Annotated in this window: 54 protein-coding genes and 4 pseudogenes (2 of these 58 cut by a window edge); 35 read left to right on the plus strand and 23 right to left on the minus strand. The window is 34.9% G+C overall.

Going from position 1 to position 57,671, the window contains the following annotated elements:
* Window positions 1-873, plus strand: the 3' portion of a protein-coding gene (locus NX902_RS07385; protein WP_095332109.1) for a glycosyltransferase family 2 protein. 63 nt of this gene lie to the left of the window's left edge; only the last 873 of its 936 coding nucleotides appear in the window; its start codon lies beyond the left edge, outside the window; the stop codon is at window positions 871-873.
* Between the two features lie 399 nt (window positions 874-1,272).
* Here NX902_RS07385 and NX902_RS07390 read toward each other — a convergent pair whose 3' ends face one another.
* Complete coding sequence (locus NX902_RS07390; RefSeq protein WP_275068656.1) at window positions 1,273-1,404, minus strand: hypothetical protein; 132 nt, start codon at window positions 1,402-1,404, stop codon at window positions 1,273-1,275.
* A 335-nt stretch (window positions 1,405-1,739) separates the two neighbouring features.
* On the opposite strand from NX902_RS07390, the gene NX902_RS07395 reads away from it, so the two are divergent.
* Window positions 1,740-2,630: a cation diffusion facilitator family transporter gene (locus NX902_RS07395; RefSeq protein WP_123257285.1), complete on the plus strand. Its 891-nt coding sequence runs from the start codon at window positions 1,740-1,742 to the stop codon at window positions 2,628-2,630.
* A gap of 103 nt (window positions 2,631-2,733) precedes the next feature.
* On the opposite strand, the gene NX902_RS07400 is transcribed toward NX902_RS07395, so the two are convergent.
* Window positions 2,734-3,531, minus strand: coding sequence for a nucleotidyltransferase domain-containing protein (locus tag NX902_RS07400; protein ID WP_095332111.1), 798 nt, complete (start codon window positions 3,529-3,531; stop codon window positions 2,734-2,736).
* A gap of 175 nt (window positions 3,532-3,706) precedes the next feature.
* Here NX902_RS07400 and NX902_RS07405 point away from each other — a divergent pair, with 175 nt between their 5' ends.
* Window positions 3,707-4,468, plus strand: a complete 762-nt coding sequence (locus NX902_RS07405) for a sugar phosphate isomerase/epimerase family protein (protein ID WP_095332113.1) — start codon at window positions 3,707-3,709, stop codon at window positions 4,466-4,468.
* A 60-nt stretch (window positions 4,469-4,528) separates the two neighbouring features.
* On the opposite strand, the gene NX902_RS07410 is transcribed toward NX902_RS07405, so the two are convergent.
* The gene (locus tag NX902_RS07410) at window positions 4,529-5,359 is read right to left on the minus strand and encodes a dimethylarginine dimethylaminohydrolase family protein (protein WP_095332115.1); all 831 of its coding nucleotides are present in this window, start codon (window positions 5,357-5,359) and stop codon (window positions 4,529-4,531) included.
* 56 nt (window positions 5,360-5,415) lie between these two features.
* On the opposite strand from NX902_RS07410, the gene NX902_RS07415 reads away from it, so the two are divergent.
* A complete protein-coding gene (locus NX902_RS07415) occupies window positions 5,416-5,538 on the plus strand; it encodes a hypothetical protein (RefSeq protein WP_268877130.1) in 123 nt (40 codons plus the stop codon).
* Between the two features lie 144 nt (window positions 5,539-5,682).
* Here the strand turns inward: NX902_RS07415 and NX902_RS07420 are convergent, their stop codons facing one another.
* The gene (locus NX902_RS07420) at window positions 5,683-8,766 is read right to left on the minus strand and encodes an efflux RND transporter permease subunit (RefSeq protein WP_095332117.1); all 3,084 of its coding nucleotides are present in this window, start codon (window positions 8,764-8,766) and stop codon (window positions 5,683-5,685) included.
* Between the two features lie 96 nt (window positions 8,767-8,862).
* On the opposite strand from NX902_RS07420, the gene NX902_RS07425 reads away from it, so the two are divergent.
* The 10 genes and pseudogenes from NX902_RS07425 to NX902_RS07470 all read left to right on the plus strand — a co-directional run bounded on the left by NX902_RS07425 (window position 8,863) and on the right by NX902_RS07470 (window position 20,712).
* Entirely contained in the window at window positions 8,863-9,714 is an 852-nt protein-coding gene (locus NX902_RS07425; protein WP_341160673.1) for a TetR/AcrR family transcriptional regulator, read from the plus strand.
* 182 nt (window positions 9,715-9,896) lie between these two features.
* Window positions 9,897-11,045, plus strand: coding sequence for a PstS family phosphate ABC transporter substrate-binding protein (locus tag NX902_RS07430; RefSeq protein WP_095332120.1), 1,149 nt, complete (start codon window positions 9,897-9,899; stop codon window positions 11,043-11,045).
* A 132-nt stretch (window positions 11,046-11,177) separates the two neighbouring features.
* Window positions 11,178-11,303 (plus strand): hypothetical protein, encoded by a 126-nt coding sequence (locus tag NX902_RS07435; protein WP_275068801.1) that lies wholly within the window; start codon window positions 11,178-11,180, stop codon window positions 11,301-11,303.
* Between the two features lie 458 nt (window positions 11,304-11,761).
* Window positions 11,762-15,175 carry a pullulanase gene (locus tag NX902_RS07440; protein ID WP_341160674.1) on the plus strand — a complete coding sequence of 1,138 codons (3,414 nt, stop codon included), beginning with the start codon at window positions 11,762-11,764 and terminating at the stop codon, window positions 15,173-15,175.
* A gap of 140 nt (window positions 15,176-15,315) precedes the next feature.
* Window positions 15,316-15,911, plus strand: a pseudogene (gene safA / locus NX902_RS07445) (SafA/ExsA family spore coat assembly protein).
* Between the two features lie 256 nt (window positions 15,912-16,167).
* Window positions 16,168-17,184 (plus strand): threonine aldolase family protein, encoded by a 1,017-nt coding sequence (locus NX902_RS07450; protein ID WP_171509463.1) that lies wholly within the window; start codon window positions 16,168-16,170, stop codon window positions 17,182-17,184.
* Window positions 17,185-17,471: 287 nt separating this feature from the next.
* Window positions 17,472-19,412 (plus strand): CoA-disulfide reductase, encoded by a 1,941-nt coding sequence (locus tag NX902_RS07455; protein WP_171509464.1) that lies wholly within the window; start codon window positions 17,472-17,474, stop codon window positions 19,410-19,412.
* A 143-nt stretch (window positions 19,413-19,555) separates the two neighbouring features.
* Window positions 19,556-19,816, plus strand: coding sequence for a metal-sensitive transcriptional regulator (locus NX902_RS07460; RefSeq protein WP_123257294.1), 261 nt, complete (start codon window positions 19,556-19,558; stop codon window positions 19,814-19,816).
* Between the two features lie 94 nt (window positions 19,817-19,910).
* Window positions 19,911-20,384, plus strand: a complete 474-nt coding sequence (locus NX902_RS07465) for a DsrE/DsrF/DrsH-like family protein (RefSeq protein ID WP_341160675.1) — start codon at window positions 19,911-19,913, stop codon at window positions 20,382-20,384.
* Between the two features lie 31 nt (window positions 20,385-20,415).
* A complete protein-coding gene (locus tag NX902_RS07470) occupies window positions 20,416-20,712 on the plus strand; it encodes a rhodanese-like domain-containing protein (RefSeq protein WP_123257296.1) in 297 nt (98 codons plus the stop codon).
* 51 nt (window positions 20,713-20,763) lie between these two features.
* Here the strand turns inward: NX902_RS07470 and NX902_RS07475 are convergent, their stop codons facing one another.
* Complete coding sequence (locus NX902_RS07475; protein WP_123259735.1) at window positions 20,764-21,120, minus strand: hypothetical protein; 357 nt, start codon at window positions 21,118-21,120, stop codon at window positions 20,764-20,766.
* 37 nt (window positions 21,121-21,157) lie between these two features.
* Window positions 21,158-21,352: a hypothetical protein gene (locus NX902_RS07480; RefSeq protein WP_123257298.1), complete on the minus strand. Its 195-nt coding sequence runs from the start codon at window positions 21,350-21,352 to the stop codon at window positions 21,158-21,160.
* A 265-nt stretch (window positions 21,353-21,617) separates the two neighbouring features.
* On the opposite strand from NX902_RS07480, the gene NX902_RS07485 reads away from it, so the two are divergent.
* Together NX902_RS07485 and NX902_RS07490 are read left to right on the plus strand one after the other, a co-directional pair.
* A complete protein-coding gene (locus tag NX902_RS07485; RefSeq protein WP_163186132.1) occupies window positions 21,618-22,208 on the plus strand; it encodes a spore coat protein in 591 nt (196 codons plus the stop codon).
* 69 nt (window positions 22,209-22,277) lie between these two features.
* Window positions 22,278-23,009: a polysaccharide deacetylase family protein gene (locus NX902_RS07490; protein WP_171510299.1), complete on the plus strand. Its 732-nt coding sequence runs from the start codon at window positions 22,278-22,280 to the stop codon at window positions 23,007-23,009.
* Between the two features lie 119 nt (window positions 23,010-23,128).
* Here the strand turns inward: NX902_RS07490 and NX902_RS07495 are convergent, their stop codons facing one another.
* On the minus strand, window positions 23,129-24,655 hold the full coding sequence (locus NX902_RS07495) for a solute symporter family protein (RefSeq protein WP_171509465.1): 1,527 nt from the start codon (window positions 24,653-24,655) through the stop codon (window positions 23,129-23,131).
* Window positions 24,652-25,002 (minus strand): DUF485 domain-containing protein, encoded by a 351-nt coding sequence (locus NX902_RS07500; protein ID WP_095332143.1) that lies wholly within the window; start codon window positions 25,000-25,002, stop codon window positions 24,652-24,654. The genes NX902_RS07495 and NX902_RS07500 overlap by 4 nt, the downstream gene beginning before the upstream one ends.
* 300 nt (window positions 25,003-25,302) lie before the next feature.
* Here NX902_RS07500 and NX902_RS07505 point away from each other — a divergent pair, with 300 nt between their 5' ends.
* From NX902_RS07505 to NX902_RS07515, 3 genes are all read left to right on the plus strand, one after another.
* A complete protein-coding gene (locus NX902_RS07505; RefSeq protein WP_095332145.1) occupies window positions 25,303-26,133 on the plus strand; it encodes a manganese catalase family protein in 831 nt (276 codons plus the stop codon).
* A 308-nt stretch (window positions 26,134-26,441) separates the two neighbouring features.
* Window positions 26,442-27,545 carry a 5-methyltetrahydropteroyltriglutamate--homocysteine S-methyltransferase gene (locus NX902_RS07510; RefSeq protein ID WP_123257301.1) on the plus strand — a complete coding sequence of 368 codons (1,104 nt, stop codon included), beginning with the start codon at window positions 26,442-26,444 and terminating at the stop codon, window positions 27,543-27,545.
* Between the two features lie 121 nt (window positions 27,546-27,666).
* Complete coding sequence (locus tag NX902_RS07515; protein WP_171509466.1) at window positions 27,667-28,218, plus strand: SF0329 family protein; 552 nt, start codon at window positions 27,667-27,669, stop codon at window positions 28,216-28,218.
* A 50-nt stretch (window positions 28,219-28,268) separates the two neighbouring features.
* Here the strand turns inward: NX902_RS07515 and NX902_RS07520 are convergent, their stop codons facing one another.
* Complete coding sequence (locus tag NX902_RS07520) at window positions 28,269-29,300, minus strand: HAMP domain-containing sensor histidine kinase (protein WP_095332151.1); 1,032 nt, start codon at window positions 29,298-29,300, stop codon at window positions 28,269-28,271.
* Window positions 29,297-29,971, minus strand: a complete 675-nt coding sequence (locus NX902_RS07525) for a response regulator transcription factor (RefSeq protein WP_095332153.1) — start codon at window positions 29,969-29,971, stop codon at window positions 29,297-29,299. Before NX902_RS07525 ends, NX902_RS07520 begins: the two co-directional genes overlap by 4 nt.
* Before the next feature lie 177 nt (window positions 29,972-30,148).
* Here NX902_RS07525 and NX902_RS07530 point away from each other — a divergent pair, with 177 nt between their 5' ends.
* The 3 genes and pseudogenes from NX902_RS07530 to NX902_RS07540 all read left to right on the plus strand — a co-directional run bounded on the left by NX902_RS07530 (window position 30,149) and on the right by NX902_RS07540 (window position 31,494).
* A complete protein-coding gene (locus NX902_RS07530; protein ID WP_123257303.1) occupies window positions 30,149-30,355 on the plus strand; it encodes a hypothetical protein in 207 nt (68 codons plus the stop codon).
* A 194-nt stretch (window positions 30,356-30,549) separates the two neighbouring features.
* Window positions 30,550-31,063: pseudogene (locus NX902_RS07535) on the plus strand (IS1595 family transposase); the annotation flags it as partial.
* A gap of 17 nt (window positions 31,064-31,080) precedes the next feature.
* Window positions 31,081-31,494, plus strand: a complete 414-nt coding sequence (locus tag NX902_RS07540; RefSeq protein WP_095332157.1) for a DUF6678 family protein — start codon at window positions 31,081-31,083, stop codon at window positions 31,492-31,494.
* Between the two features lie 352 nt (window positions 31,495-31,846).
* On the opposite strand, the gene NX902_RS07545 is transcribed toward NX902_RS07540, so the two are convergent.
* Window positions 31,847-33,568 carry a sensor histidine kinase gene (locus NX902_RS07545; protein ID WP_341160676.1) on the minus strand — a complete coding sequence of 574 codons (1,722 nt, stop codon included), beginning with the start codon at window positions 33,566-33,568 and terminating at the stop codon, window positions 31,847-31,849.
* Window position 33,569: 1 nt separating this feature from the next.
* A complete protein-coding gene (locus NX902_RS07550; RefSeq protein WP_095332161.1) occupies window positions 33,570-34,271 on the minus strand; it encodes a response regulator transcription factor in 702 nt (233 codons plus the stop codon).
* Window positions 34,272-34,420: 149 nt separating this feature from the next.
* Between NX902_RS07550 and NX902_RS07555 the strand changes: the two genes are divergently transcribed.
* From NX902_RS07555 to NX902_RS07565, 3 genes are read left to right on the plus strand one after another with little or no spacing between them, the layout of a single operon-like run.
* The gene (locus tag NX902_RS07555; protein WP_164463596.1) at window positions 34,421-34,591 is read left to right on the plus strand and encodes a hypothetical protein; all 171 of its coding nucleotides are present in this window, start codon (window positions 34,421-34,423) and stop codon (window positions 34,589-34,591) included.
* A gap of 55 nt (window positions 34,592-34,646) precedes the next feature.
* Window positions 34,647-35,336, plus strand: coding sequence for an ABC transporter permease (locus NX902_RS07560; protein ID WP_123257305.1), 690 nt, complete (start codon window positions 34,647-34,649; stop codon window positions 35,334-35,336).
* Window positions 35,336-36,238 carry an ABC transporter ATP-binding protein gene (locus NX902_RS07565; RefSeq protein ID WP_172860123.1) on the plus strand — a complete coding sequence of 301 codons (903 nt, stop codon included), beginning with the start codon at window positions 35,336-35,338 and terminating at the stop codon, window positions 36,236-36,238. Before NX902_RS07560 ends, NX902_RS07565 begins: the two co-directional genes overlap by 1 nt.
* A gap of 608 nt (window positions 36,239-36,846) precedes the next feature.
* Here NX902_RS07565 and NX902_RS07570 read toward each other — a convergent pair.
* Window positions 36,847-37,548: pseudogene (locus NX902_RS07570) on the minus strand (HAD family hydrolase); the annotation flags it as partial.
* A gap of 203 nt (window positions 37,549-37,751) precedes the next feature.
* On the opposite strand from NX902_RS07570, the pseudogene NX902_RS07575 reads away from it, so the two are divergent.
* Together NX902_RS07575 and NX902_RS07580 are read left to right on the plus strand one after the other, a co-directional pair.
* A pseudogene (locus tag NX902_RS07575) lies at window positions 37,752-38,541 on the plus strand (hypothetical protein).
* Window positions 38,542-38,543: 2 nt separating this feature from the next.
* On the plus strand, window positions 38,544-39,011 hold the full coding sequence (locus NX902_RS07580) for a hypothetical protein (protein ID WP_095332169.1): 468 nt from the start codon (window positions 38,544-38,546) through the stop codon (window positions 39,009-39,011).
* A gap of 37 nt (window positions 39,012-39,048) precedes the next feature.
* Here the strand turns inward: NX902_RS07580 and NX902_RS07585 are convergent, their stop codons facing one another.
* Entirely contained in the window at window positions 39,049-39,948 is a 900-nt protein-coding gene (locus NX902_RS07585; RefSeq protein ID WP_095332171.1) for a 3-hydroxyacyl-CoA dehydrogenase, read from the minus strand.
* Window positions 39,949-40,162: 214 nt separating this feature from the next.
* Here NX902_RS07585 and NX902_RS07590 point away from each other — a divergent pair, with 214 nt between their 5' ends.
* A complete protein-coding gene (locus tag NX902_RS07590; protein WP_095332173.1) occupies window positions 40,163-41,464 on the plus strand; it encodes a globin-coupled sensor protein in 1,302 nt (433 codons plus the stop codon).
* 46 nt (window positions 41,465-41,510) lie between these two features.
* Here the strand turns inward: NX902_RS07590 and NX902_RS07595 are convergent, their stop codons facing one another.
* The 3 genes from NX902_RS07595 to NX902_RS07605 form a co-directional block, all read right to left on the minus strand.
* Complete coding sequence (locus tag NX902_RS07595; RefSeq protein WP_163186122.1) at window positions 41,511-42,053, minus strand: NAD(P)H-dependent oxidoreductase; 543 nt, start codon at window positions 42,051-42,053, stop codon at window positions 41,511-41,513.
* Between the two features lie 134 nt (window positions 42,054-42,187).
* A complete protein-coding gene (locus NX902_RS07600; RefSeq protein ID WP_095332177.1) occupies window positions 42,188-43,777 on the minus strand; it encodes a response regulator in 1,590 nt (529 codons plus the stop codon).
* Window position 43,778: 1 nt separating this feature from the next.
* Window positions 43,779-45,611, minus strand: coding sequence for a histidine kinase (locus NX902_RS07605; protein ID WP_163186125.1), 1,833 nt, complete (start codon window positions 45,609-45,611; stop codon window positions 43,779-43,781).
* A 210-nt stretch (window positions 45,612-45,821) separates the two neighbouring features.
* On the opposite strand from NX902_RS07605, the gene NX902_RS07610 reads away from it, so the two are divergent.
* The 6 genes from NX902_RS07610 to NX902_RS07635 all read left to right on the plus strand — a co-directional run bounded on the left by NX902_RS07610 (window position 45,822) and on the right by NX902_RS07635 (window position 51,245).
* The gene (locus NX902_RS07610; RefSeq protein ID WP_341160677.1) at window positions 45,822-47,102 is read left to right on the plus strand and encodes a sugar ABC transporter substrate-binding protein; all 1,281 of its coding nucleotides are present in this window, start codon (window positions 45,822-45,824) and stop codon (window positions 47,100-47,102) included.
* Window positions 47,103-47,177: 75 nt separating this feature from the next.
* Window positions 47,178-48,071: a carbohydrate ABC transporter permease gene (locus NX902_RS07615; protein WP_204259854.1), complete on the plus strand. Its 894-nt coding sequence runs from the start codon at window positions 47,178-47,180 to the stop codon at window positions 48,069-48,071.
* A 14-nt stretch (window positions 48,072-48,085) separates the two neighbouring features.
* A complete protein-coding gene (locus NX902_RS07620) occupies window positions 48,086-48,928 on the plus strand; it encodes a carbohydrate ABC transporter permease (RefSeq protein ID WP_095332185.1) in 843 nt (280 codons plus the stop codon).
* A gap of 18 nt (window positions 48,929-48,946) precedes the next feature.
* Window positions 48,947-50,047 (plus strand): glycoside hydrolase family 172 protein, encoded by a 1,101-nt coding sequence (locus NX902_RS07625; RefSeq protein ID WP_095332187.1) that lies wholly within the window; start codon window positions 48,947-48,949, stop codon window positions 50,045-50,047.
* Window positions 50,048-50,142: 95 nt separating this feature from the next.
* Window positions 50,143-50,259 carry a DUF4023 family protein gene (locus NX902_RS07630; RefSeq protein ID WP_082138277.1) on the plus strand — a complete coding sequence of 39 codons (117 nt, stop codon included), beginning with the start codon at window positions 50,143-50,145 and terminating at the stop codon, window positions 50,257-50,259.
* 710 nt (window positions 50,260-50,969) lie between these two features.
* A complete protein-coding gene (locus tag NX902_RS07635; RefSeq protein WP_095332193.1) occupies window positions 50,970-51,245 on the plus strand; it encodes a YqhV family protein in 276 nt (91 codons plus the stop codon).
* A gap of 90 nt (window positions 51,246-51,335) precedes the next feature.
* On the opposite strand, the gene NX902_RS07640 is transcribed toward NX902_RS07635, so the two are convergent.
* The gene (locus NX902_RS07640; protein WP_095332195.1) at window positions 51,336-51,758 is read right to left on the minus strand and encodes a hypothetical protein; all 423 of its coding nucleotides are present in this window, start codon (window positions 51,756-51,758) and stop codon (window positions 51,336-51,338) included.
* A gap of 188 nt (window positions 51,759-51,946) precedes the next feature.
* Here NX902_RS07640 and NX902_RS07645 point away from each other — a divergent pair, with 188 nt between their 5' ends.
* The gene (locus NX902_RS07645) at window positions 51,947-53,236 is read left to right on the plus strand and encodes an MFS transporter (protein WP_235850314.1); all 1,290 of its coding nucleotides are present in this window, start codon (window positions 51,947-51,949) and stop codon (window positions 53,234-53,236) included.
* Between the two features lie 29 nt (window positions 53,237-53,265).
* Here NX902_RS07645 and NX902_RS07650 read toward each other — a convergent pair whose 3' ends face one another.
* From NX902_RS07650 to NX902_RS07670, 5 genes are all read right to left on the minus strand, one after another.
* Entirely contained in the window at window positions 53,266-53,925 is a 660-nt protein-coding gene (locus NX902_RS07650; protein WP_235850315.1) for a YitT family protein, read from the minus strand.
* 243 nt (window positions 53,926-54,168) lie between these two features.
* On the minus strand, window positions 54,169-54,963 hold the full coding sequence (locus NX902_RS07655) for an ATP-binding cassette domain-containing protein (protein ID WP_163186738.1): 795 nt from the start codon (window positions 54,961-54,963) through the stop codon (window positions 54,169-54,171).
* A 19-nt stretch (window positions 54,964-54,982) separates the two neighbouring features.
* On the minus strand, window positions 54,983-55,729 hold the full coding sequence (gene ssuC / locus NX902_RS07660; RefSeq protein WP_217279667.1) for an aliphatic sulfonate ABC transporter permease SsuC: 747 nt from the start codon (window positions 55,727-55,729) through the stop codon (window positions 54,983-54,985).
* A gap of 32 nt (window positions 55,730-55,761) precedes the next feature.
* Complete coding sequence (locus NX902_RS07665) at window positions 55,762-56,763, minus strand: sulfonate ABC transporter substrate-binding protein (RefSeq protein WP_095332205.1); 1,002 nt, start codon at window positions 56,761-56,763, stop codon at window positions 55,762-55,764.
* Between the two features lie 420 nt (window positions 56,764-57,183).
* Window positions 57,184-57,671, minus strand: the end of a protein-coding gene (locus NX902_RS07670) for a spore germination protein (RefSeq protein ID WP_341160678.1). The gene runs 973 nt beyond the window's last position; 488 of the gene's 1,461 nt are visible here — the last part of the coding sequence; its start codon lies off the right edge, out of view; the stop codon is at window positions 57,184-57,186.

The raw sequence follows: 57,671 nt of genomic DNA on the forward strand, positions 1-57,671 counted from the left end.
ATGTCCATTCTTTCGCAAACATTTCAAGATTTTGAGATTATTATTGTAGATGATGGTTCAACAGATGGCAGTGTTGAAAAAGCGGAAACATGGATAGACGAGCGGATTAAGGTCCTAAAGTTGGAACACAAAGGTGCCTCAGCAGCTAGAAACAAGGGAATACTTGCAGCTACAGCTGAATTAATTACATTTATTGATGCAGATGATGAGTGGAAACCAGGTTTTCTTGAGAAAATTATCTATTTAAAAGATAAATATCCTGAATGTGGCGCTTATGCAACAAGCTATGAAATCGTTCTGCCGACGAAAAAGAAAATAATCCCATCCATATATCAAACACCTGAAAAGTGGGAAGGGGTATTTACAAACTATGTTGAAAAAACATTAAAGGATTTACCAATCATTTCTTCTGCAATCGCAGTTCGAAAGCAAGTTTTTGATAAAATAGGTTTATTTAAAGAGGGAGAGCCTCTTGGTGAAGATCAAGATATGTGGTTGCGAATTGGAATGAACTATTCGATTGCTTATATAAATGAAAGCAATGCCATTTATTACCGCGGGTTAGAAAACAGTGTATGCATGGATTTGACCATATTAAATCGCTATCCGATCATTTATTCATTAGAGAATTTGCTTCATAAAGAGGAAATTCCATATATAGATTTGTATTTGTCAAAATTAAAATTAGACTATAGTAAAAGATTACTAGAGGCAAATAAATTAGATTCTGCTTGGCAAGAATTACAGAATACAAAAGCAAGTGTTTATAAATGGCAAAAAATAAAACTTTGGTTATTCTACTATTGGAAAAAAATCAGCAATAAATATAGTTTTACACAAAAAAACATAATAAAAAATGCCCGTAAGCTGTAATCCTAGGAAAGAGTGCCCCATGCTAACACAAGCGGGGGCGAGAAGTTATTTATGGTATTTGCTGAAAAATTGGGAGTTTGTCTGATTTCCCTGCAGTTTTGGCTGATATTATCCAAGTTTGGCTGATTTCTCTGTAGTTTTGGCTGATATTATCCAAGTTTGGCTGATTTCTCTGTAGTTTTGGCTGATATATTTCAAGTTTGGCTGATTTCCCTGCAGTTTTGGCTGATATATTTCAAATTTGGCTGATTTCCCTGCAGTTTTGGCTGATATATTTCAAGTTTGGCTGATTTCCCTGCAGTTTTGGCTGATATATTTCAAGTTTGGCTGATATCTCTGAAGTTTTGGCTGATATATTTCAAGTTTGGCTGATTTCCCTGAAGTTTTGGCTGATATATTTCAAGTTTGGCTGATATCTCTGAAGTTTTGGCTGATATTATCCAAGTTTGGCTGATTCCACCCTCGCTTTGGCTGAATAAATCCATAGTTTGGCTGAAAAGCCGTTTGCAGAGGCTGAAATCCATCTCGCATTAGCTAATAAATCCAAAGGGGCAGATAAATTCCCCGTTTGACTGATACTATATGATATTTTGGTTTACTTACCGTATTTAATCAACTTGAATTTAAATGTTAGCTTTCTTCACTGCAACTATAACTATCCCAAAATTTTCATTTATGAATAATATAACTTATTTTCTTACTTTCATTTCCCACAAACGAATACATTCCTAAAGAAAAGTAAATGATTAATTTGTAAGAAGGCAACTTTTTTTCTCTAGACCCACTGCTTTCTTTTCTGCTAATATGTTTAAGTTGACTTTTTAAGTGTATTGAAATTTTTGGAAAATAAAAGAGGTTGATGAAATTTGGGATCGAGAGAATTGCTAGCCAAACGAGTAGCTTGGATTAGTGTAATTAGTAATATTATCTTAACAATTGGGAAAATAATAGTGGGTTGGATAGGGAATAGTGATGCGGTTTTTGCCGATGGAATTCACTCAGCTGCAGATGTGTTTGCCTCTGTCCTTGTTTTAGTCGTTATTAAAATTGCGAATAAACCGGCAGATCAGGAACATCCATATGGACATGGGAAGGCAGAAATAATTGTATCTGGTATTGTTGGTATGATTCTTTTATGTGTCTCTATCTACTTGGTATATGAAGTAATAATTGGGTTATTCCATCCCATCACAACACCAAGTATGATTGCAATGTGGGTTGCTGTTATTTCTTATATTTCGAAAGTGCTATTATATCGATATAGTAAAAGGATTGCGAAGGAACAAAGCAGTAAAGCAATTGAAGCAATTGCTTATGATCATAAGGCTGATATTGTGGCATCCATTGCAGCAGCAATAGGCGTTCTGTTCTCTATCCTTGGAGAAAAGTTGAATATACATTTATTTCTTTATGGAGATAAGCTTGCAACGATCATTGTAGCTTATTTGATTTTTAAAATTGCGAAGGAAATGGTAAGTGAAGCTTTTGATATTTTACTGGAGCGGAATATAGATCTGGCAATTTTAGCAGAGTATCATGACATAATTTCTTCCTTTGCTGAAGTAAAGCGAATTGACCGACTCCGTGCTAGAGAACATGGTCACTATATATTAGTCGATTTACGTATCTCAATCGATTACGATAAAACTATTAAGGAAGGTCATGATTTATCTAGAAAAATAAAAAAGAAATTAATGGCAAAGCACGATAATATTAATGAAGTGCTAATTCATTTGAATCCATATTTTAAGGACTAGCATTCTTTTGTCCATGCAAAGATACCGCAATTACTTTTTATATAACTAAAAAAGGTCATGAAAAAGTGTTGTTCTTACATGAACGCTTTTTCAATGACCTTTTTCAATAATTCCAGACTTCTTTTAATGAAAATCGAAATAGCTCATTTAATTGTTCGGTTGGATCTTCCGAATTTTTTTGCAACCCTTTTGCGTATGCTTCTAGCTCGTGGATCTCACTTTCTAAGAATGTATTAATGAGATTGATTCGTGGTTCAAGTGATAATTCTTCGCCGGATTTTTTTCTTTCTAATAAAGTACTAATACTTGTAAGAAGGTCACCAGCAGGGATAAGTTCATGTACTAATGTTTCGAACTCCATTGGCGGAACCGTTTGGTATATTTGAGTCCACTTTGCTGCTAAAATTGGTCTTAATACATAAAAATATTTTTTAATTTTAACGGTATCTCCTTGTAGGTATTCTCGAAAATTTCCTTTTGCCATATTTAAATAATGATAGATAATGGAAGCAGGCGAGAATATTTCTTTTTCTAGTTCTTTCATTTGATCGATGGTTGAAAAACGCTGATAATATACCATATTAGAGCGTAACCATTCTAATAACGGAGGATTGGACTTGCGAAAAAGCTTAAGCGTTTTAGTTAGTTCCCAGCCGCTCATATCTAATAAGGGATCAACAGGGATTGATAATGAATCGTGGTTTGGAATCTCGATTACATCTCGGCTGCGATCAATCGATAAGTACCAGTTTGGCTGGTGAATATAAATAAAGCGAACATCATAATCACTATCCTTGGATGGAAAGCCCCATGCCCGACTTCCAGATTCACATGCATAAAGCACCTTTATGTTAAATTCCTTTTCCGTTTGCTCAATCACTTTTCTGATATGGTTTTCCAAAGGCATATACCTCCAATTGATTTTTGCTCATTTTACCAAAAAAATCAGCGATTTACCATATTAATCTGCAAAATGATAACGTTCTCATGTACAATAATAGGGAGTGCTTATTTTGTCTGACTATCCCTTTAGGGAGTAATTGGGGGAAAGGAATAACAAGGAGGAGGAAGTAAAATTGAAGAATATACCGATTGCCATCCAAATGTATACGTTAAGAAATGAGTGTGAGGAGGATTTTCGCGGAACCCTCCGTAAAGTGGCGGATCTTGGATTTCAAGGAGTAGAGCTTGCTGGATATGGGGGAATCCCTGTAGCAGAATTAAAGGAATTATTGGATGAACTAAATTTACGAGTAGCAGCATGCCATGTGCCATTAACTGATTTAGAGAGCGATCTTTCTCAGGTTATTCAAGACCAATTAGTATTAGGGAGTAAATTTTTAGTATGTCCCTATCTTTTACCAGACAAAAGAACAGAAGCGGATTATCAATCACTAATTTCTTTCTTGAATATGGCAGGAGCAGAATGTCGAAAAGCAGGGATATCTCTCTGTTATCATAATCATGATTTTGAATTAGATATAATGAGTGATGGAAGAACGGCATTAGCTACGATAATGGAAGATACAGATCCAACATTAGTTTTTGCAGAACCGGATGTATACTGGCTTTCGAAGCGAGACTATGATCCAGCAAAATGGATTGATACATATAAAGACAGAATGAAGCTTATTCATTTAAAGGATATGACAACAGATGAAGAACAATTCTTTGCTGAGGTAGGTACAGGAAGTATTGATTTTCATGCAATTCTTGAAAAAGGAGAGGACATAGATATCCAATGGTGGATCATTGAACAGGATGCAACTAGAAGAACTCCATTGGAAAGCATTGAAATTAGTTTGCAAAATCTAAGGGAAATGTTAGCGGTACGGTAGATATAAACGTAACTAGAATAAATCAGTGGGGATTTCCCCACTGATGAAATGTACCTTTTCCTATTCTCTAAGTAAGGGCATGGAACAACAACGAAATGATCCACCAGATTTAATGATTTCGGAAAAATCAACCTCGAGTACTTCATACCCTCTTTTTTGCAATTCTTTATTAACCCCTTCATTCATAGGTAAACTAATTACCTTTTTGTTGCCAATGGATAATACATTTGTACCTAATGTTTCTTGCTCTTTAGCGCTTACGTGAATGAATTCATAACGTTCTCGCAGTAATTTTTCTTTTTCTTTATGAAATTCCCCTGGGAAAATTAATCCCTCTGTAGGAGAAAGAATATTAAAGACACAATCTAGATGGAGATATGTATCCGTAAACGGGACAGCTATGACATCATAAGAAGGCATCAAGGTCTGTAAATGGCGGACCGCTGCTTCATTTGTACGCTGACTGATGCCTACAAAAATTGTTTTCCCATCAATAATCACATCGCCGCCTTCAATAAAATTGCCTTTAATATCTGTATAAGTGATTTCTTTTTTCTTTAAATAATCTATTAAAACTCTTTCTTCTCCATGTCTAGCATCTCGTGCCATTTCTGCCACAAAGATCTGACTTCCTAAAGTGAAGCCGATATCTCTTGTAAAAACCTGTTCATGGTATTTTTCTTCTGTTGGAAGAAGCAGTGTTTCCACTCCATTTTTTTGTAGAGTTTCAATAAACATTTCATGCTGCTTTACGGCTAGTTTTTTATCAATATTTTTCTTTGCATGTTTTTTTTGAATATCATTTATAGGGACTTTAATAGCCATATATTCGGGAGAAACTAAGACCACTGTTTTTAATGGATCATATTCATTGGAACAATGTATTTTCATGATAAAACCCTTTCCATTATAGTATAGAAATTAGTTTTTCCTGAATGACTTTTTTTATGAAAGAACTTGTGAAATCATTTTTAGGGGATGAGGTTTATGTGAAGGCAATGAAAGACACAATTGCAAGAATAAGTGGTGGAAGTGGTGTTCATAGAAGGGATATGGGCAAGAAAACCTAGAGGAAGTGGCGTTCATCAGGGAAATGAAAGCGAAGAAAAACCAGTAGAAGTAGCATTCATTTCACTATTATAGTTAAACCAAAGGAAAAAAAGACAGACAAAAGCCAGTGAAGAATGCCTTCACTGGCTTTTGTCATTTAGTCATTAGTTTTCGTCAATATCTTTACGATTTTTCTTAAATAGTTTAGAAAGAATTTCATAAACAATAGGGACGATAACAAGTGTTAACAACGTAGAACTGATTAAACCACCAATAACAGTAATACCAAGGTCTTTAGAGATTAATCCACTACCACCAGAACCAACTGCTAGTGGAATTAATGCACCAATTGTTGCAATAGCTGTCATTAGAATTGGACGAAGACGTGTTGATCCTGCTTCAAGAATCGCTTCACGCATATTCATTCCATCTCGTTCCATATGAATGATTCGGTCTACTAATACAATGGCATTCGTTACTACAATACCAATTAACATTAAGAGCCCCATCATTACCGAAACAGAAATGGTCTGACCTGATAGGTACAATCCGACAAACGAACCGATAACAGCAAATGGTAAACTGAATAGAATCGAAAATGGAGCAACTCCTTCTCGGAATGTAACAACAAGGATAAAGTACACGATCGCAACAGCAGCAATCATAGCAATACCTAATTGTGTGAATGTTTCATTCATATCTGCAGTTACACCCGCAACTCCCATTGTAACGCCTTTTGGTAAGTCGATTTTATCGATTTCTTTATCTACTTCATTTGTTACTTTGGACACATTATCACCAATGATTTTTCCTGATACAGTTGCATAGTACTCGCCTTCACTACGAGAAAGCGTATTTTGGGTAGTTCCCTTTTTTACATCCACAAGTTTTGAAAGTGGCATATTTTGGCCAGTAGCAGTCTGGATTTCTGTATCTAGCATATCGTCGATTGATTTCGGCTGTGCTGATTTTTCTTGTTGGACAATAACATCAAGCTCCTGCCCGTCTTTTTCAATCGTTGTTAACACATCTTTTGAATTGTTAGGGCTTAGTGTCGCAAGTAGCTGACCAGCTGTTAACCCATATTGTAACAATTCTTGCTGATTTACTTTAAATGTATATTCCACATAAGCGTCTTCAGCTGTTGTAGTAACATCTTCTAAACCATCATTCTTTTTTAGCATATCTTCCACTTTTTTCACTGACTCATTCAGCTTATCTAAATCTTCACTGTAGAATGTATAGCTAACTTCATTTGTTGACATTCCGGTTGATGAGAAGTCTTGGGATTTCCATTCGCCAGATTGGTCGAGATTTGTAATATATTCCTCAATTTCATCACGAGCTTCAGGGAAATTTTTCATATCTTCATCAAAGATGAGATACATAAGTGCACCGCCAGCTCCAGTGCCCATCATTGCGCTTTGTGCATCAGCTGTATCATTTATCGATAATTGAACGATATCGATATCTTTGCGGTCAAGCATTTTTTCTTCTACTTCTGTAACGTTCTTTAATGTCTCATCCTTTAGTTCACCCGTTTCTGGAGTGTAGGTGATATACATCGTTTTTTCTTCTTCACTTCCTAGGAAGCTAAAGCCGATTAAAGGAGTGAGGGCAACACTTCCAGCTAATAAAATAACAGCGATAACGGAAGTGATGATTTTATGATTAAGTGCTTTTTCGAGAATACCTTTATACCAAGTTGCCAATTTTCCAGCTTCTTTATGATTACTTTCTGTTTTCTCACTATATAATTTTTTCTTAAATAAGAAATGAGAAAGGGCTGGAACGATTGTAATGGCAACAAGTAATGATGCTCCAAGTGCGAAAGCCATTGTTAAGGCGAAAGGACGGAATAATTCTCCAACCATGCCTCCAACAAACATTAATGGAGCAAATACCGCAACTGTTACTAAAGTAGAAGACAGGATTGGTTTAAACATTTCAATCGTTGCTTCTCTAATTAGCGCGCGGCCAGTTAATTTTTCTTCTTTCAGGTGCAAGCGTCGATAAATATTTTCCACGACAACGATGGAGTCATCGATTACCCTTCCAATTGCCACGGTAATAGCACCTAGCGTCATAATATTTAATGTGATATCCATCCAGTTTAATAGTAGCAATGCCATGAAAATAGATACTGGAATGGAAATAATCGAGATAATCGTTGATTTAAAATCACGTAAGAATAGTAAAATGATTAATACAGCAATTAAACAACCAAATACGGCCTTTTCAACCATTGTAAGCACAGATTTTTCAATCGGATCTCCTTGGTCGAGAGAAACATCAATTACTAAGCCATCAATATTTTTTTGCTCATCTTTAATTAAATCTTTTACACTGTTAACAACATCAACAGTGTTTGCTTGTTGACCTTTGACAATTTGGATGGCGATTGCATCTTTACCATTTGTACGAGAAACTGATTCCACTTTCCCAACTACTTCAATTTTGGCAATATCGCTAAGTTTTACAAATGGGGAAGGATTTTGTTGAGATGGAGTGACAGGAATTTGCATATTCTTTAGTTCTTTTTCTGTCATAAATTTCCCATCAATTGCAACTGCTTGTTCGCCTTCTTCAAACTCGTAAAGTCCTAAAGAAACTGCTAAATTACTCGCTTGAATCATATCTTTAACAGTATCTTCCGTTAAATCTAATTGCGCCATTTTTTCTTTATCATATGTTAAATCTACTTCTTCAATATGCTGACCTGTGATAGTTGCAGAAGCGACACCATTAATCTTTTCGATTTTTGGGAGAATGATATCTTCCACAGTTGAGGTTAATTCGGTAATGTCTTCTTTTGTACTGCTGACACTTAACGCTACAACTGGCATCATGTTCATACTGATTGCTGTAATTGTAGGTTCCTCTGCATCTTTAGGTAAGGTGACATTATCCAGAGCGGATTGTAAAGCTCGTTTTGCTTCATCCATATCCGTCCCATATTCATATTCTAATTGAACATTTGCCATGTTCGAATAAGAATTCGAATAGACAGCTTTAACATCTTCCAGATTTTCTACTACTTTTTCTATCGGTATGGAAACTTCTTCCATGATTTTCTCCGGCGTAGCTCCCGGGTAAACATCCATTACGGTTAAGTATGGAATAGAGATATTTGGTATGGTTTCCATATTCATTTTTGTACCAGAATAGATACCTGATACAGTAATAATAATGGTTAGTAACCAAACCGCAAGCTTGTTACCTAACACAAAATTTACTAAACCTTTCATAATACACCTTCCCTTTATTGACTAATCTAACTCATTTACTTATAATAAATGACTAAGTAGTCATATGTCAATCAATAGTACATAGGAGAGAATGAGATGACAAAAAAACAGCTGATCATGGAAAAATCAATAGAGTTATTTGCAAAGCAAGGATTTGCGGCTACTTCCGTTCAACAAATAACGGAACATTGTGGGATTTCTAAAGGGGCCTTCTATTTATCCTTTAAGTCAAAGGATGAACTAATTATGGCTTTAGTTGATTATTTTATGGAACAGTTCATCGTGAAACTTGACTATGCAGTCAATCACGTAGATGATATTCTTTATCATTTTTATTATGAAATATTATATACATTTAAGGAAAATTCTAGTTTTGCGATGTTATTTAATAAAGAGCAAGCGCTTTCGTTTAATGAAGAATTTATTCGAAAGTTTACTTATTATGATCATTTATTGGAAAAAACAATCGAGCATATGATTGGAGAAGTATATGATTCATCCAAACAAGCAATCAAGTATGATTTAGTATTTAGTATTAAAGGGTTTCTTAATACTTATACGCATATTGTATTAAACCATAATAAATATATTGATTTTGATTTACACAGGCTTGCAAAATCTCTTGTAGAGAAAACAGACATCCTAGCTTCATATACAGAATCACCATATTTTACAGAAAGTATCTATCAGTTGCTGCATCAGTCCGTTAAGGAAGAAAGTGCGACAAAAGAGGATTTACTGCAACTTATAAAAGGGAAAAGGGAAGAAGTAGATGATCATTATGTGAACGAATCGCTTTCTTTACTGATAGAGCAGTTGGAAGAGAAAACATTGAACCCGGTTTTACTAAAAGGATTGATTGAAAACATTCGACATCATCGTGACTGTATTTGGTTATCCTATTTATTATTTCAATATTTTCAGCTTCATCCGAGTCATCAACAATAGATATATTTTAAAGATGAATTCTTTACAGGATTCATCTTTTTTTATTTAAATCCTTTCAAAGCAATAAAGGAATCGTATCAAATAAAATAATTCTTGATAAAAGTGAAAATATACACTAAAATTGAAATAAATCATTTGTTATGACGAATAAATGAGAGTTTGTAATGATAAAGGAGAAAAAAATGAAGGTATTTCAAGCAATTATAATGACGGTATTTATTGGATTTATCGGTTTTTTTGCAACAATGTTAACCACTTTATTCACAGCGAGTACATTTTATCTATGGTTTTTACCGATTATTACTGTACTTTATATAATAACTGTTTATCTATTAATTTTTGAATGGTGGAAGAAAAAAGCGGTCAAAAAGGCAAGATTAATGATTTTAGCTATTAGTATCTGCGGGATAGCGGGTTATATAATTTATGAACATTACGATAAAAATTTAGAGGTTGTTAGTAGTCAAGATACAGATTTAACAGAATATATGCCATTTTTAGAGGGAACAAAAGCAGTTTCTCTGAAAGAAGAATCACTATTTAAAATTGAAAAAAATCTTCCGCGGTTAGATGGCTCTACCGCTCTTTATCCTGTATATGCAGGATTTGTTCAAGCAGTGTATCCACAAAAGAAGTATCCGTTAGAGGAAAGTGAGGTAGTTTCAAGTCAAACAAGTGAGGCATATAATCGCTTATTAAATCGTGAGGCAGACATCATATTTATGCCAAAGCCTTCAGAGAAACAATATAAAATGGCTGAAAGCCAGGGGGTGAAATTAAAGCTGACGCCAATTGGGAGAGAGGCATTTATCTTTTTTGTTCATGCGAAAAATCCAGTGGAAACACTCAGCATAGAACAAATACAGGATATTTATTCTGGGAAAATAAGAAACTGGAAGGAAGTCGGTGGAAAGCATGAAAAAATTAGAGCATTTCAAAGACCAGAAGAAAGTGGCAGTCAATCTGCCTTGCTAAGGGTCATGGATGGAAAACCGTTAATGGACCCTCCCACAAAGGATATTGTCGATGCAATGGAAGGCATAATAAGTGAAACTGCAGACTATCAGAATAAAAGTAATGCAATTGGATTCTCTTTCCGGCATTTTTCAGAAGATATGGTGCGTAATGGAAAAATAAGAAATATTGCTGTTGATGGAATACCTCCTACAGTAGAAACAATTAAAGATGGAAGTTATCCATTCATTAATGAATTTTATGCTATAACGCTGGAGGATAATAGCTCTCCCCAAATAGATGGATTTTTAAAATGGATGGTGTCAGAGCAAGGCCAACAGATTGTTTCGGAAACTGGTTATGTGGCAGTTGAATAGATACTAATATGTGGAAAATCTTTATTTGGGTAACCGGTAGTATTTATTACTGACCGAGTTACCCATTTATATGGTAAACAGCAATGAAAGAATCTTTATTTTGTATTTATAAGTGAAAACTAACTAATTAGAATGATAGATATCAGCCAAAACAGCAGGGGAATCAGCCAAAGTAAGAAAATATCAGCCAAAATAGCAAGGGAATCAGCCAAACTAGGAAAATATCAGCCAAAACAGCAAAGAAATCAGCCAAACTAGAAAAATATCAGCCAAAGCAGCAAGGAAATCAGCCAAAGTAAGAAAATATCAGCCAAAGCAGCAAGGAAATCAGCCAAAGTAAAAAAATATCAGCCAAAGCAGCAGGGGAATCAGCCAATGTAAAAAAATATCAGCCAAAGCAGCAGGGGAATCAGCCAATGTAGGAAATATCAGCCAAACGCGTCCAATCCTCATAAAAATGAAAACCAAAAAGCTTCATTAATTTTTTGTCTATTTTATAAAGCTGGATGCCTGTAACTATCTTGCTTGGAATTCTGTTACCGTGAACAATCAAAAGAAATATTGACACTCATAATCTACTATATTTATAATCTCCCATATAAAGAAAGCGTTTACTTTTACATCACTAAAAGAAGTAAACGCTTATTTTTTTACAACTAGGTAGGTTTAGCAAAAGACTTAAGTTGCTTAAAACATTTAAAACAGGAGGAACAGGAATGAATCACTGGTTAAGGAAATTACTCATTATTCTAACGATATTTGTTCTTGTGTTCACGACACGAGGCTTCTCATTCAATCAAATGAACGTAAAAGCAGGGAACACAAGTGGAAAAGACATACCTGAAAACACATTAAGAATTCATTATCAAAATGAGGAGAACAAGTATCAGGATCTAGGGTTATGGCTGTGGGAAGATGTAGAATCACCAACTGCCAATTGGCCACAAGGTGCTGCAGCGTTTGAAGAAGAGAATCAAGATGAGTATGGTACATATATTGATATCCCTTTGAAAGAAGATGCTAGAAAGGTAAGCTTTCTTGTTGTAAACAGAACCAATGGAGAGAAAGAGAGTGGAGATAAGTCAGTTACGATAAACAATCCATCATTAAATGAAATATGGATTAAAGAAGGTTCAGATAGTGTTCATCTATTTGAGCCGGTAGAGCTGGCTGACAATACAGTTAGAATTCATTATCAAAGAGATGACCAAAACTATGATAAGTTAGGGGTGTGGTTATGGGAAGATGTAGAATCACCTACTGTTAATTGGCCAACTGATGCCGTAGCGTTAGAAAAGAATGATCGCTATGGTGCTTATGTTGATATAAAAGTGAAAGAGAATGCTAAAAAAATTGGCTTTCTTATTGTAAACCGTGAAAATGGTGAAAAGATAGCCGGAGACAAAGGATTTGCATTATTGGAAGAATACGATCATTTGTGGATTAAAAATGAAGATGATCAAGTGTATATTTCACCATACTGGGAATCCCCAACTGATTTAGTATCAGGGGAACTATTGTCTGACACAACCATCCAATTAACTTTTTCCAGTACAAAAGGACTTGTGGAAGAGGAAATAGCGCAAGCATTATCTATTGTAGATAAGGACAAAGAAGTAATAGATTTTCGTGCAGTGAAAATTATTAATGAAACCACAGTGGAAATAACAGGTATTTATGATGGGGAAAAGGGGCCTTTTACAATCTCTTATCAAGGAAGATCTGTTACAGCTAAATCTGGGTGGAAAATGTTAGATGAAAATTACTTTTATGAGGGCAATGATTTAGGGGCCACTTATCATAATAAAGATGCAACATTAAAATTATGGGCACCGAAAGCCTCAAAGGTAACCGCTGTTTTTTATGATAAAAATGATGCAGCAAGGAAAATCGGCAGTTTAGATTTAGTACAAGGGGATCAAGGGGTATGGAGTATTGAAGCGAAAGCGAGTGAGCTCGGCATCAACGACACAAGAGGATATTATTATCAATATGAAGTAACCAATGATGGAAAAGTATCTAAAGTTTTAGATCCTTATGCTAAATCAATGGCAGCATTTACTGTTAACACAGAGGGAAAAGTTGGCAGTGATGGCGATACAGTAGGAAAGGCGGCCATTGTTGATTTAAGTCAAACCAACCCAGCTAACTTTAGTGGTGTTAACATCGATGGCTATGAAAAAAGAGAAGATGCGATTATATGGGAAGCTCATATTCGCGACTTTACTTCTGATCCAACCATTGAGACTGATTTAAATGGTCGCTTTGGAACTTATAAAGCATTTATTGATAAACTGGATTATATAAAATCCTTGGGTGTTACACATGTCCAGCTCCTGCCAGTTAATGCTTGGTATTGGGGAGATGAAACGAGAATGGGAGAAAGGGAATTAGCGTATTCGGCAGCAGGAAATGAATATAATTGGGGGTATGATCCTCATAACTATTTCTCACCAGATGGTGCCTATTCTGAAAATTCAAAAGATCCAGAACTGCGCATTAAAGAATTAAAGGAGCTAATTAATGCGATTCATGCTGCTGGCATGGGAGTGGTTCTAGATGTTGTATATACACATATGTCCAATGCTAGTCTATTAAATGATATTGTTCCAGACTATTATTTTTTCCAAGACAGTAACGGTAAGTTTGTGGGAGGATTTGGAAATAACTTAGCTACAAATCATAAAATGGCGGAAAAGCTAATGATAGATTCAGTGAAATATTGGTTTCGTGAATTTAAAATCGATGGCATGAGATGGGATATGATGGGGGATGCAACCTATGAAGCTGTTCAAAAAGCTTATGATGAAGCGAAAGGCATCAATCCCAATGCATTATTTATTGGAGAAGGGTGGAGGACGTTCTCTGGTCATTTAGCAGACCCATCTTTGGCAGGAAAAGGTGCAGACCAAGATTGGATGGATAAAACTGATGATGTCGGTGTTTTCTCTGATGAAATAAGAAATGAGTTAAAATCGGGTTTTGGTTCAGAAGGAGAGCCGCGCTTTATCACTGGCGGAGCTCGTAATATTCAGACGATATTTAATAATATAAAAGCACAGCCATCCAATACGCCAGCAGATGATCCAGGAGACATGGTGCAATATATTGAAGCACATGATAATCTGCCGCTCTACGATATTATTGCGAAAGCTTTGAAAAAAGATCCAGCCATTCCAGAAAATGATCTAGAAATTCATAAACGCATTCGCCTTGGAAACTCATTGATTCTGACTTCACAAGGCACGGCATTTTTACATGCAGGACAAGAATATGGAAGAACCAAGCAATGGCTAGGAGAGGGAATTCCAGAACAAAAATATGATGCTTTTACAGATGAAAATGGCAATGTGTTTGGTTACTTTGTTCATGATTCCTATGATTCATCTGATGCCATTAATATGTTTGATTGGTCCAAAGCCACCAATGAGGAAGCATATCCAATAAATAATGAAACGGTGGAATATACAAAAGGATTAATTGAATTAAGAAAATCAAGCAATGCTTTTCGACTAGGTGAAAAGAGTTTAGTCGATTCTAATGTAACCATGATTGATGCACAAGAGATTCAGGAAGAAGATGTTATTATTGCCTATAAAAATGAGTCAACAGACAATACAGGCAGCTATTATGTATTTATGAATGGTGATACAAAAGCTAGGGAGCTGACATTAAGTGAAGATTTAACCGAATTTAAAGTAGTAGTGGATAATGATGAAGCAGGTAAAGATTCTGTTGAAGAGAAAAGTGGCTTCACTTTAACAGCAGAAAAAATAACACTTGAGCCACTTACTACTATTGTCATAAAAAATGAAAAAGAGACAGGCGGAAATCCGGATGATGACGACAAAGAGCCCAATGATCCAGAAAATCCAGTGGATTCAACAGATCCTGAAGTTCCAGAAAAACCAGATAAAGAAGCCCCAGTTAATGCAGATAAGAATCCCATTGATAATAAGGGAGACAAAGGAGATAACGGTGAGAAGGCTGATAATAACGGAAAATCAAAAAATTCCTTGCCAAATACAGCAACTAATAATGGCACATATCTACTGATTGGGATAGTTATTTTAGCAGCAGGTGTTTGTCTTTCTATCATCGTTCGCAGAAAAAAAGCAGATGCAGAATAAATAAATAGATAGCAGAAGTTAGGAGTATAGCTAACTTCTGCTTTTTGTATTTAAAAAAGGGAAAGAAAGCAAAAAAATAATGGACGAAAGTATAAGAACGAAATTTTGTGCGCACCTTATTATTCAGAAGGAATGGTAAAATGAAGAAAATAATAGCAATGGTTACTTTTTTTTGTTTAATAGCACTCCCTACGATGGTATTTGCTGATACATATATCGTTAAAAATGGAGATTCGATGTGGGAAATTGCGGTGAAATATCAAATTGGCTTAACAGAGATTATTGCTGCGAACCCACAGATTTCAAATCCTAGTTTAATTTATCCAAATCAAAAATTGACTATCCCCAATATTGATCCCATTAAAACAGTAGAATGGGAAGTAATCCGACTTTGCAATATAGAACGTCAAAAAATGGACTTCCTGCTTTAACGGAAAACTGGGAATTATCAAGAGTTGCTAGAGATAAATCGATGGATATGGCTCAAAAAAAGTACTTTAGTTATACAAGTCCAACATACGGATCGCCATTTGATATGATGAAAGCATACGGAATTAGTTATAAAGCAGCTGGAGAAAATATTGCTCAAGGTCAAACAAGCGCATAAGCAGTAGTTCAAGCGTGGATGAATTCGAGCGGTCATAGAGCAAACATACTAAGTGAAAACTTTACACAAATCGGTGTAGGATATCACCAAAATGGTAACTATTGGACGCAAATGTTTATATCAAAATAATATTTTAGCAAGGGATTACTACTTAAAATTAAGTGATAATCCCTTTATTTGTAGTGATGAGATAATACTTCTAATTTTGGTAGCTAGCTGGCTATTAATGCTTCCTCTTGAAAATCCACACAGTTCTCAGTGAAGCCTTGCCAACCATTTTCATATAGTTATTCGACAACCGCGATAAAGTGGACAATTGCCAAAACATTTAGTGACAAGACGAATCTTTTTGTGAGAAAATATTTTTAAAAAGGAGGCTATGTCCATGTATAGTTTTAATAATGATTATAGTGAAGGAGCACATCCACGAATTTTACAAGCATTGCTAGAATCCAATTTGCAGCAAGAAATAGGATATGGGCAAGATTCCTTTACACACAAAGCAGTTGAAATATTGAAAGAAAAACTGAATTGTGAGGAGGTAGATGTTCATCTTTTAGTTGGCGGAACGCAAACTAATTTAATTGCCATTTCTGCCTTTTTAAGACCACATGAAGCAGCCATTGCCGCTAAGTCTGGACATATTTTTGTTCATGAAACAGGAGCTATCGAAGCAACTGGTCATAAGGTTCTTACAGTTGATACGGAAAATGGCAAGTTAACACCAAGTCTAATTCAAAAGGTACTTGATGAGCATACAGATGAACATATGGTAAAGCCAAAACTCGTATACATATCCAATTCAACTGAAATTGGAACGATTTATTCCAAAAGCGAGCTTAAACAGTTAAGTGAATTTTGTCAGAAGAATCAATTGCTTTTCTATATGGATGGAGCACGTTTAGGGTCAGCACTTTGTGCCAAAGACAATGATCTTACGTTAAGTGATTTACCTCAACTTCTGGATGCTTTTTATATTGGCGGTACCAAAAATGGAGCATTGATGGGGGAAGCGCTTGTGTTAAAGAAAGATTCCTTAAAGGAGGATTTCCGTTATCATATTAAGCAAAAAGGAGCAATGCTGGCAAAAGGCAGAGTGCTAGGAATCCAATTTTATGAGCTATTTAAGGATAATCTTTTCTTCGAATTGGCTGAACACGCTAATAGGCTGGCAGAAAGACTAACAACAGCATTAGCCGAGAAAGGTTATCGTTTTTTAACCCAATCTTCGACTAATCAGGTTTTTCCGATTGTTTCTAACGATAAGATTATAGAATTACAGAAAAATTATAACTTCATCATATGGGGAAAAATTGATAAGGAACATTCTGCGATTCGGCTTGTCACCTCTTGGGCAACAAAAGAAGAGGAAGTGGAGCGGTTTATTAACCATTTAAAATAAGAATAATTAAAATTATCAATGGCATACAGGAATATTTCGGTATGCCATTATGTATTATTTCCTATGAAAGTTCCGTAGAAAAGAATTTGAAGAATTGCTACAGAAAAGCGCTAATAGTTAGACCACTAAATTTGCTAATTATAAGAAAAACAAGAGTCATTTATAATACCCAGCATTTTTTTCTTTACTTATTTTTGTTTGCTCTCTATAATATTTTATAAACCCCTATGGGTATATTTTTTATCAAAAAAAATACCCGTGTAGGTATATGAGGAGGATCTTATATTATGAGGAAGAAAGTAATTATTATTGGTGGTGTGGCAGGTGGGGCAACAGCTGCTGCACGATTAAGAAGGATAAGTGAAGAAGTAGAAATTATCTTGATTGAAAGAGGAGAGCACATTTCTTTTGCTAATTGTGGGCTGCCTTATTATATTGGAGAAACGATTAAAGACAGAAGTAAGTTGCTCGTACAGACAGTGGAAGGAATGTCAAAAAGGTTTTTATTGGATATTAGAGTACAGAGTGAAGCAATATCGATTGATGCGAATAATAAAAAAGTCACGATTAAAAATTTACAAACAGAAGAGATATACGAAGAAACTTATGATAAGCTGTTGCTTTCACCAGGAGCAAGACCAATTATTCCCCCTATATTAGGTATAGAAAACCATCAATCACTATTTACACTAAGAAATATACCAGATACAGATCGCCTAAAAGCCTTTGTAGATCAAAACGCACCAGAAAGTGCTGTAATTATAGGGGGCGGATTTATTGGTGTAGAAATGGCAGAAAACTTAGTTGCCCGTGGAATGAAGGTAACGATTGTGGAGAAGGGGAATCAAGTGTTAGGTCCACTTGATGTGGAAATGGCAGGTCCTGTACAAACACATCTTAAGCAAAACGGGATAACACTTATCTTAGGTAATGGAGTAAAACAATTTAAAGGTAATGGAAATATTATAGTACTGGAAGATGGGACGGAAGTGCAAACAGATATAACCATTCTATCTATTGGAGTGAGACCAGAAAATGAGTTAGCCAAACAAGCAGGACTAGAAATTGGAGAAAAAGGTGGTATTGTTGTAAATCACTTATTACAAACTTCTAATCAAGATATTTATGCTGTTGGGGATGCTATTGAAGTTCGTGACTATATCAATAGAAAGAAAACAATGATACCTCTCGCAGGGCCAGCAAATCGCCAAGGGAGAATTGCTGCTAATAATATGATGGGAAAAAAAGAGAAGTATGAAGGAACATTAGGTACTTCAATTGTCAAAGTATTTGACTTAACAGTAGCTACTACAGGGAATAATGAAAAAACACTCCAAAAATGGGAAATTCCTTATGAAGTAGTCCATATTCACCCTAATTCACATGCTGGCTACTATCCTGAAAGTTCTCCAATTACGTTTAAATTGATATTTGATAAAGAATCAGGACAAATATATGGGGCACAAGCAATTGGAAGAGAAGGTGTCGATAAACGGATTGATGTCATTGCAACTGCAATTAAAGGTAATTTAAGTGTAGAAGATCTAACTAATCTAGAACTGTCATATGCACCACCATATTCATCTGCCAAGGATCCTGTAAATATGGCAGGATATGTGGCGTCGAATATTGTAGATGGAGAATTAGAGCAAATCCAATGGCATGAGGTAGATCAGATTGTGCAAGATGGTGGATATTTACTGGATGTAAGAGAAAGTGTAGAGAGAGAGTTTGGATATATAGAAGGTTCACTTAATATGTCATTAGGTGAACTAAGAGAGAGAATGGATGAGTTATCAAAAGATCAACCGATTTATGTAAGCTGTCAAGTTGGTTTAAGAGGATATTTAGCTAGTAGAATATTAAAAAATAACGGATTTAATGTTAAAAACGTTGATGGTGGCTGGAAAACCTATTCCTCAGCTTTTGCGTATACAAAAAAGGTAGAAAGAACGGAAGAAAGCAATCAAACAAATGAAGAAATAAGAGAAGACGAAGGCTTTCAAATTGAAACTGTACTAGATGTTGCCGGATTAACTTGTCCAATGCCAATTGTGAAATTAAAACAAGGGATGGATCAATTAGAGAGTAAGCAAGTGCTAGAGTTGCAAGCGACAGATAGAGGGGTATTAAGTGATTTGCCAGCATGGACAAAAAAGGTAGGACATCAAATTTTAAAAATGGAACAAGTAGGTTCTACTATTAAATTTTGGATTAAGAAAAAATAAAGAAATAGAGAATTCTCTTTAGTTACAATTGCTATACATTCGCTTCAGCTAGTTTGACAGGCTATAATAATGATCAATAAATCATGTATAATGTAGGATAATAGTGACTAACTGAAAATATAGCAAATGGAAGGGGTATTTTCTTGGAATATAATGATCAATTAAAAAATAGAGTTAAGCGAATGGAAGGACAATTAAGAGGAATTCTGAAAATGATGGAAGAGAATAAAGATTGTAAGGAAGTGATTACACAGTTATCAGCTGTTCGTTCAGCAGTAGATCGAACAATGGGTGTTATTGTGAGCACTAACTTAGTTGACTGTGTGGTAGAAGCCCAGGAAAACGGAGAAAAAATGGATGATGTGATTAAGGAAGCAGTAAATCTGTTAGTCAAAAGCAGATAATGAACAAAGATAAAAAGCTCTAGAACCAATAGAGCTTATAATTTTAGATGATTATATACCCATAGGGGTAACGGTAATTAAGAGAGGAGATAATATGGCAACGAAAACGACGATTGTGTTATTCAGTGGTGATTATGATAAAGCGATGGCTGCCTATATAATTGCTAATGGGGCAGCTGCTTACGATCATGAAGTTACTATCTTTCATACTTTTTGGGGATTAAATACTTTAAGAAAAGAAGAAAATATAAAAGTAAATAAGGGATTGTTAGAAAAGCTCTTTGGAAAAATGATGCCAAAAGGAGCAGATAGAATGGGGCTATCCAAAATGAATTTTTTAGGATTTGGTCCTATGATGATTAAACATGTTAGCAAACAGCATCAGGCAATGACACTTCCACAATTAATAGTAATGGCGCAGGAACAGAAGGTAAATCTTGTCGCATGTACGATGACAATGGATTTACTTGGATTAAAAGAAGAAGAGCTGTTAAAAGGGGTTGATTATGCTGGTGTTGCTGCCTATTTGGCTGAAGCAGAGGATGGCAATGTGAATTTATTTATCTAAAATTAGTTTTTCGAGGGAAGGGGTAAATGAAATGAAAGAAATAACAACAACGGAATTAAATAGCAAATTGCAGAGTGGAGAGAAAGTCTCGATTATTGATGTTCGGGAACCAGCGGAAGTGGCGACAGGCAAAATTCCTGAAGCAATAAATATTTCTTTGCGTCTTATTGAATTTAGAATGCATGAATTAGATAAACAAAAAGAATATTTTATGGTATGTCAATCGGGAGGAAGAAGTAGTCAGGCTGCTCAAATATTAAATAAAAATGGATATCGTGTAGTAAATGTCATTGGTGGTATGCAAAGCTGGGAAGGAAAAGTTGAATAAGAAGTATAGTTAAAAACAGGAAGCGTGAAGCCTTCCTGTTTTTAAACATTGTTATTGTATCTTTGGAAATTTCACGGGAGTATTTATAGAAAGCTTGTCCTTGTAAGAACGGTAGGCGATCAATACATGATCTTTTGTACTCGCATCCAATTGTAAGATGAAGTCTCCATTTGTTTCTAAATAATAACGAATACCATTCTCTTGTAAGTGACTGAAGTAATAATAATTGCCTAATAAATATTTGCTTTCTGTTTTTGTTTCTTTATTTTCTTTTATATATTTTGCCAGTTCATTAACGGACAGAGAAGTTTCACCCGTTAAGGTGAAAAAACCTTTTCGAACCGAATCAGCAGCCTGAATAATGGAATCTTTCACTTTAGTGACCATCGTATCCAAATAACTATTCATTTTTTCCTCCATACAATTGCTAATTTTCGTGTTACTATCATTTATCTTTAAAAGACTGATTAAATTTTGTTAATTCAGGATCTTTTTTTAATTGCTTGACATGAAATGCTGTTGTTTCAACTTCTGTATCTCTGCTTATTCCTAACTGATCTCCATCAGCGTCCGCCATTACCCCTTCACGTGGACCATCCATATTTGGATCAACATTTACTTGAACTTGATTTCTAGGCATCTTGACACCTCCTAGTGATAGGATGGATAAAAAGAAAGAAAAAAATCCATGATTTAGTGTTTTTAAAACCTTTAGTCTCTAGTAAAAATTAACAAAGCAATAGTTCTATCATTGTCGATTATTAACAATTTTTAAGCGTATAGTTTCTAGAACGTTCACCATACTAATCCTGTTGTTTAAAATCCATTTACAGGGGGAGATTATATTGTTGCAAAACGGACAGCAAGTACACCAAAATCTACAAACAGGTCAAGTTCCACAAGCGATGAATCATGGCGGACATGAAATGTTTGATGTTCATGAAGTACTAGTTGGAGCAATAAATACAATGAATTTGTATAAATTGTTAGGAAACCATATTCAGGATCCAGAATTACGAGATATTCAAAACAGACAATATCAATTTATTCAAGAAGAGTACAATTTAACATTAGAGTGTTTTCAAACTGGACAACCTCCTGCAAAGAGAACTGAACCATATATGATGAAAGAAAATAATGATTTCATCTTTGGAATGACCCAGATGCCTCCTGCAAAGCCAATTCAAAATGTGACGGAAATGAGTGATCAGCAAGCTGCAGTTGCAATGCTTAGTGCATTAAAAGCTTCTGCTTCCATGAAAACAATGGCAGCAGCTGAAACAACTAATCCGGTTGTACGTCGAGTTATTGCAGCTTCTATTCCGAACTGTTTGGAAATGGCTTATGAAGTATCTTTATACCAAAACAAGCATCATTATTATCAAGTTCCTCAGCTAGCTGCTCAAGATATGCAAAATATCTTAAACGGATTTGCAGCTGCACAAGGAGCTCCAATGATGCAGCAGCAAATGAATATGAATAATAATATGCATTAATTTAAAGGAAGTTATCTCTCTTTGAGATAACTTTCCTCCATAATACTTTGTTAAAATGAGGTTTGTATGATGGGAAAAACGGTAATGATGTTAATTCTTTTAATTCCCTTTCTACCTTCTATGGTGATTGCACAAACAAAGATTCCTATTTTGGTTTACCATTCCATTGAAGAGTTCCATGGACAAGGTTCAAAAGAATTATATGTGACTCCAGCAAATTTTGAAAAGCAAATGATTTATTTGCGAGATCATGGTTTTACTCCGTTAACTTTTGAAAAATGGCAGGATATAAATAAAGTTAGAAAGCCAATTTTTATTACGTTAGACGATGGTTATAAAAATAATGTAAGAGTGTTGGGAATTTTTCGAAAGATGAAAACAGACGATTTTACCCCAACAGCAACGATGTTTGTTATAGCAGATTTTATCGGAAATGCCAATAGGTTATCTAATCAAGAGTTGAAAGAATTAGCTAGTTCAGGTTTTCTATCAATTCAATCCCATACAGCAACACATCCTGATTTGGTGAAAACAACAGACTATAAACATGAGCTAAAAGATTCGAAAGACAAAATCGAAGCAATTACAGGAAAGAAAGTCATTGCCCTTTCTTATCCTTATGGAAATATTGATTCTAAGACAATGGAGGAAGTCAAGAAGCATTATTCTTTTGGGCTAACCACAACACCAGAATTCTATAGTGCAAAGGGAATAAAGGATGAACTCTATCTGTTACCGCGTAAGTATGTTAAGTACTCTACCACATTAGAGGAGTTTGCTGATATAGTCGAGGGGCAGTGAAGGGTTGATTGCTTTGAAAAGTAATCGACTTTTGGCGCTTTTTGTCATTTTATTTCCCGGAAAATGAAAAGACTGACTCTACTCTAACGTTTAAGCTATAGAAAGTCAGTCTTTTTTCTTCACTTCATACCCGTATTTGCTTTCACAATAACCTCGGCGTATTTCTTTTCATCTCGTTTATTGGAGAGGATGGTCCCAATAATTGCACCGAGAAAACCTGCAGGAATGGAAATGATAGCAGGATTTGTTAACGGGAATATAGCCGTTCCAGTTAAAATAGCAGCACCAGGTACAGGATTAAGTACACTTGGGCTGATGGCAACCAACACTAACGCCGTAAGTAGTCCTGTTACTACGCCTGATATAGCGCCGGCTGTATTAAATCTTTTCCAGTAGATTGTAAAAATGATAACTGGTAAATTAGCACTGGCTGCTACACAGAATGCAAGGGATACGAGAAAGGCTACATTCATTTTTTGAGCAAAAAGTGCAAGGATAATGGATAGCAAGGCTACTGCAACCGAAGCATAACGAGCTGCTTTCATTTGCTGTTTTTCGGTAACCTTTCCTTTTTTGATTATTTGACCATATATATCATGGGCAAAGGCTGAGGCACCTGATAATACAAGTCCTGCAACAACTGCTAGAATGGTCGCAAATGCTACCGCCGAGACAAAACTCATTAAAAAGTCACCGCCAAGAGCGTGAGCAAGCAATGGTGCTGCCATATTGCCCGCAGCATTTGCTTCCACAATGTCGCTAGCCCCTACAAAAGCAGCAGCTCCAAAGCCTAAAAAGATGGTTAAGATGTAGAAAATGCCTATAACCCAAGTTGCTGTTACAACAGAGTTTCTAGCAGTTTTCGCATCTTTTACTGTGAAGAAGCGCATTAGTATATGCGGCAGACCAGCAGTTCCTAGAACGAGTGCTGCCATCATAGAAATAGTATCGAGAGAGTTGGTATACTTCACGCCGGGATTAATATAGTTTTCTCCTAATGGTGTAAGTGTTTTGATTTCGTCGAACATCGTAAGAATATTAAAGTTGAATTTTGCAAGAACAAGAAAGGAGATAACAACTGTTCCAAGCATTAAAAGGACAGCTTTTATAATTTGAACCCAGCTTGTAGCAGTCATACCGCCAAATAATACATAAATAGTCATCATGACGCCAACAATTAAAACCGCAAGCCAATAATCGATTCCCAATAATAGCTGGATAAGGGCGCCAGCTCCAACTAATTGAGCAATCATATAAAAAATTACAATGGTAATCGTGCTTAATGCGGCTACACCACGCACTTTTTTCTGATCAAAGCGGGCATTTATCATATCAGCAATTGTATACTTTCCTAAATTTCTTAGTGGTTCTGCAACAATATAAAGAACGACTAAATAAGCAACTAAATATCCAATCGAATAGAAAAATCCATCAAAACCAGTTAACGCGATGGCACCTGCTATTCCGAGGAAGGAGGCGGCTGATAAATAGTCCCCTGCAATCGCTAAGCCATTTTGCCAGCCTGTTAATCCCCCGCCAGCAGTATAAAATTCACTGGTTGTATTGGTTCTTTTAGCTGCCCAATATGTAATGATAAGAGTGATGAGGACGATAATGACAAACAACATTAATGCGATTGGACTCATTTATTGTTAGCCCCTTCCATCTGGTTTTCTTCCACAATGTCAGCAGCTAATTCATCAAATTTCATTGCTTTTCGAACATAAATCATGGATAACACCCAAGTCATGATAAACTGTGCAAATGCATACACCCACGTCCATGTAATCGATCCGATAGCAGGCTTGTTTAAAATAGTTGTGTAAGAAGTCAAAATTGGTAACATAAAATAAAAGAGTAAAAAGAAGACGGTGAGAGGAATTAGAAATTTTTTCTTTTGGGACATTAATTGCTTGAACTTAGAACTATTGGCAATTTGTACGAAATCGTAAGGCGGAGATTGCTTTTTTGCATCTTTGGCCAAATTACTCATTCACTTTCCCCCTTGAAAATAATATATTTTTCAATATAACAATAGTGTAAAAACTTCATAGAAGAATCGCAATGGTTCTTTTTTCTTAAATGTAAGCGTTTTACTTGAGCGAAAGGGCTTATTTTTGTTGAAAACAACTAAATTTATGCGAATAAAAGCTTAAGGGAAAATGGAATTATTTTGATAGTGTTGTGTAGAAGTATTTACTATATTAAAATTTTTTTCTTTGTTTATTAAGTTTGAAGACGGGGTAGATCTTAATCGAACAGCAATATGAAAAGTCAAGGAGGAGATAGCGTCATGTTTCGTCATCAAAAAGAATTACAGTTTGAAGTGAAAGTGGACAGACCAGATCCAATGTTAGCACGTCAAATTCAAGAGGTGCTTGGAGGACAATTCGGTGAAATGACCGTAATGATGCAATATCTTTTCCAAGGTTTTAATTGTCGCGGAGAAGAAAAATATAAGGATATGCTCATGGATATAGGAACGGAAGAGATTGGTCACGTTGAAATGCTTTGCTCTCTAATCAGTCAGCTTCTAGATGGTGCATCACCTGAGGATCAGGCTGAAGCAGCGAAAGATCCAGCAGTTGCAGCCATTATGGGTGGAATTAATCCACAACATCTACTTGTAAGTGGATTGGGTGGCATGCCAACTAATTCTAATGGGGTACCTTGGAATGGATCGTATATTGTCGCAAGTGGAAATCTTTTAGCAGATATGCGTTCAAATTTACATGCAGAAAGCCAAGGACGCTTACAGGTAGCAAGATTGTATCATATGACAACTGATGAAGGAGTAAGAGCTACATTTAGAAAAATGTTAGCTCGTGATCGTTACCACCAATATCAATGGCTAGCAGCAATCGAGGAATTAGAAGCTAAAAATGGTGTAGTTGTTCCAGCAACCTTCCCTCCGGAAGCAGAAAAAGAATCTCAGCCAGAAGCGTATGAATTCTGGAATTTATCAGAAGGAGATGCTTCTTCAGAAGGTCTCTGGGCAACAGGTAGTGCCCAAGATGGAACAGGAGATTTTGTGTATGTAAAAGAACCAGTTCCAAAGGGGCAAGTTCCTCTCAATCCCATTCCACCTGAATCATTGCATCATGATTTAAATATTAAAAAGTAAAAAATATAGAGGAAAATAGACACAAACTATTCGGTCCAATAATAGTTTGTGTCTATTTTTTTCCTTTTTATTGGCTAGTAATCTTGTTGGAAATAGTGTAGAATAACTTAAAAAAGTTTAAATAATCACAAGAGTTTAAATTTTTCGTGTTTCCATCAGCTTGTTTTCATGTTACATTTAAACAAGTTATGGATTCTAGCGGTGTGAAAGCCACAAGTTAGATTTTTCTATACATAAAAATATATACATATTTCTGAAAAATCTAATATTAAAGAGAGAGAAGAAATTTTACGGAGGTAGGGATTCAAATGACAAAAACGATTATTAAAGCACCATTTAGAGCAGATCACGTAGGAAGTTTACTGCGTCCTCAATCTATTCATGATGCTAGAAAGAAGTTTGCAGATGGAGTTATTTCAGCAGAAGAACTACGTGCAGTAGAAACAGAAGAAATTAAACGTATTGTGGACAAGCAGATTGAGGTTGGTCTTCAAGCCGTTACGGATGGAGAGTTCCGCCGCAGATTTTGGCATACTGATTTCATGGAGCATTTAACAGGAGTAGAAGGCTATGTACCAGACCATGGTTATAAATTTAATGGGGTTGAAACGGAAGCTTACGATGTGCGAGTAACAGGAAAAGTATCTTTTAATCCTGATCATCCTCATTTAAAAGATTTTAAAGAATTCTATGAGATTGTGGGCGATCGTGCCGTTGCAAAAATGACCATTCCAAGTCCAAACCAATTTTTCAATGCGGGTATCCGTAATGAAGAAATCTATCCGGATATTGAAGATTATGCAAATGATATTATCCAAGCTTATCGTGATGCTGTTCAAGCATTCTATGAGGCAGGCTGCCGTTATCTACAATTTGATGATGTATATATTGCAGGACTTTGTGCTCCAAAGCTGCCATTTGCAAAAAGTGAGTTAGAAAGACAAGAATTAATTGACCTAGCTTTACGTGTGGTGAATGGTGTTCTAGAAGGAAAGCCAGAAGATTTAATCGTAACAACACATCTTTGCCGTGGAAACTATCAATCTACTTGGGCGTTTGAAGGTCCATATGATAAAATCGCTCCTAGCTTCTTTGCAAAAGAAAAAGTAGATGGTTTCTTCTTGGAGTATGATGATGAGCGTTCCGGTGGATTCAGGCCACTTGAATTTGTACCAAATGGAGGTCCACAAGTAGTTTTAGGTGTATTCACATCAAAAACTGGTGAATTAGAAGATAAAGAAGCAATCAAAGCACGTGTAGAAGAAGCTTCTAAATACGTTGCCCTTGAACAGCTTTGTATCAGCCCGCAATGTGGATTTGCTTCAACCCATCACGGAAACATCTTATCAGAAGAAGAACAATGGAATAAATTAAAATATATTGTAGATGTAGCGAAAGAGATTTGGGGATAAGATAGGTTATAGGAGGATAAAAGAGGCACATACTCATATTAAATGTGCCTCTTTTTTTAGCAACTTCTATAAAAAGATATAATAAGGTTATGAAGTTTGTTTTAGAAGAGAGGAATAGCAGATGCAATGGAGTAAGTTAAAGACCAAAATGGAAGGTTTTATTAGTGAAAAATTAAAAGATAGAATGCAAATTCATATTACTGCTTATCGAAAATTCCATGATAGCCCAAGAAGGATTTGGATAACTTTTGATAAAGAAGTAATAGTTAGTGCTTCGGATACTAACTATTGGCTTTTACATGAGAAAATATATGAAGAAATAAAGTTTGAACAACGATTAAAGCCAATTCCGTATGAGGCGGATTGGTGGAAAATGTATGAATCAGAGGAGCGACAAGAATTGGTAAGAGCTTCTGAAGAGGCAGAACAAAGTCTCTTAACTGCAAATATAATGGATAGTGGGTATGTCTATCAATCCTTTCTTGATTATTGCTCTCTTTCTATAGATCATGCTTTACATTCTGAGAATGAATTTATTAGAGCTTTTGCTATGGTTGATAGGAGGATTGGAAAAAGGAGATTAAGTAATATAGATAGAAAGACACTGAATCATCCATTAATTAGTAAATTTTATCAAATACGATGTCAGGTAGAAAAAATGGCAAAAAGATAACGGATTAGCTACTGTCTAATTGGTTATCTTTTTGCCATCTTCAAACAAGCTTAGAGCCTCACCATAAAAATACTCCCTTTTCCTTTTTCACTCTCCACATAAATTTTCCCGTTACATAGTTCGACGATTCTCTTTACCAGTGCTAATCCTAAACCATTTCCCGATTGGGAATGAGAGGTATCGCCTTGATAAAATTTATCAAAAAGACGTTTTTTTGTTTGGTCATCCATTCCAGGACCATTATCTTGAATCGAAAAACAAACTTCTTCTTTGAACTTAGTGAGATGTATTGTTATGTTTCCGCCTATTTCGGAAAACTTAATAGCGTTATCTAAAAGATTTAGCCAAATTTGCTGAGTTAAATCTTCATTTCCGTGATAAGTAACTTCATCAAGCTCGACATCTATGACTATATCTTTTGCGGACCATTTTGGTTCCATCAATACAATCGTTTTTCGAATTTGCTCATCTAATCGAAATGGAGTTTTTTCGGTAATAATCTCGAGATTTTCATACTTTGATAGGATGAGTACATTTGTAGAGAGTGCAGCTAAGCGCTCAGACTCGGTAATGATTATATCAAGATATTCTTGTCTTTCCTCTTCCGTTAAGTTATTTTCTTTTAGTAATTTTGCGAAACCGCGTAATGAAACAATAGGTGTTTTGAATTCATGAGAAAAATTATTAACAAAATCACTTCGTAATGTTTCAATTCCAGAAAGCTCTTGGGTCATTTTATTAAAGCTATGAGATAATTCTTCTAATTCGCCTATTCCCTTTATGTTAACTTGTACAGAGAAATCCCCGCTGGCTACTTTATGGGTTGCATCAATTACCGTCCGAATAGGATTTAATGCTTTCTTACTGAGAAAGGCTGTTAGGGAAGTCCCAAGTAAAATGCAAAAACCTAAAAAGGCAATGAGCGGGAATACGGGAAGCTGACTATTGTCTGAAATAATCCCTAAATGCTGTAAAGCAAAAGTTATAACAGCAACAACTAGGACTGTTGCCATCATGACGCCAAAAACAAACATGACTAGTGTAATGGCAAGGCTTAAACGTTTTGTGAAAAATTCTCTCATCCTTTTTTCACTGCCTTATAACCAAGTCCTCTGACTGTTAAAATTTCAAACTCTGGAAAATCACGAAGCTTGTCTCTTAATCGGTTAATGTGGACATTGAGTGTACGATCATCCGTTTCAGATTCCATTCCCCAGATTTCATCCATAAGCTGAATTCGAGTGAAAATCATATTTGGATATGATAATAGTTTAAACAATAAGAAAAACTCTTTAGGTGGTAAGGTAATAACATGATTCTCACGAGAAACGGTAAGGGCATCATAGTCGAGTACAGTTTTCCCGATTGTTAAACGATGCTCATTTACAATCTTCGCTCTCCGCAGCAGAGCCTTAATACGTAAAATCATTTCTTCTTCATCTACTGGTTTGGTCATATAATCATCCGTACCAACAAGAAATCCTTTTCGTTTATCTGCTGCCTCCTGCTTGGCGGTAACCATTAAAATAGGGAGGTTCTCCCACGTCTGCCGCAAATGCTGTGTTAATTCGTACCCGTTCATTTTGGGCATCATTAAATCGAGTACAGCTAAATCAACATGCTCTTTTTCCATTATCTGAAGAGCTTCGATCCCATCTTTAGCTGCATAAGTCTGAAATCCATGGTGCTTTAAGACAGCACACATTAATTTTCTAGTATTTGTATCATCTTCTACCACGAGTATTTTAAACATCTAATACCTCCATTCATTTAAGTTATACCTATTTTATTATAAAAATGTAAACTGAAAATTAATTTAGAGAAGTTTATATTCAGTTTACTTTACCACGGTATACTAAGAAACATAAAGAAGAAACCGGATAATCATTAAGTAGACATTTGGATAGGTAGTAGAGAGGAGATCGTTTTAATGGGTTACACCATTTTATTTAGTTATTATGAAATAGTAGGAGAAGAAGCACATTTGATAGATGAATATAAACTTCCAGTTAAAGAGCGAAAAGAGAGCTTAGAAACCTTATTAATAGAGCAGAACTACAAATTTATTGGAAATGTCGATTTATGGGGATTTCGTACTAGCAAATTTATGAATATTGCCGAGATTATTAAAAATTGAAGCAGATAGCCGGAAAGATACATAAATGTCGTCTTTTAATAAGGTCTGCTCATTTATAAAAAAGTTTGATTAAATTCCTGTGTAGATAGGCAAGATATTTCTGATTCGTAAACATGTCATATTCTTGCATAGAACTTTTAAAATCACTTTAGATAATTATGATAAAATAAGCGGAGGAGTTGGAGCTTAATATTGAAGGTATCGTTGAAGTTAACGAGAACCATTTCCAGTACTCTCAAAAAGGTCAACGTAGGATTTCGGAACGCAAACCTCGTAAACGTGGCGGGAAATCCAACCTTTGAGGCATAAGCCACGAACAAGTTTGTGTTCTTATTGCAAGAGACCGTATCAAAGCAACTGTCTCAAAAGTAGCTTGTATGGGGAATGTCGTTAAAATGATAGTGGAGAGTATATTGGCTCTAAACTGACAACTGATAATCTACTCGTTACAAGATGCTTGGAGAGCCTATAAAACCTATGGAAAGGAAAAAGGATTAAAACATTATCGAATTAAATCAAACGATGGATAGACCGTTTTAAATGTGTAGATACAAAGTATCTCGACAACTATCTCGCGTGGTTTTTGTTTGTAGATAACCGTAGTAAGAAAGCATAAAACACAATATTAAAGAATTTCTGTTAACATCATTTGTATTTGAGATGACCGACACTTATGATAGTTTACGCCTATCAAAGTTTAAAGCTTAGATTTTAGGAGGGAGAATATGGACGAAAAGCAAAAGGTTGTTGCAGTTGTAAATAAAAAACAATTAGCTTCAGTTATGAACAACACGAAATGGGAGCAGTTGCAGAAATTTGTAATTGATACATTGCCGTTCACCCCACCTTATCAAGTTAAGTATGTATTAGAAGATGCTCCTTACCCAGAAACTTTTATAGAAGATGTATGGTATTGGGGTGATTGGGAACAGGGGCTGCGTCCGTTCTATTCCATAGAATGGTTGCGAATCAGACCAAGGTATGTAAAAAGTAGAGGTAGACTTATTGAACCTGAAAGATTTGATATAACTGATGAATTCATAGAATTATTACAAAAGCTAAATATTCCGTTTGTTAAAGAAGATAGCATAATTTGTATTTATGGTTATGTTAAAAGTACAGAAACATTCAATTGTTAAGCCCTAAATGAAAAAGAGCGGGGATCCAAAAAAAGGTTCCCCTACTTACTATCCATATTTGTACATTAAAATTTAACAGAGCCTTTGTTTTTAATAAATAAAACTAGCGAGTAAAGCATAATCAATCGGATGCAATTGTTTTTTTATCGATCAAATACAGTTAAAAGAATATAAGAGAATGGCCCATGTTATAGTAGTTGCCTTTTTGCTATTACTGTTTATAGCTTGTTTAAACTTCAAGCTCTGCTCCCAAAACCAGGAGCAGAAACTATTAGACTCACCAGTTCATGAGACATTATACATGCTGGGAAAATTCTTGAGAATTTATCTTTTTTTTACAATAAAGATAAATTTAATCATCAAGTAACGGAAGGAGTATTCTGATGGTTGTTCCCTTCTCAAGCTCAGTTCTTACTTTAATGGAACCGCCATGGAGTTCAATTAGCTTTTTTGTTATCGTCATACCGAGTCCTGTTCCGTTCATTGAGCTGCTTGTATTTGTTCCTCTGTAATAGCGTTCGAACAATCTGTTTAGTGTTTCATTATCCATGCCCACACCATTATCTTTAATCGTAATTACCAGCAAATGATGGTCAAGCTTTCCGATCGTTATTGTGACAGTCGTTTTTGGTGGATTATACTTAATTGCATTTTCAATTAAGTTTTCCATAATGCGTTGGAACCACTTTGGATCTACTGCTGCAATCAGTTCCTTAGGGGAAGGCTGAAATACAAATTCATATTGCGGTCCTGCAGGCCCGTTCACATAGTGGATGACAGTTCGTCTGATTTGTTCATTTATTTCCACTTTTTCCTTGGCGATAGGAAAGCCCTCACTTCTAAGCTGATACGTTAAGGTCAAATCTTCCAGAAGCTGTTTCATGTAGTGCGCCTTTTCCTTGATTGTGCTAGAAAAAGTCCGAACTTCTTCTTCAGTCCATGAATATTGATCTGATTGTAGCATCTCAGCATATCCTCCTATAGAGGCAAGCGGCGTTTTTAAATCATGGGATAGTCCGCTAATCCACTCATCTCGAGCTTTGTTAGCCTTTCTTCTTAATTGTTTATTTTGTTCCAGCGATGTTGTCAATTGGATAAGTGTGGTAATCAATTCCTTATATATTTTATATTTCCGTTGTAGCTTTCCTTTTTTCGTAAGCATCATAGAGTGCTTGTTATGCCCTTCTTCATAATTTTCCTTCCCCAAATCTCCAATCCATTTCATGATGGTAACAAGTGGAGCACCGAATTTATAACCAAACCAAATATTAAGCATAATTAACAATAAAAGAGCAAGCAAAAATAGGAAAAGAATTTTGTTCCCAGTATCTTGCATTATTTCTGTATCGGATTGCAAGCTGTTTGTTTGGTCTGTACCTGTTAGAAGAACCTGACCTGTCTCTCTATTATAGTAGGTGGATACATCCTTTTGTTCGTTCTTAGTAAGCTGAAATAGTTCTTGGAAAGAGTACCTATCCTTTTGATTGTCTGCTTCATAACTGTCCTGAACTACACCATCTTTACTAACCAGCTGAACCCAACCATGTTTATTGGTAATTGTTTTTCCTTGAGTATCGGTAATATTTAGTTGGTTTTTCTGCCAGTTTACTGCAACTTTAATAGTATTTAAAATGGACTTGCTGCCAACTTCTTTTCCATAAAGGACAATGAGGGGCTCAGCAGTATCTTGTTGAATTGACCACATATAGTAATGGTATGAATCATCTTCACTTTCCGAAAGTAGCAGGGCAAAGTCGATTTTTGAGAATGAGGTACCCTTTGGCAGATTATATGTTTTTATGGGATTTCCGTCCTCCGCCAAGATAGCAAGCCAACCATTCTGTTTCCTGACTAAATCCTTTAAATCATTGGATATAGAAATATGACTATTTTTAACTGATATCCAGTCTTCCATATTAGATGAGTCAGCCTGAGTCAAGTCAGAGTATAGTTCGTTTTTCATGACAGTGAAACCAATAATTGCCCAAAATAATAAAAAAATAATGGATACGAGAAAAAAAACAAACAAAAGCTGAAAAAAGAATTGCAGGATGAATCGTTTGGTCATATTCATTTTATTTGTAACCTTCTACAGATAATTTATAGCCGAGCCCTCTCACTGTCACGATATACTGCGGCTGGCTGGGATCTACTTCAATTTTTTCTCTAAGTTTGCGTATATGAACCATAATCGTGTTATCCTCTCCAAGAAAATTCTCGCCCCACACATTTTCATAAAGTTGAGCTTTACTGAAAAGTTGATTAGGATGCTTGCAGAAATATAGTAGTAACTGATACACCTGTGCAGGCATGGAAACTTTAACTCCTCTTACCATGACTTCTCCAGATGAACTATTTACAAATAAGTCACCATATTGATATGTAGTTGATTCCTTTACTGTATTAGCTGTATATCTTCTCAGATGAGCTTTCACTCTCGCTACTACTTCCAATGGATTAAAGGGTTTGGTGATATAATCATCAGCACCTAATGCAAACCCTGAAAGTTTATCAAGGTCAGTGGACCGCGCTGTTAAGAAGAAGATGGTGGCATTTGTCTTTTCTCTAATGAAAGGACAAATATCAAAACCACTTCGATCTGGAAGCATGACATCTAGAAAAATTAAGCCGTAATCGTTAACTGCACATAGTTGTAATGCTTCCTCCGCTGTTTCGGCAGTATCAATTCGCTCAAATCCTTCCTTCTGCAAAATAATCTTTAACATCTGGTGGATAGCCTGTTCATCATCCACTATTAACAATCTTATCTTTTTCATATAATTCGTCTCCCTAATGTCCAAATATAAAGATATCATATCATTTTTTATCCTCATTATTAGAAATTAAGGAAGAATTAAGGTTCTGATTTTAAAGGGTTAAGGTACGATAGGTATAATTCTTATAGATTAAGGAAATGAGGTGTAAAATGAAAAAAGTATTTAGTGCTATAGCAACCGTAGCGGCCGTAATTATGCTTTCAAGACATATTGGAAATGAGTTTGCAGCTCAGAATTATTCTAGCTTAGCAATAATCCTGATGATTGGATTAATTGGTCAAATTCTCTTCCATTTTCGAGAGAAAAAAGTTAGTGATTAAGCAGCCTTTAAGAGAATCAGGATAAAATTTAGGATGAAAGAGAGAGTTTAATATTATGCTTACTATAGGGAAAAGAGAATTTCTCCAATTATTTAAAGGGTTTAAATCAATTTTATTAATTTTAGTATTTTTAGTCACATCCTATTATTCAGCTAAGTTTGCTGATGGTATAGCTGAGGCAATGGAACTGACAGCGCAAGAGGCAGGTGAAGCTCATTTAGTTGGATTATTGTTTTTAGTTATGTTTTTTGGACATTTATTTGTGGCGAGTCTATCTCATGACAGTATAAATAAAGAAATCCGTGAAAGAACCATGCGGTTTTTAGTAACTAAAACAACTAGATTTTCTATTATAGTTGGTAAGTTTTTGGGTATTTGGATGTTTTGGTTTGTTTGTCTGTTTCTGTCATTCTTAATAATTGCTCTAACAACAGAAAAAATAGATTTTCTAGTTTTTGCTCAGACGATGAGCCTACTTACATTGCAGATATCATTCATTCTCTTAATGTCCGTTCTCATCAATAAGCCAGGAGCAACAATGTTCCTTGGAATTCTTGGAGGGATATTGTTACCAATATTAGGAGGTTGGTTTGTGCTTACTTCTAATCCAGCAATTAGTTGGCTAAAATATGTATCACCTTTTTATTATCTGGACTTAAATGAATATAGCTTCTTAGTTCTTCTTGTAGTTGCAGCTATCTTAATTTATCTTACTAATTTATTATTCAAGAGGAGGGAATGCTGATGTCAGCTATTAAAGCAGTAAAGATGACAAAGAAGTATAACGGAGTAACAGTAGTTAACGGAATTGATTTAACAATGGAAGAAGGGGAATTATTTGGATTTTTGGGTAGAAATGGCGCAGGAAAATCAACTTTTATCAATATGCTGACAGGGATTGCGAAACCTACTTCAGGTTCATTTTCTTTGTTAGGAGGAAATATAGATCACATAGAGGTTAAAAGAAAAATTGGTGTGCTGCCTGATTATTCAAGTTTCTACGAATCCACTACAGCACTGGAGCATTTGCGGTTCTTCTCTGCACTATCTGGTGAAACTGCACAAAAAAGTGAGTGTCTTGAAGTATTAGAAGCAGTCGGATTAGCTGATCATGCTAATAAAAAATTAGGAAAGTTCTCGTTTGGAATGAAAAAGAAACTTGGTGTCGCTCAAGCCATTATCCATGATCCAGAGCTCTTATTTTTGGATGAACCAACATCAGGGATGGATGCAGAATCAGCAATTCAAATTCAACAGCTGATAAAAAGACTGCATGGAGAAGGCAAGACGATCTTTTTAACTTCTCATAATTTGGATGAGGTCGAGAAATTATGTACCAGAATTGCTATCATGAAAGAAGGTAGGATTGTAAAAATCGGAACAATGAATGAACTCAGAGCATTTTATCGTTCCAACATTATCGTAAATATTAAACATAGTCCAATACCTGTTTCAGAATTATCAAAGTTTCACCAATGGATTAAAGATAAAGGTACGGAAATTCACACAAAAGAGGAATCACTTACTATCACAGTTGAGGAAGAAAATAGAATTTCTGAAATCACAAGAGCCCTAACGGCATGTAATACAAATGTTTACCGAGTCAATGTTGAGGAACCAACTTTAGAAGAGATATTTTTGGACTGACCCCTTAAATTAGGGGTCTTAGACATTTAGACACTTAATGAAGGAGGCATAAGGATAAAAAATGGAGGTAGATATTAAAGTATGATCAGAAATATAATTGGAACTACGTTAATTCTGATAAGTTATTTAGTAATGGGAATAAATTGGTTTTATTTGCTGCCAAGAGGGTTAGAATCCATGCCATATTGGAGTTAGATTGTTTTTATAGGTGCTTTTTTTGGAGGGATTATTAAATATTATAAACCAAATTCTAAAAATAAAAATAAGGAATATAGGAAACTGAGTAAAATCAGTGAATTTTCGGATGATTTAATAGACGTTATAACAGGTCATATTAATAATGAGGATGAAATGGATAAAAATAAGCAGTCCAAGAAATAGACCGGAAAGAGAGATCGGCTATTTCTATAGGACTTACACATATCAGTCATTTTAGCTGATTTAAGTTTTACACCACAAAATTTAAGTTCACGACAATCAAAATAGCAAACAAAACTGGGTTCATATTAATGTAATGATCGTGGAAATATATAGAATTAAGCAAATGTTATGCCTGCATATTCCCTTTTTTCCCGAGGCTATGTTTGGTCTTTGGTATAAGTGAGCTATTATTTAATCGTATTATTTTTTATTTGAAATGCAGGTGATGCTGCTAGGATGGAAGTTAATTCGATAAGATCATCAATAACCATATCTGCTTGCTTCATTTCGTCATCTTTAGCAAAATCAAAATTACAACCGACAGATAGAAGGTCATTTTCTTTTGCAGCTTTTATATCAGATAAGCGGTCTCCCACAACAGCTGCTTGAGTAATTCCATGCTTCTTAATAATCCTACAAACGAGGTCAGACTTATTCAATGATTCAATGTCCTGAATACTGCATGTTTCTGTCACCCATTTATCCAATTGATAATATTCAACGATCGCTTGCAAGTATGCTGTTAAACCATTACTAGCGATATAAATAGAAATATCATTTTCCTTTAAATAGGAGAAAACTTCTTTGACATTTGGATATAAGGCCCCTTTGCCTTTTTTTATATTTGTCACTAATCGTTCGAGAAAATAAGCATCTATTTTTTCTCTTAAGCTAAGGGAATGATTAGGCAGTAATGTTTCCCACACAATCGGCAATGGAACACCCATAATTTCGCGGTATTTATCAATAGGTGTTTCTCCATCCCATTGATGAATCGAGCGCAAGTAATGAAAAGTATCATCTAAAGATATTTCTAAAATTTTGTCTGTTTGAAAGAGTGTACCATCCATATCAAATATTATTGCTTGAGACAACTCCCTTTCCCCCTTTTGAAACTTTATGTATTTATGTACAGTTTAACATAAACCTAATAAACCAAAGATTCTTATCAATTCTAATCTGTTTATTTTTCTTCTAGTTCTATTCTACTAAAAAAATCGGCAAATGGATGGAATTACATGATTTTGTTAAAAATAACTTTTAGTAATGATTTCTCTTTTATTATCCATAGATGGAAAAGGTGTAGGTGAGTATGGACAACTATAATAATGACAATACAGCAAGAAGATATAGAGCACATGTAAGTACGCTTGGTACTACACAAATTCACCTGCGAAATCCTTATATCATTGCATGGTGGAGTGCAGCTTTCCCTGGATTTGGTCATCTTTTATTATCCAAATATCTGCGAGGATTCGTTTTATTTATTTGGGAAGTAGTAGTAAATGTAAACAGCAATTTAAATTTGTCGATGATTTATTCCTTTCAGGGAGAGATTGAAAAGGCTAAAGAAATCTTAGATACAAGGTGGTTACTCATTTATATCCCAGTTTATATATTCGCTATTTGGGATAGTTATCGAACGACGGTAGATTTGAATAAAATCTTTGTGTTGGCAGAAAGAGAGGAGCACCGCTTTAATTCATTTAGTATCGGTATCATGGAAATCAATTATCTTGATAAAAGAAATCCTCTCATGGCTATCATCTGGTCCCTATTTATGCCTGGTTTAGGGCAATTATACATTCATAGAGTAATAACTGCATTCTTTGTTATCATTTGGGGCGTTGTGTTTTTTTTATTTATCTCATGGACTAGAAGCTTTGTCCTTATTGTTTTTGGGAGAGATTAAACAAGCGACGGATGTGATTAATCCAGAGTGGCTATTGTTTTTTCCATCTATTTATGGGTTTGCAATATTTGATTCTTATATAAATACGGTAGAAAACAATAAGCTATATGATAAAGAACAACGTTTCTATTTTAGGGAGAAATATCAATCTTCGTCTTTTCAAGTATTAAAAGGGCAAAAGGTGAATTAAAGATGCAATTATTTTCGACATTTGAACACTCAGTTTTTATAGAAATGGCACTCAGCACATTAGAAAAAAAGGGGATAAAAAAAGAAAATATATTTGTTGTTCCACTTGATAATAGAACCGAGCAACGAAAGATTTTTGATGACTTGCATCGATCAGACGGAACTTCTCTTATTGATATAGGTGTTGCATTAGCAACGGCATTATCTGTTGTGTTTGCAAGTATAGGATTTAAGCTTGCATGGGGGCCGATATACTGGGGACTAATTGGTGCGGCAGCTGGCTTTTTACTAGGATTTGTTATTCGTCTTTTTACAGAAATTATAGTAAAAAAGAAGAGAAGATTACTGAAGGGATTCCAATCTGAAATAATTGTTATTGTTGATTGCGAAGAGTCGCAAGGGGAGATGATAGAGAATGTATTATTTAGCCATTATGCTTTAGGGGTAGCGAAGGTAAAAGCAAAACAGTAGAGGAGAATCTATCTATTCTCCTCTACTGTTTTTAATGTTAATTTTTTAAGAAATCTGGCTGAATGAAGCTAGGGTTCGGGTATTTGTAGAATCCTTCTCCTGTACTTCTGCCTAATTTACCTTGATCAATATAGTTTGTTTTTAATAAGTGTGAAAGCTTTATATAAGCAGGGTTACCAGTAGCTTCCGCTTTGCCCTTTACGATATTGTAAGCAGTAGTAATACCAATTACATCTAGCATTGCAAATGGTCCAAGCGGCGCTCCTGTACCAATCATCCATGCTTTATCGATCGTTTCAATTTCTGCGACTTCGTTCACAAGTAACATTTCTGCTGATTCTAATAGAGGAACCAATAAAGAGTTTAATACGTAACCTGGTTGTTCCTTTTGAATCGGTAAAGCCACCATTCCGATACTTTTAGCAAAAGCAATCACTGTCTGAAATACTTGTTCCTCGGTTGTTTGATGCTTCATAATTTCTGCTGTGTTGTTCTTCCAAATTTCATTAGCGAAGTGAAGTGCTAGAAATTTTTCTGGACGACCAGTTGCTTCAGCAAATTGGCTTGGCAGAAGGGTAGAAGAGTTCGTTGCAAAAATAGTATGCTTCGGTGCTACTTTTGCTAATTCCTGATAAAAGTCTCGTTTAATTTGGACTACTTCTGGTATTGCTTCAATGACTAAATCTGCTTTCTCTGTTGCTTTTCCTAAATTGGTAGAGTAGAATAGGCGGTTATATACTTCTTGTAGCTCTTCTGGTGTTGCATCTAAATCTCTTTGATAAAATGCCTCTAATTGTTTCATTCTATTTTTAGACTTTTCTAGTACTTCATCATTAATATCATAAACAGCAACTTGAAATCCTTTATATGCCGCTTGAAAAGCAATTTGACTTCCTAATACGCCACTGCCTGCAACGGTGATCTGTTTAATATCCATGTTGTATGCTCCTTTTTTCAACTAATTTGCCCATATGTACCACTTCTTTCAATTCTTCTTTTAAATCTACGCAATTATTAAAATCTTGTCAACTTGAGTATGGTACAAATATATTATTTATTTCCCATTTATTTCTTATAATTCCCTCTTTTTTACTGTAAAATCCATTTTCTTTTCCGATATAAAGGAAAAGGACTTAGTAGGAGGAAAATCCATGCTTTTTAAAAAAGGTGTCAAAGAGAAAGAAAATAAAATTCAGCAACTCATTGACCAAGAAATAAATAAAGTATCAATAGATATTGAAAAAGGTTCAGATTATGAGATGCAGCTAAATGTTATTGGTTTAGAAAGAGAGGATTTAGCGTTATTAAAAAGCATTCAACCAATCGTGGCAAAGCATCTACCAGCTATTAGAACAGAATCATTTCATTTTTCACATGAAGGTATGTCTAAAATTATTGATACTTCCAGGATTGGAATCTCAACAGAAGACAGCATGAAATATTTCTTATCTTTTTTTAATGGGAAAATTGATCGGGAATACGTGCAAAGAAGAGCAATGTTAGCGCAAATGTATGTGAAAATAGGTGTGGAAATTCGCTGGTTTCTTTCTGTCTATCACTTGTTAATGACAGAAATTATGATAAAGGTCAACCAAGAACTACAGTTAAATGAAAAAGAAGCTACTATTTTATTTATGGCCATTTCCAAAATATTCAACCTAGAAAATCAACTAGTTATCGATTCCATGCATAATGCCCAAAAAAATATGATTGCTAAAAAAGAACAAGAAGCGAAAATAGATATTAAGAATTTTGTCGGAGGATTTGTGGAAAACTTGGCTGCTATGACAGAAGAAACGGGCGCTTCTGTTGAGCAAATTGTAGAACAATCTGGTCATATTGCTACAAGTGCTAAAAAAAGTTTAGCTAGTTCTATCGAAATGGAAGAACGATCAGAAAATGGAAAGCTTCAACTAGATAAAGTAATTAAAAATATGCAAGAGCTGAAGGAAGATATTCAACGAATAATGAAAACGATTGATGAGTTAGAAGATAACTCAAAGAAAATCGGTGGAATTGTCAATGTTATTACAGGGATTGCCGATCAAACGAACTTACTTGCACTAAATGCAGCGATTGAAGCAGCACGAGCAGGAGAGCATGGAAAAGGATTTGCGGTTGTCGCTGATGAAGTAAGAAAATTAGCAGAACAAACAAAGGACTCTTCTTCCAGTATTACAGAACTAGTCCAAGGTACTATTGCACATATCGCTAATGTGATTGAGCAAATTAGTACCATTAACAAAGTAGTTGATACAGGTAACCACGAGATTAAATTGACAACAGATGTTTTTGATAACATTTTAGGAAGCAGCAGAGATAATAATAAAATGATCAAAAGTACAGAAAATGATTTACAATTGCTTATTCAATTACTAGAGGAGATTAATCAAGCGGTAGCGAAAATGGCAGTATCTACAGAGGAACTGAATGAAACTGTGGCAGGATTTTGACCTTGACATAAAGAAAGAACGAAAGCAAGCAAAGATGCTTTCGTTCTTATAATAATTCCTTTTTTAACTGAGCAGCCGCAAAAATGGCATTTTTATCCTTCAAAATATCGCCAGGTTTATTGCCATTTCCTAAAATATACCCTCCAAACTCAATCCCCATAAAATCAAAAATATGTTGAAATTGCTGGATCATTGGTATCCCTTTTATAGTGGGATTATCTCCACCAACAGACAGAACATAAGCTTTTTTTCTCGCCATCTTCGCTTTGAAATCAGGAGAGCTTGAATCTCTGAGTGAGTGAGACCAGCGATCAATAAAATTTTTCATTAAACCAGACATGCTGTACCAATATATAGGAGTAGAGAAGATTAATATATCATGAGGAAGTATGCGATCTACTATTGAATTGTAGTCATCCTCTCTTTCTTGAAATCCTTCTAAAGTGTGGCGCATGTCCATTATAGGAAGGATAGTATACTCTCTAAGCAGAATAGTATCTACCGGAATACCTTCGATTACTTTCTCAGTCAGGAGAGCTGTATTCCCATTGGGACGAGTTCCTCCATCAATAACAGCAATTTTTTTCATGGATTTACACCCTTTCCTATTCATTTATATTAATCATATATTGGATGGGACGAATAATAAAGATGAATATTTAGATAGGTGTCATCGAGAAAATTGATAGTAGAATGAAGCGATCAAACAGAGTACAACTATATTTAAACGGTAGTGGAATGAGTACGATATTCAGTTGGTGTTAGTCCGGTTACTTTTTTAAAGGATGCACTAAAATAATATTGATTGGAATAACCTACTTTTTCACTGATCTCCATAATTGGTATACTTGTAAAAGACAAGAGTTCTTTTGCCTTATTTATTCTTAGAAATGTAATATATTTAGATATACTGGTATTTTTAATTTTCTTAAAAATAGATCCAACATAGGATGGACTCATATTAATATGATTACTGATCGTATTTAAGTTCAGCGTTAAATCATTATAATGATTCTCGATATATTGTATGATCTGTTCAGCAATCTGGCTATGTTTAGAATGAATAGATTGTTGAATTTTCTCGCTAGTAAGAAGACAAATTTTTTCTAGATTTTCACAAACTTCTTCTACCGTGTTAAATGTATCCAAGATAGAAAAGGTATGCGTTATTTTCTCCACAATTTCCGTATCTTTAATTTCAACTTCGTAAAGAAAACGCAAAATTTTTGACAGAATGGATGAAATGTATGAAAGAATGCCATTTTTATTATAATATACACTAGACCAGTTGTTTTCTATATAGGCTAGAAATTCTTTAATTCCCTGTTTGTCTTTTTTGGAGATTAAATTAATTAGTAATTCTTCATCCTGTCTTGATAGAAAAAGAGGAGGAGAAGCAGCTTGATGTATTTCTTCCGTCGAATATATATTATTGTCTCCAAAAATAAATTTATATTCTGTTGCTTTTTTTGCATTTCGATAGGAATTCGAAATTTCCCAGATAGATTGTACCGTATGACCGATTCCTATTGTAATCGTCAAAAAATCAAACTGTTTCTTTATCGTCTCGAAAGCTTTCATAACATGGGTACTTAATTTATGGGGATATTGCTTTTGACCAATAATAAAAATGATTCGTCCCCCTTGATTTATAGTATAGACATCTTCAGAGGCGAAGTAGTCTTCTACAGCATGAATCAGTTGAAAAGTATAGAGATGATATCGCTCTACTCCGAGGCTGTTCATGTAGTCTATATGTTTACTTATCTCTAAATAAATACAAATGTATCGCTTCTTTGTAAATTGCAAATTTAGGTAACTAGCTTGATTTTGAAGCATGTATTCTGCATAAGTTGGACCAGCATTAATAAGGTTTAAAAAGAATTTCTCTTTCAATATTGGTTGACTATGTTTTAACTGTTCCATCGTTTCTGTTTCTTGTTGAATATTCCGTAGTACTTTTTGAATGACAGTAGTGAGATAATCATAGTCAATTGGCTTTTCGACATAGTCACAAATATTAAGTCTAATTGCTTCCTGTGCATAAACAAAATCATCATAGGAACTGATAAATATAATTTTTATAAAAGGAAATCTTGTTAATATAGATTTTGCCAATTCGATTCCAGTTATTTCTGGCATTTGAATATCGGAAATAACTAAATCTGGCTGGGTTTTTTCTATTTCTTTCAGTGCTTCTATCCCACTAGCATATATCCCACAAACGGTCGCTCCAATGTCTTCCCACTTTATGTTTTTATAAATACCTTCTAAACAAACGGTGTTGTCGTCAATCATTATAATTTTTTTCATTTTATCCTCCTAATTCTTCAAAAAATAATTCTTCCGATATCATTTGGTGGATAGTGAAGGAAACTAGAGTACCCTGTGGATGTAATCTACTTATTTGTATTGTCGGCTTTTCGGATGAATATAAAGATAATCGATAATTTACATTGCTTAGACCAAAATGATTTGTACGAAAAGCGTTATTGTTTAGAACCTGACATAGTGTTTCTATTTTTTCATCCGTAATTCCTCGCCCATTATCTTGGATCGTAAATTGAATAGCATCATTTTTATAGGTAATAGAAATTTGAATGAATAATGGTGTGTTAACATTATTCATTCCATGGTGGATACAATTTTCCAAAATAGGCTGCAGAACAAATTTTGGAATAAGAAAATTTTCAATTCCTTCCTCTTTCTCTATCTTCCAATGAAATTCCATGCTTTTGTTTAATTTTTCTAACTGGAGATAAACTTGAGCAATTTCTAGTTCATCCTTTATTAGGATAAGTTCATCGCCTTTCTTTAAAATCATCCGGTAGAAATGCGCCAATTGGGATATCATTTTATTTGCATCATCTATTCGACCAAGGGTCTGACAAGTTTTAATAGAATCAAGCATGTTATATAGAAAGTGAGGGTTTATTTTAGATTGCTCTAACTGATATTTCATTTTTTCTTCTTGTATTTTGAAATTTAAAATAGCATTAAAATTGGTATTTATCGATTCTGTCATATTGTTAAATGTTATTGCTAATGAATCAAATTCATCTTTAAATTCCTTTTCTTTATCTATAGGCAACTTAACAGAAATAAGATTATTGTTATCAAGAGAGATTGATTTAATCGTTTTAGCTATTGTTCTTATTTTTTTACTTAATTCCTTGGAGATGAATAAACTGCTGACAATGCTAATGATGATAACTAGTATGACCGCTGAAATTAAGATACTTATAAGGACTATAGTATTTTTAACAATATAGCTTGTTGGAACTTCTGTAACAATATACCAGCCAGTTATTTCGTTACGTTTAAAAATATACTGGTTATTCTTGATTTTAAATGGCCCTTCATTCGTTGCTATTTTGTTAAATATCTTTTTTTTCATTTGCTGGCCGATTAGCTTGCTATTATTATGTGCTAAAATAATCCCGTTTTGATCAATTAAATAGCTATTAATAGAAGCGTCAGTAGAACTTTCATCAAGTAATTGATTTACTTCCTGTGCATCTAAATCAAGAAAAATGGCATAATCTATTGTTTTTGTGTCTTTCTTTTGATAGGTGATAAAACAAGTTAAATACCTTTTCTTTTGATAAGACTGGTTTACCACAAAGGGCTCATTAATATTCTCAGATAGAATCCATTCTAGCTTGTTCGTATTAATAGATAGTTGCTGCTCGTTTATTCCACGTTTATGTAACTCACTTGTAGGAAAGAAGGTAATTCCTTCATCACTGAAAAGAAATTGTGGGTTTATATAAATGGTGATATTATCCAACAAGTAAGCTTCTTTTAAGTAAATAATATTATTCCTAACCGTACTATATGATTCTAATTGGTCCGATAACTTTTGTGGTGGTTGAATTACTAACGGGTATAAATAATTCTGAATTAAACTGGAAGCATTTTTCATCTGCTCAAAACGATTAGAAAGAATCACATTTAATTGATTACTTGAATAAGAGATGGAATCAAATATTTTATTTTTTGCAATATTGTAAGACAGAAAATAAGAGAGAACGCTTAAAGAGATTAATGGGATAATGGAAGTAAGAAGAAAACTCCATAAAATCTTCTTTTGAAAACTAGTAAAGTATCTTTGAAAAAGTTTCTTTAAATAGAAGTATAGACGCATACAATATTTCTCCCCCTCCATTCAGAAACCGCTTACTTTTTATCCATAAGTTTATCTAGAAAAGTTTATTAAAGCAATAGATTTAAAAAATATAATCAATCAACAAATATTATATTTTTTAGATGAGAATTTATATTTAAGTGTTTTTTTTTCTTTTATATAATGAGTTCGAATATGTGAAAGCGTTTTATAAAAAGGGAGGTTAAGGGAATGCAGAAATCAAGAAAGTGGTACAGTATTGTTTTATGCTTAATGATTGTAACAGCAATTTTCCTAACTGGCTGTGTCGGAGTAAATAACACAAGTTCTAATGCTGATCAAGCTTCCGGAGGCGAAGGGAAGGCTGAAGGAGAGACTATTACTTTAATGACAAATGATTCAACAAAGGCAGGATGGTCTGTTTATCAGAAGAAAATAGAAGAGGCTACTGGAGTAAAGTTAAATATTATTGTTACACCTACCAACCCAGATGATATGGTAGCCAAAATGACGACTATTCTTTCTTCAGGTGATAATACAATTGATTTAATGCATGTTAATGATGAATTAATTACAGCCTTTTCGAGAGCAGACTATCTAGAGCCCTTAGAGAAAGAGGTTATGACTCCTGAGATCGTAAAGAATTTTTCTGAGCAATATATAAAGGATATACCGACTTATAATGGGAGCATCTTTTCCGTGCCTAGCTACTTAGAAATCTTAGCATTTTGGGTGAATAATGAATTATTGAAAAAAACAGGCATGGAGGCTCCAAAATCAAAAGAAGAATTTCTTGAGTACGCAAAAGCGGCAACAAAAGATGGTGTATATGGTTATGGAGGCTCATGGGAAAAAAGTTATGTTTTTAATGAAATTGGTACTTTTGTTAATCTTTTTGGCGGCGATTATTTTGATTGGACCAATCCAAAAACAAAAGAAGCATTGCAGTTTATGTATGATTTAGCACACAAAGAAAAGGTAACCCCGATATCCCAGCTTGCTGATATCTATGACCCTATGAATCAAAAATTTATTGATGGGAAATATGGAATGCTATTTATGTATACAGGTGCAATTCCTACATTTGAAGAAGCTGGGAAATTTAGTCCTGAACAATTAAATATAGAGCCAATGCCAACTTTTGAGACAAACGATGCCTTTATTGCTTCCTGGCATTATGTATTAAATAAATCTTCTGAGAAGAAAGCTGCATCAAAAAAAGTACTGCAATATATTGCTAGCCCTGATGGACAATTAGCATATAGCGAAATGTCTGGGAGACTTCCAGCACGTCTCGATGTAATTAATGATCCTAATTTTACTGTCAAAGGATTAGAGAGTGTCAAAGAATATATCAGCAATAGTACGTTGAGAGGTAGACCTTTAGTTCCTCAGGCTATGGAGTTTGTTAATGGAATTGGAGCGATATTCCAAAAGTTTATTTCTGATGAAATAAGTTTAGATGAGGCAGTAGAACAAGCTCAAAAGGAAATTGCTCGTTTAGCCAAGTAAGTACAATCTTGAAACAAATGAAGAGGATCAAATTTATATAGAATTTTGGTCCTCTTTATGGAAAGGGGCTATAAAATGAAGACTGTTCTTAATAAATCCTTTCAAAACAAGTTAGTTATTGCTTGGATTTTGATACTACCAGTATTAATTATTAGAGGATTTACGATTATTTATCCCATTATAGTTACCTTTATTAATAGTATGTTTGAAATTAATATGTTTAAAGGCGGAGTTGCAACATTTATAGGATTTCAAAACTTTTTTGCTATTTTTAAAGATGATAAGATTATTACTTCATTAGAATTCACATTGATTTTTACCATCATATCCATGATCTTTCATGTAATCTTAGGTATATTCTTAGCCGTTTTATTAAATCAGAAGTTTAAAGGAAGGAAGTTTTTACGAACAATTGTTTTAATACCATGGGCGATGCCTATGGTTGTAACAGGGTTAGCAGCAAGATGGGCATTTAATGATAGCTATGGTTTAGTGAATGATTTAATACGAAGAATCTTTACTACATTTCACTTCGATTGGTTAATTCACCCAGAATCTACAAGAATTGCGGTCATTTTGGTGGACTTATGGAAAGATGTTCCTTTCTTTGCGATTCTCGTTTTGGCGGGACTTCAGTTTATCCCAGAAGAGATTTATGAATCGGCTAAAATGGATGGTTCAAATGTGGTTAGAACATTTTTCTCTATTACGATTCCCCTAATAATGAAGAATTTGTTGACATTATGTATCTTTTTCACCATGTGGCGAATTGTTAGCTATGATATTGTCTATGCCATGACTACTGGAGGACCTGGTGATTCGACGAGTTTACTAGCATATAGAATTGCAGTAGAAGCTTTCACGAACTTAAATATTGGTTATGCCTCTGCTATAGCAGTACTTTTATTTTTGATGATGATTATTATCAGCAGTATAAGTTTATTAGGGATCAAGAAAAATGACTATTAGGAGGTATGTAAAGAATGAATATAAGGTCGACGAAGAGTTTTTATTTTTTTCTTAGATGGGGATTGACCTTTGTTGTAGCAATTATTATCTTGCTGCCTCTTTACTGGATTTTTATTTCATCTATAACGCCAAAGGGTTCTCTATTCCAAACTCCTATTGATTACTTTCCTAAGACCATTACTTTTCAAAACTATCAAGATTTATTTATTCAATTGGGAATTGGGGAAATGGCGATTAATACATTGTTGATTACTGGTTTATCTTTAGTTGCTTCTATTATATTTGGTACGGCAGCTGCATATGGATTTGCCAGATATGATTATTCAAGAGGGGTTAGCTGGGGATATAAATTGCTGCTGTTTTCAGCACTAATCCCACCAGTTATAACTGCGCGACCGCTATACGATTTTATGAAGTCGGTACAATTGGTCGATACCTATTTAGGGTTAACCATTTTATATACGAGTTCCTTGCTCCCGTTCTCTGTTCTAATTCTATATAATTTCGTGAAACAAATTCCTCCGTCTTTGGAAGAAGCTGCTCAAGTAGATGGAGCAAATTTTTTACAAGTATTATTCAAAGTATATTTTCCGCTGATGAAGCCAGCTATAGCTACTGTTAGTATTATTAACTTTATCCAATGTTTAAATGAGTTTTTTACCCCTTTATTTTTTTCTTACAAAATTAAAGTATTAAGTGTGGGGATTACAACGATTCCAAGAACAAGTAATTTTGAAGTTCCATGGGATTTAATAAGTTCTATGGGCTGGTTCATTACTTTACCTATTATTTTATTTGTGATGATTTTTGAAAAGAACATTATGGAAGGAATTATTGCTGGAGGAGTTAAACAATAAAAAAATTGGAGTGATACGATGTTTAATGGACTATCTACCTTACCTATTTTAAATAATGGAAGAACAAGAGCAATTAATGCGGAAAATCCTACAGGTGAAAAAGGAGGTGGAGGGAAGGCAGCAAGTAATCTTGGGCCTTCGCGAAAAGGGGCTCCGTGCTTAAGAGACATTAAATCAGGCGAAGTAAAAGTATTAGCTGAAATAGATGGACCGGGTGTAATTGAACATATTTGGATAACGGTTCCTGCAAAGATAAATGATAAAAATCCGTTTGTATTAAGAGATATTATTATTAGAATGTATTGGGATGATGAAGAGAATCCATCAGTTGAAAGTCCATTGGGAGATTTCTTTTGCTGTGGATTTGGGCAAGGGTGTTTAGTGAATTCCATGCCTATAGCTGTTAATCCAAATAGAGGAATGAATAGTTATTTTTCTATGCCTTTTCATAAAAAAGCACGCATTACGATCGAAAATCAATGCGAAGAAGCAATTCCTGCCTTTTTTTATCAAGTAGACTATTGCTTATATGATACTTTGCCAAAAGAAATAGCTTATTTTCATGCCCAATGGAGAAGACAGAGTATTACTGAAAAAGGACAGGATTATATTATTTTAGATGGTGTGAAAGGAAAAGGGCAGTATGTTGGTACGTATATGGCATTATCTACATTAGAAAGATATTGGTGGGGAGAAGGGGAGGTAAAGGTTTTTCTAGATGGAGACAAGGATTACCCGACTATTTGCGGAACTGGAACAGAGGATTATTTTGGTGGTGCTTGGAGTTTTGCAACATACGATGAGCATGGCAAAATGGATGAAACAACTTATTCTACACCTTTTTTAGGCTTTCCGTTTTATGCGAAACAGGATAATACCGTTGTTAATCCTTACCATAATGATGATGTACCGCCAATGCGTGGATTTTATCGCTGGCATATTATGGATCCTATTCGCTTTGAAGAGGAAATTAAGATAACAGTACAACAAATTGGTGTTAGCCATCGTGGATTGTTTGAGAGACAGGATGATGTTTCTACTGTTGCTTATTGGTATCAGACATTGCCCCATAAGCCATTCCCTGTTTTCCCTTTAAGAGAAGAACGATGGCCACGATAAATATATCATCCCTAAATTAGAATTAATTTGCTCTCCAAGAATGTAAATCCTCTAAACGGTTAAAATAACAAGAACAACTTTTAGGAGGGTTAATAATGGAAGACACAGGTAAATTCGTGGAAAAACTTAAGGATGATCAAAAGAAACAGGAAAAAAATAAAAAGCATGGTAAAGGACATCCAGAGGCTAAATTACCAAATAAGCAGCACTAAAAATACATGCTAAAGAACTGCACCTCATCTTGTTGACAAAAGGAATTTAGGAAATGCAAATGGAATTATTATGCATTGATTGGAGTGGAAGGGGTGAGACTCCTGTGGGATCTGCGAGACAGTCTGAGACCCTGCAGGCCTTTAGGTCGAAGCGGCTCAGCGCGAGCCCCACGGAAAGCGAACCCCTGCAACGGAAATCAATTCTTATTTAAAAGAATGTATATGTATAAACTAAGACAAACTCCTAATTACTGAATTAGGAGTTTGTCGATTTTCTGACTGCATCTTTATTTAGGTTGCAGTTTTTTAGGGTACTATTCTCTTTCTTTTTCAAAAAAATCCTTATTGCTATCACGAATTGATAGCAATTTGCATACTTTAACAAAGGATATAGAGGAGAAAGGAAGAGATGGAATGAAAATTGAAAAAGTCATGACATATTACGGATATGATTTGATGATTAATGAAATTTTACATAAGAAGTGTCTGAAGTGTAAACAGTGGTATAAATTTGATGGGGAGTTAGGTTATTGTAATTCATGTATAAGGGAGCTAGATAAAAAAAGACAGCGTTCTTTTAAACAATAGATTTGTTGGCTTTTACTATTCCGTTCGTAATCAAGTTTCTATTCCGAGCTTCAAAAACATGTCCTATTAAACATCCCACTGCATATAATGGTAGTAAATTTTGCTATTGGTGGGAGGAGTATATGTTATCGTTCATTGAAAAAGCAGTTCTCGGAATGGTTATCCTAAGATTATTATCAGGAAGCATAGAAATTACTGCAGCACTTTTGATGCTGAAGGCAAATGAAATAGAAAAAGCACTTATAATCAATAGCTCATTAGCAATAGTTGGTCCTCTTGTACTTATAGCAACTACCTTTATTGGCTTATGGGGTTTAACAGATAAAATATCCTTTGTTAAAATGATGTGGATTTTATTAGGAGTTGGGTTGATTATATATGGGGTGAAAAGCGAATAATGAATATAAATTGCCTTTTTTCTCCTTGTCAGGTGGTCAAAAGGCAATTTATTTTGCTTTTGTTTTGGAAGAATATCGCAAAAAAAAACATTAGGACATAATGACTTCCTTCGAAAGAACATTTTCGATTTTCCTAAATAATTTTTGGATTTCCTCGCCTTTAGAAATATTGACATTTATTTCACTCAGGCAATGCTCTTTAATTAAATCTATCTTTTTCTTTTTGTTCTCAGCCTCAGCCCCATCCTCTTCGCTTTCTTTGCCGTTAACATTTTTTAATAGCTGTTCATTTCCATGGTGATTTAATATCCAAAAGGTATAAGTTAAATTTGGTTTTTTTTCCGGATAACTGAAAAATAGGACAAAGTGAATAAAAAAGTCTTTATCAAAATACTGTAATGTGCCTCTAAGATAATTCTCTTCATTCTTACTAGAGGAAAGAGAAGTGCGAAATCCTTTTTTTAATCCAATTTGTTCTATTTCATCCAAGATGTATTCGATAAATAATTTCAATTTTTTTCCTCCGTTGTTCAAGTTTTATAACACTTAGCTAATGTATTTTCTCCCTCGTCAAGTGTTTGTATTCTAGAAATAAACATATTTTGTAAGACGGAATAACTTCTCCATGTACGGATAATCTAACTAAAGATCCCTAAAAATCATAAAATATAATGGAATACGGATGTATAGTAACGGAGGTATTGTTTGTGGAGAAAAAAAATACAAAAATGACTGCAGTAGCGATTGGTTCTATCCCGCTCATTATGACACTAGGAAATTCCATGTTAATACCAATACTGCCAAAAATGCAAACGGAAATTAATCTTTCTGCTTTTCAAGCTAGTATGACGATAACAGTTTTTTCTGTAGTTGCCGCTTTTTTTATTCCCATTTTAGGTTATTTATCGGACCGCTTTACACGAAAATCTGTTATTATTCCTGCTTTGTTTTTATATGGAGTTGGAGGAATATTAGCTGGATTTGCTGCAGCGAAATTTTCTCATGCTTATACATGGATTTTAGTAGGACGGTCTTTACAAGGGATAGGTGCTGCTGGAACAGCGCCGATAGCAATGGCATTAACGGCCGATTTATATAAAGGAGCGAAAGAAAGTAGGATTTTGGGACTTGTGGAAGCATCCAATGGATTTGGGAAAGTACTTTCTCCTATACTTGGTTCTGCCATTGCCTTAATTGTTTGGTATGGCGTATTTTTTGCTTTTCCAATGGTTGTATTAATTTCTATTATCTTGTCATGGATTTTCATTAGAGAGAAAGAACATAGTAAAAAGCCTCCATCTCCAAGCAAATATATAAAAGGGTTAGTAAGTGTTTTTAAACATGAAGGAAAATGGTTATTTACGGCATACTTAGCAGGGGCAACCTGTTTATTTACTCTCTTCGGTATTCTTTTCTATTTATCAGATACTTTAGAGAATACGCATAAAATTGATGGAATTATCAAGGGGTTAATATTAGCAATTCCCTTATTAATAATGTGTACAACATCCTATATTACAGGAAGTAAAATAGGAAAAAATCAAAAATTAATGAAAAAGTTAATCGTTCTTGGTTTTATTTTTGTCACTGCATCTTATGCAACCTTAAGTTTATTTAAGAGTCTTGTTCCTTTTATAGCAGTCCTTGCAGTCAGCAGTGTTGGAACTGGTTTAATTTTGCCATGTATTAATAGTTTTATTACAGGTGCTGTTGGCCAAGAAAGAAGGGGATTCGTTACCTCCTTATATGGTTCTGTGCGGTTCCTGGGAGTTGCAATCGGACCGCCAATTTTCGGAAGGTTGATGGATTGGTCTCGGATAGGTATGTTTTTATCAATAGCTGGATTTACTTGTCTCGTTGGTCTTCTAGCTTTGTTATTAATTAAAGTAGAGGATAAAAAACAACCGCAGGGAGAAAAAGGGAAGAAAGACAAAAAAGAAGCGGATGCAAAAGAAGTTATTCCTTTTTTAGAGCCTATTGAAGGAAGATAATAAGGATGTTGGGGATTATCCCGACATCCTTATTTTTTCCGCCAGGCAAAGGCAGGGCCAGGTATAGGTAGTCGGATTCTTAAATTATAGAGATAGGCAACAATCTGTGTGGATAACCATTGACAGATGAGGGCTTGTATCACAATTTGCCAATCGATAATATAAGCAGTGATAACAAATATTACCCCATTTATCCAAAATAATGGTCTACCTGGATTAATATTTCTATATTTGGAGATGATTAAAGCAATAACTCCGATTCCGCCATTCGATACACCTTGCCTTAAAAGTATGCCAATTCCCGTACCGAGTACCAAGGATCCCATAAGCATATCTATCCACACATTGGAAAAGGGTGTACTGAAATAGGCTTGGGAAAGATTAACGGCTATTGAAGTGATCGTAATTCCAAATAATGTTCCAACTGCACTGCTGCCGCCTAAGAAATGGAGGGCAAAAAGGAGCATAGAAGAATTGATTATCCAAAGAATAATACTTAGGGGAATGTTGAAAAAATAATGAAAGAGAACAGTTAAACCGCCAGCTCCTCCAGAAGGGATAGAATTTGGAAAAAGGAATATACCCATTGCACATCCTTGTATAATCGCTCCAAGCAAAATGAAGGAGTATTGTCTACATATTCTTCTAAATCGATAAGGTGAATAAGTTACCGGCTTTTTTTTTCTCAAAAAAATCATCCCTCATTTAGTATGCATGTCCACTATAATAACAAGTGTATGCAGAACCATGAAAAGGAATGACTTTTATTAGAGGAATGGGGAGTTTTTCTTCCAAGAGACTGTTCGCTTTAACTGATGGTCAGTTGATGGGGGTATCTTGTTTAAAAAGGAGTATTAGGTTTATTCTGTTGCCATGCTAAAAAGAAAGAAGAAGACCAGACAAAAAAAGTTAGTCTCCTCCAATAACACTTATTAATTTAGCTTTGGAATCGTTTTTAATGCTAAGTTTCGTTCCTCCTCAATCATTCGATGGGACTTTTCGTCGGTTGGATGGAGGATTTTTTTTAATATATCGTTTACTAAAGAGGCAAAAGCAGCATGATTTCGCTGGCGTGACTTTTCTAGAGTAATTGGTATATCTTGAGCAATAATGCCATCCTGAAGAACGATGACTCGATCAGCAAGTGCTACAGCCTCTTCGACATCATGTGTTACTAATAAAGAGGTAAATCCGTGGGTCATTTGAATATTTTCAATCATAGATTGCATTTCAAGACGGGTAAGAGCATCTAATGCTCCAAGGGGTTCATCAAGTAACAGCAACCTTGGTTTATGCATAAGAGACCGAGCTAATGCTACGCGCTGCTTCTGTCCGCCAGAAAGATTTGCTGGCCATTCATCTTTCTTATCTTCTAATCCAACATCACGCAAAACCTGAATAGCTCCCTCTCGGCGAATTCCTTTTACTCCTAATTTCACATTATCTAATACGCATTTCCATGGAAGCAAGCGTCCATCTTGGAACATCATGCATGCTTCCCTATTTAAACTATTTAAAGGTTTTCCGTCAATGAGTATTTCACCTTTAGTTGGTTTTTCTAACCCTGACAGTAAGCGAAGTAATGTACTTTTTCCACAGCCGCTTTTCCCGACAATTGCAAGGAATTCGCCTTGATTTATTTTAAGATTTAGAGATTTTAAGACTTTGGTTTCATTGTAGCTTTTTTCGAGATTTTTAATTTCTAGATATATTTTTTCTTTACTCATCTTCCAATCCTCCTTTACTTTAGGAATGTTTTTGGTAGCTAGGATGCCATTTAAGCCATCGTGTTTCCATAAAACGAGCGATTACATCGGAAAGTTTTCCAAGTAATGCATACAGGAGAATACTTAATACAATTACATCCATCCTCATAAATTCTCTTGCATTCATTGCCATATAACCAATCCCAGAAGTAGAGGATATTGTTTCTGCGACAATTAAAGTAATCCACATAATTCCTAATGAAAATCGTAAACCTACAAGTATGGAAGAAAGAGCGCCTGGAAATATAACGTTTAGGAAAAGAGAAAAGCCATTTAGCCCATACATTTTTCCCATTTCGATTAATCCTTTATCAACGGATTTAATACCATGATAGGTATTAAGGTAGACGGGGAATAAAACCCCTAAAGCTACAAGAAATACTTTTGCTTCTTCTCCAATCCCAAACCAAAGAATGACTAATGGTATTAGAGCTAAATGGGGAATATTTCGTAACATTTGAATAGAGGTGTCAAGTAATAGCTCTGTAAATCGGAATAAGCCGTTTAATAAACCTAATACAAATCCAATCGTACCACCGATCAGAAATCCAATAGACGCTCTCCATAAACTAATCCATACATGATGAGTTAACTCTCCCGTTTGAAAGAGATTTATGGCAGCCAGATAGACATCCGATGGAGCGGGAAGTATTCGTGATGAAATAATCCCTGCCTTAATAATCCATTGCCAGCCGATAAGCAATAAAATAGGAATGCCCCATGGCAATATTTTTTTTATGAAGTAGAGAGATGTTTTCTTCACTTTTCCTCATCCTTTAAATCAATTGTATAAACGTTCTCATTCACCTTTACTTTCTTTGGTATAAGTTGGAGATTATAAAAGGTATCTGCAATTTCTTGCTGTTCTTTTATAATTGAATCACTTATTTCTTCTACTCCATAAACTCTTCTTTCCACAGCCATTCTCATAGAGGCTTCATCAATACCCAAAATAGAGGAAAGCATTTTTGTTAAATCTTCTGGATGCTCATTTGCCCACTGACATGATTTTTGTATCTCTTCCATCACTACTTTAATAATATCCTCGTTTTCTTGAAGAAAGTCAGAGGAAGCTAGAAAGAAATCGCGGTCACTAGTTAGACCTTTTCCATTTACTAATAGTGTTGCATCAGCTTGTAACTGTGTATTTGCGGTAAAAGGATCCCACACAACCCATGCGTCAATTTCCTTTTTTTCAAAAGCAATTCTTGCGTCTCCAGGCGATAAGTAAGCAGGTTCTATGTCACTATAGCTTAAACCAGCTTTTTCTAATGCTTTTACTAATAAATAATGGGAACTACTTCCCTTGGCAAAACCGATTTTTTTCCCTTTCAGGTCTTCTAATGTCTTGATGGAAGAATCATTTTTCACTAAAATGCCAGAGCCTTCAAACTTTGATTTTCCTGCCGCAACATACTGTAAGGCAGAATTAGATGCTTGAGCAAAGATTGGAGGAGAATCACCTGACCGACCAAAATCTATACTTCCGGCATTTAATGCTTCAAGTAAAGCCGGGCCTGCTTGAAATTCATACCATTCTACTTTATATCCAAGTGGTTCTAAACGATCTTCTAATGTACCTAGCTCCTTCAAAATAAGGAGTGGTCCATTTTTTTGATAACCAATACGGAATACCTCATCATGGCTGCTATTCTCACCTGGCGGATTTGGTAATGAACAAGCAGAAAGAAAAATGGTAGATAAAAGCAGCATACATCCTAAGATTAAAGCGACTGTTTTCTTTCTTATTCTTTTTTTCATATAGAAGCATCATCTCCTCATACTTTTATTTTATTTGTCAGCTATGTTAAGGAAGCTTGTAGAAGATGATATTCTCTGCCATCAATCAATAGTTAGACATTAACGTACATATATTTTCTTTCTGTAAAGTTGACTGTTTCATCATCAAACCAACCTATTTTTAACATAGCATTTCCGCTTATACTGTCTGGATTTTAAGTTCTTTATAAACTATGCAAAGAAAATTATTAGGTACCTGTTTAGTTTTTTTAGAAGTCATTTCTTTTTTGTCTTACCAGATAGGGAATTTGGAATGAAGGGAAGGGAGTAGTTAACCATTTATAGGGGGCCTCGGATAAAGGCATTTTAGCATATAGAAAACAGCCTTAGATTACCTAAGGCTGTAAGACCTTACAGATGCAGAAATTGCTGGGACGATAATTATCGATCAGGATCATTGGGATTTAAAATACGGGGACGGCGATTCTTTAAAGGAATTGGTGTTCTAACAAGAATATCTCTCATTGCACGGTAATTGAATGGAATGAAAGGCCATAGATAGGGAACTCCAAATGATTTCATGTTTGCAAGGAAGATAATAAACAGAGCTACGCCAACGATATATCCAGGAACTTTAAAGATAGCGGTAGAAATTAACAGCACAATCCGGACAAGTCTGTTTGCTAAACCAAGCTCATAACTAGGTGTTGCAAAAGTTCCGATCGCAGCAATAGAGAAATACAAAATAACTTCGTTTGAAAACAGCCCCACCTCTACTGCGACTTGTCCAATCATTAAGGCAGCCACAAGCCCTAATGCAGTGGCAAGCGATGTAGGTGTATGAATGGCGGCCATACGCAGCATATCCAGTCCAACTTCTATTAAAAGAAACTGAACAATTAAGGGAACCTGCCCTAATTCATTCGGTC

This window comes from Niallia sp. FSL W8-0954 (genome assembly GCF_038005605.1).
GTDB classification, from domain to species: domain Bacteria; phylum Bacillota; class Bacilli; order Bacillales; family Cytobacillaceae; genus Niallia; species Niallia circulans_A.

What these genes read in the sequence shown, in the direction of transcription:
- NX902_RS07390 (WP_275068656.1), bottom strand. Translation starts at nt 1,404, where the DNA reads ATGCGAGATGGATTTCAGCCTCTGCAAACGGCTTTTCAGCCAAACTAT.
- NX902_RS07410 (WP_095332115.1), bottom strand. Translation starts at nt 5,359, where the DNA reads ATGAAAATACATTGTTCCAATGAATATGATCCATTAAAAACAGTGGTC.
- NX902_RS07415 (WP_268877130.1), top strand. Translation starts at nt 5,416, where the DNA reads ATGAAAGAACTTGTGAAATCATTTTTAGGGGATGAGGTTTATGTGAAG.
- NX902_RS07420 (WP_095332117.1), bottom strand. Translation starts at nt 8,766, where the DNA reads ATGAAAGGTTTAGTAAATTTTGTGTTAGGTAACAAGCTTGCGGTTTGG.
- NX902_RS07425 (WP_341160673.1), top strand. Translation starts at nt 8,863, where the DNA reads ATGACAAAAAAACAGCTGATCATGGAAAAATCAATAGAGTTATTTGCA.
- NX902_RS07430 (WP_095332120.1), top strand. Translation starts at nt 9,897, where the DNA reads ATGAAGGTATTTCAAGCAATTATAATGACGGTATTTATTGGATTTATC.
- NX902_RS07435 (WP_275068801.1), top strand. Translation starts at nt 11,178, where the DNA reads ATGATAGATATCAGCCAAAACAGCAGGGGAATCAGCCAAAGTAAGAAA.
- NX902_RS07440 (WP_341160674.1), top strand. Translation starts at nt 11,762, where the DNA reads ATGAATCACTGGTTAAGGAAATTACTCATTATTCTAACGATATTTGTT.
- NX902_RS07450 (WP_171509463.1), top strand. Translation starts at nt 16,168, where the DNA reads ATGTATAGTTTTAATAATGATTATAGTGAAGGAGCACATCCACGAATT.
- NX902_RS07455 (WP_171509464.1), top strand. Translation starts at nt 17,472, where the DNA reads ATGAGGAAGAAAGTAATTATTATTGGTGGTGTGGCAGGTGGGGCAACA.
- NX902_RS07465 (WP_341160675.1), top strand. Translation starts at nt 19,911, where the DNA reads ATGGCAACGAAAACGACGATTGTGTTATTCAGTGGTGATTATGATAAA.
- NX902_RS07470 (WP_123257296.1), top strand. Translation starts at nt 20,416, where the DNA reads ATGAAAGAAATAACAACAACGGAATTAAATAGCAAATTGCAGAGTGGA.
- NX902_RS07475 (WP_123259735.1), bottom strand. Translation starts at nt 21,120, where the DNA reads ATGAATAGTTATTTGGATACGATGGTCACTAAAGTGAAAGATTCCATT.
- NX902_RS07480 (WP_123257298.1), bottom strand. Translation starts at nt 21,352, where the DNA reads ATGCCTAGAAATCAAGTTCAAGTAAATGTTGATCCAAATATGGATGGT.
- NX902_RS07485 (WP_163186132.1), top strand. Translation starts at nt 21,618, where the DNA reads ATGAATCATGGCGGACATGAAATGTTTGATGTTCATGAAGTACTAGTT.
- NX902_RS07490 (WP_171510299.1), top strand. Translation starts at nt 22,278, where the DNA reads ATGGGAAAAACGGTAATGATGTTAATTCTTTTAATTCCCTTTCTACCT.
- NX902_RS07495 (WP_171509465.1), bottom strand. Translation starts at nt 24,655, where the DNA reads ATGAGTCCAATCGCATTAATGTTGTTTGTCATTATCGTCCTCATCACT.
- NX902_RS07500 (WP_095332143.1), bottom strand. Translation starts at nt 25,002, where the DNA reads ATGAGTAATTTGGCCAAAGATGCAAAAAAGCAATCTCCGCCTTACGAT.
- NX902_RS07505 (WP_095332145.1), top strand. Translation starts at nt 25,303, where the DNA reads ATGTTTCGTCATCAAAAAGAATTACAGTTTGAAGTGAAAGTGGACAGA.
- NX902_RS07510 (WP_123257301.1), top strand. Translation starts at nt 26,442, where the DNA reads ATGACAAAAACGATTATTAAAGCACCATTTAGAGCAGATCACGTAGGA.
- NX902_RS07515 (WP_171509466.1), top strand. Translation starts at nt 27,667, where the DNA reads ATGCAATGGAGTAAGTTAAAGACCAAAATGGAAGGTTTTATTAGTGAA.
- NX902_RS07520 (WP_095332151.1), bottom strand. Translation starts at nt 29,300, where the DNA reads ATGAGAGAATTTTTCACAAAACGTTTAAGCCTTGCCATTACACTAGTC.
- NX902_RS07525 (WP_095332153.1), bottom strand. Translation starts at nt 29,971, where the DNA reads ATGTTTAAAATACTCGTGGTAGAAGATGATACAAATACTAGAAAATTA.
- NX902_RS07530 (WP_123257303.1), top strand. Translation starts at nt 30,149, where the DNA reads ATGGGTTACACCATTTTATTTAGTTATTATGAAATAGTAGGAGAAGAA.
- NX902_RS07540 (WP_095332157.1), top strand. Translation starts at nt 31,081, where the DNA reads ATGGACGAAAAGCAAAAGGTTGTTGCAGTTGTAAATAAAAAACAATTA.
- NX902_RS07545 (WP_341160676.1), bottom strand. Translation starts at nt 33,568, where the DNA reads ATGAATATGACCAAACGATTCATCCTGCAATTCTTTTTTCAGCTTTTG.
- NX902_RS07550 (WP_095332161.1), bottom strand. Translation starts at nt 34,271, where the DNA reads ATGAAAAAGATAAGATTGTTAATAGTGGATGATGAACAGGCTATCCAC.
- NX902_RS07555 (WP_164463596.1), top strand. Translation starts at nt 34,421, where the DNA reads ATGAAAAAAGTATTTAGTGCTATAGCAACCGTAGCGGCCGTAATTATG.
- NX902_RS07560 (WP_123257305.1), top strand. Translation starts at nt 34,647, where the DNA reads ATGCTTACTATAGGGAAAAGAGAATTTCTCCAATTATTTAAAGGGTTT.
- NX902_RS07565 (WP_172860123.1), top strand. Translation starts at nt 35,336, where the DNA reads ATGTCAGCTATTAAAGCAGTAAAGATGACAAAGAAGTATAACGGAGTA.
- NX902_RS07580 (WP_095332169.1), top strand. Translation starts at nt 38,544, where the DNA reads ATGCAATTATTTTCGACATTTGAACACTCAGTTTTTATAGAAATGGCA.
- NX902_RS07585 (WP_095332171.1), bottom strand. Translation starts at nt 39,948, where the DNA reads ATGGATATTAAACAGATCACCGTTGCAGGCAGTGGCGTATTAGGAAGT.
- NX902_RS07590 (WP_095332173.1), top strand. Translation starts at nt 40,163, where the DNA reads ATGCTTTTTAAAAAAGGTGTCAAAGAGAAAGAAAATAAAATTCAGCAA.
- NX902_RS07595 (WP_163186122.1), bottom strand. Translation starts at nt 42,053, where the DNA reads ATGAAAAAAATTGCTGTTATTGATGGAGGAACTCGTCCCAATGGGAAT.
- NX902_RS07600 (WP_095332177.1), bottom strand. Translation starts at nt 43,777, where the DNA reads ATGAAAAAAATTATAATGATTGACGACAACACCGTTTGTTTAGAAGGT.
- NX902_RS07605 (WP_163186125.1), bottom strand. Translation starts at nt 45,611, where the DNA reads ATGCGTCTATACTTCTATTTAAAGAAACTTTTTCAAAGATACTTTACT.
- NX902_RS07610 (WP_341160677.1), top strand. Translation starts at nt 45,822, where the DNA reads ATGCAGAAATCAAGAAAGTGGTACAGTATTGTTTTATGCTTAATGATT.
- NX902_RS07615 (WP_204259854.1), top strand. Translation starts at nt 47,178, where the DNA reads ATGAAGACTGTTCTTAATAAATCCTTTCAAAACAAGTTAGTTATTGCT.
- NX902_RS07620 (WP_095332185.1), top strand. Translation starts at nt 48,086, where the DNA reads ATGAATATAAGGTCGACGAAGAGTTTTTATTTTTTTCTTAGATGGGGA.
- NX902_RS07625 (WP_095332187.1), top strand. Translation starts at nt 48,947, where the DNA reads ATGTTTAATGGACTATCTACCTTACCTATTTTAAATAATGGAAGAACA.
- NX902_RS07630 (WP_082138277.1), top strand. Translation starts at nt 50,143, where the DNA reads ATGGAAGACACAGGTAAATTCGTGGAAAAACTTAAGGATGATCAAAAG.
- NX902_RS07635 (WP_095332193.1), top strand. Translation starts at nt 50,970, where the DNA reads ATGTTATCGTTCATTGAAAAAGCAGTTCTCGGAATGGTTATCCTAAGA.
- NX902_RS07655 (WP_163186738.1), bottom strand. Translation starts at nt 54,963, where the DNA reads ATGAGTAAAGAAAAAATATATCTAGAAATTAAAAATCTCGAAAAAAGC.
- NX902_RS07665 (WP_095332205.1), bottom strand. Translation starts at nt 56,763, where the DNA reads ATGAAAAAAAGAATAAGAAAGAAAACAGTCGCTTTAATCTTAGGATGT.